The 54,657-nt window shown below is 72.5% G+C and carries 47 protein-coding genes; 15 read left to right on the top strand and 32 right to left on the bottom strand.

Annotated elements, in window-relative coordinates:
* The 3 genes from IE172_RS13210 to IE172_RS13200 all read right to left on the bottom strand — a co-directional run.
* Window positions 1–1,459 (bottom strand): ATP-dependent DNA helicase (locus IE172_RS13210; RefSeq protein ID WP_229886001.1); only part of this gene is annotated, 1,459 nt, incomplete at its 3' end.
* A gap of 122 nt (window positions 1,460–1,581) precedes the next feature.
* Window positions 1,582–2,253 carry a GNAT family N-acetyltransferase gene (locus IE172_RS13205; RefSeq protein WP_190097611.1) on the bottom strand — a complete coding sequence of 224 codons (672 nt, stop codon included), beginning with the start codon at window positions 2,251–2,253 and terminating at the stop codon, window positions 1,582–1,584.
* A complete protein-coding gene (locus IE172_RS13200) occupies window positions 2,148–3,995 on the bottom strand; it encodes an IucA/IucC family protein (RefSeq protein WP_190097389.1) in 1,848 nt (615 codons plus the stop codon). Before IE172_RS13200 ends, IE172_RS13205 begins: the two co-directional genes overlap by 106 nt.
* Window positions 3,996–4,505: 510 nt before the next feature.
* Between IE172_RS13200 and IE172_RS13195 the strand changes: the two genes are divergently transcribed.
* Entirely contained in the window at window positions 4,506–5,723 is a 1,218-nt protein-coding gene (locus tag IE172_RS13195; protein WP_190097388.1) for a trypsin-like serine peptidase, read from the top strand.
* Window positions 5,724–5,909: 186 nt separating this feature from the next.
* Here the strand turns inward: IE172_RS13195 and hflX are convergent, their stop codons facing one another.
* The 6 genes from hflX to miaA all read right to left on the bottom strand — a co-directional run bounded on the left by hflX (window position 5,910) and on the right by miaA (window position 14,146).
* Window positions 5,910–7,403 (bottom strand): GTPase HflX, encoded by a 1,494-nt coding sequence (hflX, locus tag IE172_RS13190; RefSeq protein ID WP_190097387.1) that lies wholly within the window; start codon window positions 7,401–7,403, stop codon window positions 5,910–5,912.
* Window positions 7,404–7,559: 156 nt separating this feature from the next.
* Window positions 7,560–9,095, bottom strand: a complete 1,536-nt coding sequence (locus IE172_RS13185; protein WP_190097386.1) for a M1 family metallopeptidase — start codon at window positions 9,093–9,095, stop codon at window positions 7,560–7,562.
* Between the two features lie 98 nt (window positions 9,096–9,193).
* Window positions 9,194–11,359 (bottom strand): RelA/SpoT family protein, encoded by a 2,166-nt coding sequence (locus IE172_RS13180; protein ID WP_190097385.1) that lies wholly within the window; start codon window positions 11,357–11,359, stop codon window positions 9,194–9,196.
* Between the two features lie 300 nt (window positions 11,360–11,659).
* Window positions 11,660–12,529: a diaminopimelate epimerase gene (gene dapF, locus IE172_RS13175; protein WP_190097384.1), complete on the bottom strand. Its 870-nt coding sequence runs from the start codon at window positions 12,527–12,529 to the stop codon at window positions 11,660–11,662.
* A 66-nt stretch (window positions 12,530–12,595) separates the two neighbouring features.
* On the bottom strand, window positions 12,596–13,099 hold the full coding sequence (locus IE172_RS13170) for a hypothetical protein (protein WP_190097610.1): 504 nt from the start codon (window positions 13,097–13,099) through the stop codon (window positions 12,596–12,598).
* Window positions 13,100–13,207: 108 nt separating this feature from the next.
* Window positions 13,208–14,146: a tRNA (adenosine(37)-N6)-dimethylallyltransferase MiaA gene (gene miaA / locus IE172_RS13165; RefSeq protein WP_190097383.1), complete on the bottom strand. Its 939-nt coding sequence runs from the start codon at window positions 14,144–14,146 to the stop codon at window positions 13,208–13,210.
* A gap of 182 nt (window positions 14,147–14,328) precedes the next feature.
* Between miaA and IE172_RS13160 the strand changes: the two genes are divergently transcribed.
* Both IE172_RS13160 and IE172_RS13155 read left to right on the top strand, forming a co-directional pair.
* Window positions 14,329–14,595, top strand: coding sequence for a hypothetical protein (locus tag IE172_RS13160; RefSeq protein ID WP_190097382.1), 267 nt, complete (start codon window positions 14,329–14,331; stop codon window positions 14,593–14,595).
* 22 nt (window positions 14,596–14,617) lie between these two features.
* Entirely contained in the window at window positions 14,618–14,887 is a 270-nt protein-coding gene (locus IE172_RS13155) for an antitoxin (protein ID WP_190097381.1), read from the top strand.
* Window positions 14,888–15,011: 124 nt separating this feature from the next.
* Here IE172_RS13155 and IE172_RS13150 read toward each other — a convergent pair whose 3' ends face one another.
* From IE172_RS13150 to IE172_RS13135, 4 genes are all read right to left on the bottom strand, one after another.
* Window positions 15,012–15,731, bottom strand: a complete 720-nt coding sequence (locus IE172_RS13150) for a class III extradiol dioxygenase subunit B-like domain-containing protein (RefSeq protein WP_190097380.1) — start codon at window positions 15,729–15,731, stop codon at window positions 15,012–15,014.
* A 57-nt stretch (window positions 15,732–15,788) separates the two neighbouring features.
* The gene (gene miaB / locus IE172_RS13145; RefSeq protein WP_190097379.1) at window positions 15,789–17,306 is read right to left on the bottom strand and encodes a tRNA (N6-isopentenyl adenosine(37)-C2)-methylthiotransferase MiaB; all 1,518 of its coding nucleotides are present in this window, start codon (window positions 17,304–17,306) and stop codon (window positions 15,789–15,791) included.
* A gap of 50 nt (window positions 17,307–17,356) precedes the next feature.
* Window positions 17,357–17,941 (bottom strand): DUF7010 family protein, encoded by a 585-nt coding sequence (locus tag IE172_RS13140; RefSeq protein WP_190097378.1) that lies wholly within the window; start codon window positions 17,939–17,941, stop codon window positions 17,357–17,359.
* Between the two features lie 124 nt (window positions 17,942–18,065).
* Entirely contained in the window at window positions 18,066–18,473 is a 408-nt protein-coding gene (locus IE172_RS13135) for a pyrophosphohydrolase domain-containing protein (protein ID WP_190097377.1), read from the bottom strand.
* Between the two features lie 84 nt (window positions 18,474–18,557).
* Between IE172_RS13135 and IE172_RS13130 the strand changes: the two genes are divergently transcribed.
* Window positions 18,558–19,553: a TAXI family TRAP transporter solute-binding subunit gene (locus tag IE172_RS13130; RefSeq protein WP_190097376.1), complete on the top strand. Its 996-nt coding sequence runs from the start codon at window positions 18,558–18,560 to the stop codon at window positions 19,551–19,553.
* On the opposite strand, the gene IE172_RS13125 is transcribed toward IE172_RS13130, so the two are convergent.
* Together IE172_RS13125 and IE172_RS13120 are read right to left on the bottom strand one after the other, a co-directional pair.
* Complete coding sequence (locus IE172_RS13125) at window positions 19,532–20,965, bottom strand: HAMP domain-containing sensor histidine kinase (protein WP_190097375.1); 1,434 nt, start codon at window positions 20,963–20,965, stop codon at window positions 19,532–19,534. The genes IE172_RS13130 and IE172_RS13125 overlap by 22 nt on opposite strands.
* A 9-nt stretch (window positions 20,966–20,974) precedes the next feature.
* Window positions 20,975–21,661: a response regulator transcription factor gene (locus tag IE172_RS13120; protein WP_190097374.1), complete on the bottom strand. Its 687-nt coding sequence runs from the start codon at window positions 21,659–21,661 to the stop codon at window positions 20,975–20,977.
* A 285-nt stretch (window positions 21,662–21,946) separates the two neighbouring features.
* On the opposite strand from IE172_RS13120, the gene IE172_RS13115 reads away from it, so the two are divergent.
* From IE172_RS13115 to IE172_RS13085, 8 genes are all read left to right on the top strand, one after another.
* The gene (locus IE172_RS13115) at window positions 21,947–22,723 is read left to right on the top strand and encodes an amino acid ABC transporter ATP-binding protein (protein WP_190097373.1); all 777 of its coding nucleotides are present in this window, start codon (window positions 21,947–21,949) and stop codon (window positions 22,721–22,723) included.
* Between the two features lie 79 nt (window positions 22,724–22,802).
* Entirely contained in the window at window positions 22,803–23,648 is an 846-nt protein-coding gene (locus IE172_RS13110) for a glutamate ABC transporter substrate-binding protein (protein ID WP_190097372.1), read from the top strand.
* A 132-nt stretch (window positions 23,649–23,780) separates the two neighbouring features.
* Window positions 23,781–24,458, top strand: coding sequence for an amino acid ABC transporter permease (locus IE172_RS13105; protein WP_190097371.1), 678 nt, complete (start codon window positions 23,781–23,783; stop codon window positions 24,456–24,458).
* Window positions 24,455–25,363, top strand: a complete 909-nt coding sequence (locus IE172_RS13100; protein ID WP_190097370.1) for an amino acid ABC transporter permease — start codon at window positions 24,455–24,457, stop codon at window positions 25,361–25,363. The genes IE172_RS13105 and IE172_RS13100 overlap by 4 nt, the downstream gene beginning before the upstream one ends.
* A gap of 293 nt (window positions 25,364–25,656) precedes the next feature.
* A complete protein-coding gene (locus IE172_RS13095; RefSeq protein ID WP_190097369.1) occupies window positions 25,657–27,282 on the top strand; it encodes an FAD-dependent monooxygenase in 1,626 nt (541 codons plus the stop codon).
* A gap of 77 nt (window positions 27,283–27,359) precedes the next feature.
* The gene (locus IE172_RS35340) at window positions 27,360–27,446 is read left to right on the top strand and encodes a putative leader peptide (protein WP_351151402.1); all 87 of its coding nucleotides are present in this window, start codon (window positions 27,360–27,362) and stop codon (window positions 27,444–27,446) included.
* Between the two features lie 67 nt (window positions 27,447–27,513).
* Window positions 27,514–28,041 (top strand): cupin domain-containing protein, encoded by a 528-nt coding sequence (locus tag IE172_RS13090; RefSeq protein WP_190097368.1) that lies wholly within the window; start codon window positions 27,514–27,516, stop codon window positions 28,039–28,041.
* Window positions 28,038–28,460, top strand: coding sequence for a rhodanese-like domain-containing protein (locus IE172_RS13085; RefSeq protein ID WP_190097367.1), 423 nt, complete (start codon window positions 28,038–28,040; stop codon window positions 28,458–28,460). The genes IE172_RS13090 and IE172_RS13085 overlap by 4 nt, the downstream gene beginning before the upstream one ends.
* 165 nt (window positions 28,461–28,625) lie before the next feature.
* Here the strand turns inward: IE172_RS13085 and recX are convergent, their stop codons facing one another.
* The 4 genes from recX to IE172_RS13065 form a co-directional block, all read right to left on the bottom strand.
* Window positions 28,626–29,417, bottom strand: coding sequence for a recombination regulator RecX (gene recX / locus IE172_RS13080; protein ID WP_190097366.1), 792 nt, complete (start codon window positions 29,415–29,417; stop codon window positions 28,626–28,628).
* Window positions 29,418–29,420: 3 nt separating this feature from the next.
* Window positions 29,421–30,536: a recombinase RecA gene (recA, locus tag IE172_RS13075; protein ID WP_190097365.1), complete on the bottom strand. Its 1,116-nt coding sequence runs from the start codon at window positions 30,534–30,536 to the stop codon at window positions 29,421–29,423.
* Between the two features lie 227 nt (window positions 30,537–30,763).
* On the bottom strand, window positions 30,764–32,026 hold the full coding sequence (locus tag IE172_RS13070) for an AI-2E family transporter (RefSeq protein ID WP_190097364.1): 1,263 nt from the start codon (window positions 32,024–32,026) through the stop codon (window positions 30,764–30,766).
* A 59-nt stretch (window positions 32,027–32,085) separates the two neighbouring features.
* Window positions 32,086–32,280: a DUF3046 domain-containing protein gene (locus IE172_RS13065; RefSeq protein WP_190097363.1), complete on the bottom strand. Its 195-nt coding sequence runs from the start codon at window positions 32,278–32,280 to the stop codon at window positions 32,086–32,088.
* 79 nt (window positions 32,281–32,359) lie between these two features.
* Here IE172_RS13065 and IE172_RS13060 point away from each other — a divergent pair, with 79 nt between their 5' ends.
* On the top strand, window positions 32,360–33,304 hold the full coding sequence (locus IE172_RS13060) for a hypothetical protein (protein ID WP_190097362.1): 945 nt from the start codon (window positions 32,360–32,362) through the stop codon (window positions 33,302–33,304).
* A 36-nt stretch (window positions 33,305–33,340) separates the two neighbouring features.
* On the opposite strand, the gene IE172_RS13055 is transcribed toward IE172_RS13060, so the two are convergent.
* Genes IE172_RS13055 through IE172_RS13045 form a run of 3 tightly spaced genes read right to left on the bottom strand, consistent with a single transcriptional unit; the run spans window position 33,341 to window position 35,282 of the window.
* The gene (locus IE172_RS13055) at window positions 33,341–33,649 is read right to left on the bottom strand and encodes an AzlD domain-containing protein (protein ID WP_190097361.1); all 309 of its coding nucleotides are present in this window, start codon (window positions 33,647–33,649) and stop codon (window positions 33,341–33,343) included.
* The gene (locus IE172_RS13050; RefSeq protein WP_229886049.1) at window positions 33,646–34,299 is read right to left on the bottom strand and encodes an AzlC family ABC transporter permease; all 654 of its coding nucleotides are present in this window, start codon (window positions 34,297–34,299) and stop codon (window positions 33,646–33,648) included. Before IE172_RS13050 ends, IE172_RS13055 begins: the two co-directional genes overlap by 4 nt.
* Entirely contained in the window at window positions 34,263–35,282 is a 1,020-nt protein-coding gene (locus IE172_RS13045; protein WP_229885999.1) for an AraC family transcriptional regulator, read from the bottom strand. Before IE172_RS13045 ends, IE172_RS13050 begins: the two co-directional genes overlap by 37 nt.
* An 85-nt stretch (window positions 35,283–35,367) precedes the next feature.
* Here IE172_RS13045 and IE172_RS13040 point away from each other — a divergent pair, with 85 nt between their 5' ends.
* Window positions 35,368–40,209 carry an ATP-dependent helicase gene (locus tag IE172_RS13040; protein WP_190097359.1) on the top strand — a complete coding sequence of 1,614 codons (4,842 nt, stop codon included), beginning with the start codon at window positions 35,368–35,370 and terminating at the stop codon, window positions 40,207–40,209.
* Window positions 40,210–40,294: 85 nt separating this feature from the next.
* Window positions 40,295–41,116 carry an Fpg/Nei family DNA glycosylase gene (locus IE172_RS13035; protein ID WP_190097358.1) on the top strand — a complete coding sequence of 274 codons (822 nt, stop codon included), beginning with the start codon at window positions 40,295–40,297 and terminating at the stop codon, window positions 41,114–41,116.
* Between the two features lie 34 nt (window positions 41,117–41,150).
* Here IE172_RS13035 and IE172_RS13030 read toward each other — a convergent pair whose 3' ends face one another.
* From IE172_RS13030 to IE172_RS12985, 10 genes are all read right to left on the bottom strand, one after another.
* Entirely contained in the window at window positions 41,151–41,444 is a 294-nt protein-coding gene (locus IE172_RS13030; protein ID WP_229885998.1) for a hypothetical protein, read from the bottom strand.
* 7 nt (window positions 41,445–41,451) lie between these two features.
* Complete coding sequence (locus IE172_RS13025) at window positions 41,452–41,922, bottom strand: Dps family protein (RefSeq protein WP_190097357.1); 471 nt, start codon at window positions 41,920–41,922, stop codon at window positions 41,452–41,454.
* Window positions 41,923–42,115: 193 nt separating this feature from the next.
* Window positions 42,116–42,496: a helix-turn-helix domain-containing protein gene (locus IE172_RS13020; protein ID WP_003993396.1), complete on the bottom strand. Its 381-nt coding sequence runs from the start codon at window positions 42,494–42,496 to the stop codon at window positions 42,116–42,118.
* A 109-nt stretch (window positions 42,497–42,605) separates the two neighbouring features.
* Entirely contained in the window at window positions 42,606–43,151 is a 546-nt protein-coding gene (locus IE172_RS13015; protein ID WP_190097356.1) for a CinA family protein, read from the bottom strand.
* Window positions 43,148–44,026: a CDP-diacylglycerol--glycerol-3-phosphate 3-phosphatidyltransferase gene (pgsA, locus tag IE172_RS13010; RefSeq protein WP_190097355.1), complete on the bottom strand. Its 879-nt coding sequence runs from the start codon at window positions 44,024–44,026 to the stop codon at window positions 43,148–43,150. Before pgsA ends, IE172_RS13015 begins: the two co-directional genes overlap by 4 nt.
* Entirely contained in the window at window positions 44,023–45,498 is a 1,476-nt protein-coding gene (gene rimO / locus IE172_RS13005; protein WP_190097354.1) for a 30S ribosomal protein S12 methylthiotransferase RimO, read from the bottom strand. Before rimO ends, pgsA begins: the two co-directional genes overlap by 4 nt.
* A gap of 93 nt (window positions 45,499–45,591) precedes the next feature.
* Window positions 45,592–46,431 (bottom strand): helix-turn-helix domain-containing protein, encoded by an 840-nt coding sequence (locus IE172_RS13000; RefSeq protein WP_190097353.1) that lies wholly within the window; start codon window positions 46,429–46,431, stop codon window positions 45,592–45,594.
* Between the two features lie 252 nt (window positions 46,432–46,683).
* The gene (locus tag IE172_RS12995) at window positions 46,684–49,416 is read right to left on the bottom strand and encodes a DNA translocase FtsK (RefSeq protein WP_190097352.1); all 2,733 of its coding nucleotides are present in this window, start codon (window positions 49,414–49,416) and stop codon (window positions 46,684–46,686) included.
* Between the two features lie 174 nt (window positions 49,417–49,590).
* Window positions 49,591–50,268 carry a response regulator gene (locus IE172_RS12990; RefSeq protein WP_190097351.1) on the bottom strand — a complete coding sequence of 226 codons (678 nt, stop codon included), beginning with the start codon at window positions 50,266–50,268 and terminating at the stop codon, window positions 49,591–49,593.
* 302 nt (window positions 50,269–50,570) lie between these two features.
* Window positions 50,571–54,657 (bottom strand): HAMP domain-containing protein (locus IE172_RS12985; RefSeq protein WP_229885995.1); only part of this gene is annotated, 4,087 nt, incomplete at its 5' end.

Genomic DNA, 54,657 nt, shown 5'->3' with positions numbered 1-54,657 from the left:
AGGAGAACAGCCCCAGGGTGCGGCCGCCCGCCGCCCGGATCAGCTCCGTGAGCTCGTCCAGCATGTCCGCGCGGTCCCCGTCCCGGGCCGGGCGGGCCAGGTGCTTGGCGACGTACAGGATGCCCTGCCTGGGGTAGTCGAACGGCGAGCCGACGTCCACCCCCTTCCACTGCGGGAGGTCGTCGCCCTCGACCCCCTCGGCGCCGAGCCCCAGCGACGCCCCGACGCCGTTGAAGTCGCCGCCCAGCTTCAGCGTCGCGGAGGTCAGGACGACGGAGCGGTCGGTGAAGAGCTTCTCGCGCAGCAGGCCCGACACGGACATGGGGGCGACGCGCAGCGACGCCCCGAAGCGGTCGTGGCGCTCGTACCAGACGACGTCCCACTCCGAGCCGTTCGTGATCCGCTCGGCCACGTCGTGCACGCTCTCCACGGAGGCCAGCGCCTGCTTGCGGACCGCGTCCTCGTCCTGGACGGACCTGTCGCGGGTGCCGCCGATCGCCGAGATGACGGTCCGGCTCGCGTCGCGCAGCGCCATGAGCGCGTAGCCGAGGTCCTCCGGGATCTCCTCCAGGCGGCCCGGGAGGGCCAGCTCCATCAGCCGTTCGAACCCTTCGGCGGCGGTCTGGAGCTGGTCCGCGGCCTTCTCGTCGACGAGCTTCGCCGCGCGCCGCACCGCCCGGTTGACCTGTCCGGGAGTGAGCTCCCCGGTGGCGACACCGGTGACCCGGGAGACCAGCTCGTGGGCCTCGTCGACGATGAGCACCTCGTGCTGCGGGAGCACGGGGGCGCCCTCGATGGCGTCGATCGCGAGCAGGGCGTGGTTGGTGACGACCACCTCGGCGAGCTTGGCGCGCTCACGGGCGGACTCGGCGAAGCACTCGGCACCGTACGCGCACTTCGTGGCGCCGAGGCACTCCCGCGACGACACCGAGACCTGGGACCAGGCCCGGTCGGACACGCCCGGCGTGAGGTCGTCCCGGTCGCCGGTCTCCGTCTCGTCCGACCAGTCACGCAGGCGCAGCAGGTCCTGGCCCAGCTTGCTGGTGGGGGCCGCCGCCTCGAACTGGTCGAACAGCCCCTCCTCCTCGTCCTGCGGCACGCCCTCGTGCAGCCGGTGCAGGCACAGGTAGTTGGAGCGGCCCTTGAGCATCGCGAACTCCGGGCGCCGGCGCAGCAGCGGATGCAGGGACTCCACCGTGCGCGGCAGGTCCCGCTCGACGAGCTGGCGCTGCAGGGCCAGGGTGGCCGTCGCCACCACCACACGCTCCCCGTGCGCGAGCGCGGGCACCAGGTAGCCCAGGGACTTTCCGGTGCCGGTGCCGGCCTGGACCAGCAGATGGGCGCCGTCGTCGATCGCCTCGGCGACGGCTTCGGCCATGGTCACCTGGCCGGGACGCTCCGTGCCGCCGACGGCGGCCACGGCGGCGTGCAGGAGTTCGGGGAGTGAGGGCTTCGTCATAGCGCGACCACCCTACGACCCGGGACTGACATCCGTGCGCTCACGGCGAGGGAGGGGCATGCGATCAAGACGTCTCCTCGTTCGGGTCGGGAGGGGCGTGCGGGGGCACTGGGGGGCGAGCGCTACAGCACATGGCGCAGGGAGCGGTCCCTGACCATGAGGGCGGCCCGCTTGGCCGGCAGGTCCGCCTCGGCGAAGAAACGGAAGCCGGCCTTGAGGAACGCGGTGACGGAGGGGACGTTGCGCACGTCGGGTTCCGCGACGATCCGGGGTGAGCGGGGCCGGTGGTCGAGGGCGAGGTCGGCGACGGTCCTGAGCAGGATGCCACCGAGGCCCCGGCCCCGGTCACCGGCGGGCCCGATGAGGACGTGGAGTCCGGTGTCGTGCGGCCGGGCCGGGTAGTGGCGGGCCAGGGGATCGAGGTCGGCGCGGTAGATCTCCCAGTAGCTCATCGGCGTACCGTCCAGGAGGCCCAGGTAGGGGACGCTGTGGCCGTCGCCGGTGAGCTGGGCCCGGACGTGGTCGGCGGTCCGGGCGGGAGGTCCGGCCAGTTCCCAGAACGCGGCGACGGCCGGGTCGTTCATCCACCGGGTCAGCAGGGGGAGGTCCCGTTCGGCCCGGACGGGGACCAGCCGGAACGGGCCCGCGGGTGTCGGGGCCGGGCCCCAGCCGGCGGTGTCGCGGGCCGTCACGGGTGCAGCGGGTTGGCGATGGTGACGTAGACGGACTGGGTGTCGACCGGGCCGACGAGTTCGTCGAGGCCGTGCAGCCGCGTCAGCAGGTTGGCCTTGCAGCGCAGGACGGGTGAGTCCAGGAGGAGCGCGGGCAGCGTGCCGCGGGTGCGGGCCGGTCCGGCCGAGACCTCGGTGAGGAACCGGCGGAAGGCGGCGAGCAGCAGCCGTTCGCCGGCGAGGCGCTGGGAGCCGATGGCGCCGATCAGTCCGAGGACGTTGTTGATGCCCAGGTAGTAGGCGAAGCGTTCGTCGGTGACCGGGTCGGGGACGAAGGTGTCGCTGTGCTCGCCGATGCCGGGCAGCCGGGCGTCGAGTTCCGTGCGCCGCGACGCGCGGAAGTAGTAGCCCTGGTTGTCGCGGTAGCGTCCGCCCGCGGGCCAGCCGTCGGGGTCCAGCAGGACCAGCGTGTTCTGCTGGTGCGCCTCCAGGGCGATGCCGGCCGCCGCGTCCAGCCACAGCACGGGCCGCACCACGTGTTCGAGGTAGCGCAGGAACCACTCGGCGGCGACGGCCCCGGGCGGCCGTCCGGTGCGGGCGGCGAGGCGGAGGACGATCTCGGCGAGCCGGGATCTCATGGGTCCGCCGGGGCGGGGCCGCGGTGAGAGGAGTCCGGCGACGCAGGCGACGTCGTCGTGCGGCCCGAACGGGTTGTGGCGGATCACCAGGTCCAGTCCGGACACGGGGTCGCCGCCGGGCCGGCGCACGGCGAGCCAGGCCGGGTCGCGGACGATGTCGAAGCCGGGGTGCGCGGCCCGCCACTGCCGGGACAGTCCGGTGCGCAGCAGCCGGTGGACCTCGACGCCCCGGTGGAGTTCCTTGCGGAGGTTCTCCCGGCGGGAGTTGGTGATGCGCAGGGCCAGGGACAGCTTGAGCATGGCCGGGGCGCCGGTGCGGTGGACGGTCCGTACGGACGAGGTGGGGTGCCAGGGGTCGCCGTGGCTGCCGAGGTCGCGGAGCAGTCCGGCGTCCAGCAGTCCGGCGACGTCCGGGCGGTGGCGGACCTGCCCCAGTTGCCAGGGGTGGACGGGCAGGGCCGTGTATCCGTCGGGCAGGGGCAGGCCGGGGCCGGCGAGCCGTTCGGCCAGGCGGGGCGCGGCGACGGTGCGGCCGCGCTCGGTCCAGGCGGAGTCGGTGACGAGCAGCGAGGGGGCGACGGCGAGCCAGTGCAGCGGGAAGGAGCCGCGCAGCTCGGGCGAGTACCGCTCGGCCTCGGTGTCGGAGAGGTCCTCGCGGCTCTTCGGGGCCGGGTGCAGCGGATGCCCGAGGACGAGTGCCTGCTCGGCGGCGAGGAAGCGGTCGGGGTGGTCGTCCGGGCTCTCGCGCCGCGCGGTGACGAAGGCGGTGACCCGGCGGACGGAGTCGGCGACGCGTGCGGTGAGGTCGGTGCTGTCACCGGCCGCCGGGAGCGAGGGGTCCGCGCTGCCGGCGTTCTCCCGCGCCAGGAGCGCGGCCAGCGCGACGGCGTCCAGCGGCGGGGCGTGGTCCGGGGCGCCTGCCAGGCGGGGCGGCCCGAAGCGGTGCAGACCGGCCGGGGACCAGTACAGCACCGGGACGAGCAGGGCGGTACCGCTCGCGGGGAGGGGGATCCGCAGCTCGTCACCGGCCGGCGCCGGGAGGTCCGACTCCCGTACCCAGCAGCGCAGGAGGTTCTCGCAGGCCGCCGCCTGGGCCACCCGGCGCGGGTCGGACTGTTCCAGCGGGCAGGGGGCGCCGTCCCGGAGCCGGGCGGTGCCGGCCGGTCTCCTCTCCTGGTGCGGGACCAGTGGGCCGGTGCGGTCGGACGGCGCGGGGGGCGTGTGCAAGGCGGCTCCTCGTGCGGGGGTGAGGGTGCGAGGCGTCGACGGGTCCGTCAGGAGAAGGGGCCGTCAGGGTCGGACTCGGGGTGACGGCCGTCGCGCTGGGAGCACGCGATGCGCGGGGCCGTCGGCCCGACCGGGGGTCCGTCACCGTTCACCGTCCTCCCCGTGCTCGCGCCGAACTCTGGGCAGGGGGCTCCCCCGTGCGGACGGCGGGCCCCCACCGCTACCAACAGCGGGCCGCCCACCGGGTTACGGGTGGCACCGGCTTCCGCGGCCGTGCCGCCCGCGCGCCCGGTGGCCCCGGGGCGCCGGACCGGTGGAGTGCCGGACGACCGGCCAGGTCAGGTGGCTTGTGGCCGAACCGTTGCCGTTCCGTCGGATGTCCCCCACAGCGAGCGCATAGTGTGTGGTGCCGTTCCCGACGGCCGTGGGAGCGCCTGTGAACTCCGCGCGGTTCGAGGGTGTGAGGACGGCCGCAGCACCATGTTCGTTCATTTCAGGGGGAGTCAGATCATGCGATCCATACGGCCGTCGTCCACCGTTCGCCGAGAGGGGCGGGCCCGGCGCAGAACCTCCCCCGTGCTGGCCTCCGTCGCCCTCGTCTCGGCACTCGCCCTCACCGTCACCGCCTGCGGCTCGGGCGACACCGACGTGAGCGCCGACGCCTCCGCGACCGCCGCCGACGACGGCAAGCTGAAGATCCCGTCCGACATCAGGGACCGGCTCAAGGAGCACGGGATCGACATCGACAAGTGGCGGGACGGCGCCTGGAAGAACTGGGACAAGGACGACTGGCTGCGCGAGGCGCAGGACTACGTCAACCCCATCATCGAGGACCTGTGGGACCCGGACCGCATGCGGGACGCCGAGGAGCCGGAGCAGGAGGTCGACGAGAGCGACATCTCCGGCGACCAGGGCGTGACCGATCCCACGCCGGAGCCGGTGCGGGCGGCGGCCGTTCCGGCGTCGTACCGGGCCAACGCGCCCGAGGCCGGGAAGGTGTTCTTCGACTCCCCCGAGGGCACGATGGTCTGCTCGGCGACGGTGGTGCAGGACCCGGCCAATCCGGGCAAGTCCAACATGGTGTGGACGGCGGGCCACTGCGTGCACGCCGGCAAGAAGGGCGGCTGGTACCGCAACATCGCCTTCGTGCCGTCGTACAACGACTCGGGCAGGTCGGCGCAGGAGCTGGAGGGCGCGTCCAAGGAGGAGGTCGCTCCGTACGGCCTCTGGTGGGGCGACTGGGTGCAGACCTCGGACCAGTGGATCGAGCAGGGCGGCGCCACCGGCGGTGACGGCGCCTCGTACGACTTCGCGGTCATGCATGTCACGCCGGAGAAGGGCGGGAACGGCAAGTCGCTGGAGGAGACGGTCGGTTCGGCGCTGCCGGTGGACTTCGCGGCTCCCGCGGTGCCCGACATGGAGGAGATGACGGCGACCGGCTACCCGGCCGCTCCGCCGTACGACGGCCAGACGCTGTACCGCTGCGCGGACAAGCCCGGCCGGCTGTCGCTGGCCGCAAACGACCCGACGATGTACCGCATCGGGTGCAGCATGACGGCGGGTTCGTCCGGTGGCGGCTGGGTCACGACCGGCTCGGACGGCAAGCCGGCACTGGTGTCCAACACCTCCATCGGCCCGGTGACGTCGGGCTGGCTGGCGGGTCCGCGCCTCGGTGACGAGGCCAAGGGCGTGTACGAGGCGGTCAGCGAGAAGTTCGCCGGCCGGTGACCGGCGGCCCGGTCCGGGTGCCGCCGCGCTCCCGGACCGGACCGGCACACGGGCGCGCGGCACACTGTTCGCGCGTACCGACGGGGGGTCGTCGCGGCATGGGTTGCGGACGTACGCCCGCTCCGCGCGCACGGAGGCCCTCCCCCGCGCTGTGCGGGGGAGGGCCTTCGGTCCGTTCCGGGCGGGTCAGCCGGCCGGCGTGGGAACGAACGGCGTGAGTTCCGCCGCCAGCTCCTCGTGCACCCGGACCTTGAGCAGGGTGCCCTCCGCGGTGTGCTCCTCGGAGATCACCTCGCCCTCGTCGTGGGCGCGGGCGACCAGCTTGCCGTGCGTGTACGGCACGAGCGCCTCGATCTCCACCGAGGGACGGGGCAGCTCGTTGTCGATGAGCGCGAGCAGCTCCTCGATGCCCCGGCCGGTGCGGGCCGAGACGGCGATGGAGCGCTTCTCCACCCGCAGCAGCCGCTGAAGGGTCAGCGGGTCGGCCGCGTCGGCCTTGTTGATCACGACGATCTCGGGCACGCCGGTGGCGCCGACGTCCCTGATCACCTCGCGCACCGCGGCGAGCTGCTCCTCGGGGACCGGGTGCGAACCGTCCACCACGTGCAGGATCAGGTCGGCGTCGCCGACCTCCTCCATGGTGGAGCGGAACGCCTCGACCAGGTGGTGCGGCAGGTGCCGGACGAAGCCGACGGTGTCGGCCAGCGTGTACAGCCGGCCGCTCGGTGTCTCGGCCCGCCGCACGGTCGGGTCGAGGGTGGCGAACAGGGCGTTCTCGACCAGGACGCCCGCGCCCGTGAGGCGGTTGAGCAGCGAGGACTTGCCGGCGTTGGTGTAGCCCGCGATGGCCACGGACGGCACCTTGTTGCGCCGGCGCTCCTGGCGCTTGATCTCACGGCCGGTCTTCATCTCCGCGATCTCACGGCGCATCTTCGCCATCTTCTCGCGGATCCGCCGCCGGTCCGTCTCGATCTTGGTCTCACCGGGGCCGCGGGTGGCGAGGCCGCCGCCCTTGCCGCCGCCCATCTGCCGGGACAGCGACTGGCCCCAGCCGCGCAGCCGGGGCAGCATGTACTGCATCTGCGCGAGCGCGACCTGCGCCTTGCCCTCTCGGGACTTGGCGTGCTGGGCGAAGATGTCGAGGATCAGGGCCGTACGGTCGATGACCTTGACCTTGACGACGTCCTCGAGGTGGATCAGCTGGCCGGGGCTGAGCTCACCGTCGCAGATGACGGTGTCCGCGCCCGTGTCGAGCACGATGTCGCGCAGCTGCTCGGCCTTTCCGGAGCCGATGTAGGTGGCGGCGTCGGGCTTGTCGCGGCGCTGGATCACACCGTCGAGGACGAGGGCGCCGGCCGTTTCCGCGAGGGCGGCGAGCTCCGCCAGGGAGTTCTCCGCGTCCCCCACGGTCCCCGAGGTCCACACCCCGACGAGTACGACGCGCTCCAGGCGGAGCTGCCGGTACTCGACCTCGGTGACGTCCTCGAGCTCGGTGGAGAGGCCGGCGACACGGCGCAGAGCCGCCCGCTCGGAGCGGTCGAGCTGGTCGCCGTCCCGGTCCGAGTCGATCTCGAGGCTCCAGGCGACGTCCTCTTCCATCAGGGCATCGGCCCGAAGACCTTCGGGATGGCTGTGCGCGCGGCGCTTGGTGTCCTGGGAAGGGGAAGAAGAGGAGGTCATTGGGTCCTTACGTCGTCGGTGAACCGTCTGCGACGGAGCCGGCCCGGTGGGACCGTCCGTCACTGTGCACAACGTGCGGGCGGCCCGGGAGATTCCCGCGCCCGCGCTGTGCGGACCTGACGATGGTCGCACGGTACGGCCCGTCTCGTCATCGTGTTATTCCCGGCCCGGGCCCGGTCGATGCGCGGGCGGTACCGGCCGCCTCGCGGGGACGGCGTCCCGGGCCGAGGTCCGCCATCGCGGGTGGCCGGGCATCGGCGGAGTCGTGGCGCCGTGGAGCCAGGGGTGCAGGAAGCCGGTCAGGTCGCGTCCGGCGGTCTCGGAGGCCAGCCGGACGAAGTCGGCCGTCCCGGCGTTGCCGTCGCGGTGGCGGGTGACCCAGGCCCGTTCCAGGCGCTCGAAGGCGGCGCGGCCGATCTCCTGGCGCAGGGCGTAGAGCACGAGCGCGCCGCCCTCGTAGACGCCCGGCCGGAAGATGCCGATCTTGCGGCCGGGTTCCGGGGGCAGGGGTGCGGCGGGCGGTCCCCCTGACGCGCGCCGGGCGTCGGACGCCTGGTAGGCCGCCTTCATCCGGGCTTCCAGGGACCTGCCGCCCCGCTCCTGGGCGTACAGCGTCTCGTACCAGGTGGCGTGCCCCTCATTGAGCCACAGGTCGGACCAGAGGCGGGGGCTGACGCTGTTGCCGAACCACTGGTGGGCCAGCTCGTGCACCATGATCGACTCGACGTACCAGGCGGGGAGGGCGGGGTCGGTGAACATGTCCCGCTCGAAGAGGGAGAGGGTCTGGGTCTCCAGCGCGAAGCCGATGGACGCGTCGGCCAGGAGCAGGCCGTAGGTCGCGAACGGGTAGGGACCGGTCCTGTCCTCCATCCAGGAGATCTGGCCGGGGGTCTTCGCCAGCCACGGTTCGGCCGCCGCGCGGAGTCCGGTGGGCACGACGTCCCGCAGGGGCAGGCCGTGTGGGCCGGTGCGGTGCACGACCGTCGACCGGCCGATGGACACCTGGGCGAGTTCGGTGGCCATGGGGTGCCGGGTCCGGTACGTCCAGGTGGTGGTTCCGCGTGTGCGGCCCGCGGGACGGCCGGCGTCGGCGGGCAGGCCGCTCGCGACGGCCGTGTGGCCGTCCGGGGCCGTGATCCGGAAGGTGAACAGCGCCTTGTCGGACGGGTGGTCGTTGCACGGGAAGACCAGGTGGGCGGCGTCGGCCTGGTTCGCCAGGGCGAGGCCGTCCGCGGTGCGCACCCAGCCGCCCTCGCGGTCGGCGGCCCTCGGGTCGCTGGTGTGCCGGACGGTGACGCGTGCCGGTTTCCCCTTCTCGAGGCCGTTCACGGGGGTGATCACCAGGTCTTCGCCGGCGCCGGTGAAGGCGGCGGGGCGGCCGTCGACCTCGACCGAGCGGACCGTGCCGTGGGCGAAGTCGAGGTTGAGCCGGCCGAGGTCGGCGGTGACGCGGGCGTCGATCGTGGTGACGGCTTCGAGCGGCCGGTCGTTGCGGCCGGGGTAGGCCAGCGCGATGTCGTACGCGAGCACGTCGTAGCCGGGGTTGCCCAGGTGGGGGAAGAGGCGGTCGCCGACGCCGAGCGGGACGGCGGGGTCGCTCGCCGCGAGCAGGCAGACGCAGACGGCGGGGGCGAGCACCGCCGTGGCCGCCCTCCGGCGGCGAGGGGCGGGGGCGTGAGGGGTGAGCGGCATGCCCCACGGCTATCAGCGCGCCGGTGAACGCCGGTGACGGCGCGCGTCCGACCCACCCGATCGGACAGTCATACCGCTCGGACGCTCCGGTGCGTCCGTCAGGCGCCCGAGGTCTGCGGCTGGGCCCTGCTCACGTCGAACACGCCGGCCACGTCGCGCATGGCGCGCATCAGCGCCGGAAGGCGGGCGGCGTCCGGCAACTGCACGGTGTAGGTGTGGCGCACCTGCTGCCGGTCCGGCGGTTCGACGGTCGCGGAGACGATCTCGGCGCCTTCGAGGGCCATGGCCTCGGTGAGGTCCGCGAGCAGATGCGGTCGGACGAACGATTCCGCGACCAGGGTGACCCGGCACTCGGCGCCCTCCCCCCAGCGGACACCGACCTCGGCCCGCCCCACGCCCTTCATGCGCGCCACCGCGGAGCACTGCGCGCGGTGCACGGTCACCGCTCCCCCGCGCACCGCGAAGCCGGTCACCTCGTCGGGCGGTACGGGCGTGCAGCAGCCGGCCAGCCGGACGGGCGCGCCGGCCCGGTCGGTCAGGACCTGGGCGGCGGCGGGACGGCCGGACGCCGCCCCCGCCGGGATGCCCGACTGGGGCGGGGCGAGGTCGTCGGAGCGGGGCCGGGACGACGCGTCCGCGTGCGCCGCAGCCGCGTCGCCCTGTGCGGGGTGTGCGGTCAGCCACCGCTGGATGGCGATCCGCGCCGCCGGGGTGTGCGCGTGCTCCAGCCACTCCCTGGAGGGCTCGGAGGCCGCGTCCTGACCCATGAGCAGCTGGACGGTGTCACCGTCCTTCAGCACGGTGCTCAGCGTCGCCAGCCGGCCGTTCACCCGGGCTCCGATGCACGCGTGGGCGTCCTCGCCGTACTGCGCGTAGGCGGCGTCCACGCAGGTCGCCCCCTCGGGCAGGCCCAGCGTGCCCCCGTCGGGGCGGAAGACGGTGATCTCGCGGTCCTGGGCGAGGTCCTCGCGCAGGGTGGACCAGAAGGTGTCGGGGTCGGGCGCGGCCCGCTGCCAGTCGAGCAGCCGGGAGAGCCAGCCGGGCCGGGTGGGGTCGACGCGCTCGCCGTCGCTCGCGGACTGCTCCTCCGGGGCGGCGTAGGGGTTGCCGAGGGCGACGACCCCGGCCTCGGCGACCTTGTGCATCTGGTGGGTGCGGATCAGCACCTCGACCATCTGGCCGTCCGCTCCGGTCACGGCGGTGTGCAGCGACTGGTACAGGTTGAACTTCGGTACCGCGATGAAGTCCTTGAACTCCGACACGACGGGCGTCAGGCAGGTGTGCAGCTCCCCGAGGACGCCGTAGCAGTCGGCGTCCTCGTTCACCAGCACCAGCAGGCGGCCGAAGTCGGCGCCGCGCAGCTGCCCGCGTTTTCGCGACACCCGGTGCACGGAGACGAAGTGCCGTGGGCGGATGAGGACTTCGGCGGTGATGTCCGCCTCGCGGAGCACCTTGCGCACGTCGTCGGCGACATCGGCGAGCGGATCGTCCGCGCGGGCCGCGTTGCGGACGATCAGCTCGCGTGTGTGCGCGTACTCCTCGGGGTGCAGGATCGCGAAGACCAGGTCTTCCAGTTCCGTTTTGAGCGCCTGCACACCGAGGCGTTCGGCGAGCGGGATCAGCACGTCCCGGGTCACCCTGGCGATGCGCTCCTGCTTCTCGGGGCGCATCACGCCGAGGGTGCGCATGTTGTGCAGCCGGTCGGCGAGTTTGATCGACATCACGCGGACGTCGTTGCCGGTGGCGACGAGCATCTTGCGGAAGGTCTCGGGTTCGGCGGCGGCGCCGTAGTCGACCTTCTCCAGTTTGGTGACGCCGTCGACGAGGTAGCGCACCTCCTCGCCGAACTCCTCGCGGACCTGATCCAGCGTCACGTCCGTGTCCTCGACGGTGTCGTGCAGCAGGGAGGCGGTCAAGGTCGTGGTCTCGGCCCCCAGTTCGGCGAGGATGAGGGTCACGGCGAGCGGGTGGGTGATGTACGGCTCGCCGCTCTTGCGCATCTGTCCGCGGTGCGAGGACTCGGCCAACACATAGGCACGGCGCAGGGGTTCGAGGTCGGCGTCGGGGTGATGGGCGCGGTGGGCGTCGACGACGTGCCCGATGGCGTCGGGGAGCCGGTCGCGCGCGGTGCCGCCGAGCAGTGCGGCACGGCCGAGACGGCGCAGGTCGAGCCGGGGGCGTGCCTTCCTGCGTGTTCCCGTGGGTGCGACGTGACCAGATGTCGCAGGGCCTGGGGTCGCGGGATTCACGGCCTCCGCGTTCATGGGCACCTCCGGCTGCGTGGACCGGCGGACGGTGTGCCCCAGGGCGGACTCGGGCTCAGGAGACGGCGTTCGTCCCCCGTCCGGGCCGGTGCTTGATGCTACCGAGCCGAACCCCGCCAGGCTGACCGCCTCCGGCCGAGCGTGAAACGGATCACTCCATCGAGCGAAGGTCGGCCGGAGGTCGCTTTCACGCCATCGCGTCGGCGGTCTGCCGTGATCTCGCAGCCGGTCCGCCCGCCTGCCCTGCGGATCCGCACGCCGTGCGGGCCGGGGGCTGGGATACCACGCCCACGCCCCGGTTCAGCCGAGGGCGTCCTCCAGCCAGTCCGTCTCGATCACGCCCTCGGCGACGATCACCGCCGGTCCGGTCATCTCGATCTCGCCGTCGGGCCGTTCGGTGATCACGAGGGTGCCGCCGGGCACGTCCACCGTGTACGTCACGGGGGTGCCGGTGCGGGCCGGGTCGGCGCCGTCCCTGCGGGCGGCGGCCACGGCGACCGCGCACGCGCCCGTGCCGCAGGACCGGGTCTCGCCCGCTCCGCGTTCGTGCACCCGCAGCGCCACGTGCCGCGGCCCGCGGTCGACGACGAACTCCACGTTCACCCCGTCCGGGTAGGCGGCGGCCGGGCTGCAGGGGGGCGGGGCGGACAGATCGCCCGCGTGGGCGAGGTCCTCCACGAAGGCGACGGCGTGCGGGTTGCCCATGTTGACGTTCCGTGCGGGCCAGGTGCGCCCGCCGACGCTCACCGTGACGTCACCGGCCGGGAACAGCGCCCGGCCCATGCCGACGGTGATGTCACCGTCCTTGTCGATGTGCACGCTCTTCACACCGCCGCGCGTGGCCACCGCGATGTCTCCCGCGGACACGTGTCCGGCGCGCTGGAGGTAGCGCGCGAACACGCGCACTCCGTTGCCGCACATCTCCGCGACCGAGCCGTCCCCGTTGCGGTAGTCCATGAACCACTCGGCCTCGGCCGCCATGGCCTTCGCCTCGGGGTGGGCCGCGGACCGCACCACGTGCAGCAGGCCGTCACCGCCGATTCCGGCGCGACGGTCGCACAGGGCGGCGACGGCGGCCGGGGACAGGTCGACGGCGTTCTCGGGGTCCGGGACGATCACGAAGTCGTTCTCGGTGCCGTGCCCCTTGAGGAAGGCGATCCGCGTGCTCATTCCTCGATCGTACGGGGTGCGGGTGACAGCGCGTCGCCGCCCGCGGACCCGCGGGCCGGCGCGGGGTCACCGGAGCCGGGCGACCCGCCAGACCGCCAGGGCCACCACGGCGGCAACCATCACGGAGTACGCGGCCACGACCCGCCAGTCCGACGTGCGTCCGGAGCCCCGGGCCGACAGGCCCGGCCAGGTGTAGCCCACCTTGCGGGCGGCCATCATCCCCCAGCCGGCGGCGCAGGAGCAGATCAGCAGCCCCAGCATGGCGATCACGGCACCGCTGTCGCCGAAGTCGAAGGCGAGCGGGAAGGCGAACATCAGGGAGCCGAGCGCCGCGAGCCCGACGATGGGCGCCAGCTGCCACAGGCGCAGCCTGCGCTGCGGGCGCAGCTCCACCTCGACCTCTTCACCGGCGGTGAACATCTCGTCCGGGCCGGGGCCGTCGTCGGTCACCCCGCCCTGCGTCTCCTCCGGACCGTCGGGGCTGAGACGGTCGGCTTCCTGCTCCGGCACACCCCGCTCGGTGGTGAGGTGCTCGGTGCCGTGTGCGGTGTCGCGAGGGCCGGCCTCCATCGCCACGCGCCCTCCCAACTAGGACTCCACTTGGTCGATCGAAGCTCGATGATGGCACGGCGTCACAGGCCCGGATGACGGCCTGGGCGTCCCGATGCCATGACGTGATCAGGCTGTAACCGGTCGTTCGACCAACGACAACGCGAGCTGGGGAAGTTCCGCGAGGTCCGCCGCGGCCCCACTCAACCAGTGCACCCGGGGATCGCGCCTGAACCACGAATCCTGACGGCGCGCGAAGCGCTTGGTGGCACGTACGGTCTCGGACCGCGCCTCGTCGAGGGTGCACTCCCCGGCGAGTGCCGCGAGCACCTGCTGGTAGCCGAGCGCCCGCGACGCCGTACGCCCCTCGCGCAACCCGTGCGCCTGGAGTGCGCGCACTTCTTCCACGAGGCCCGCCTCCCACATCCGGTCGACCCTGCGGGCGATGCGCTCGTCGAGTTCGGGGCGGGCCACGTCGACGCCGATCTGGAGCGTGTCGTAGACCGAGTCGTGGCCCGGGAGGTTGGCGGTGAAGGGCCGTCCGGTGATCTCGATGACCTCGAGGGCGCGGACGATGCGGCGGCCGTTGCTCGGCAGGATCACCCGCGCGGCGTCCGGGTCCGCGACGGCGAGGCGCGCGTGCAGCGCTCCCGGGCCGCGCAGCGTGAGCTCCTCCTCCAGGCGGGCCCTGACCTCGGGGTCGGTGCCCGGGAACCGGAGGTCGTCGACGGCTCCGCGGACGTAGAGGCCGGAGCCGCCCACCAGGACGGGCCAGCGTCCGCCGGCGAGCAGCGCGTCGATCCGCTCCCGGGCCAGTCGCTGGTACTCGGCGACGGAGGCGGTGACGGTGACGTCCCAGATGTCGAGCAGGTGGTGGGGGACCCCGCCGCGCTCCTCGGGCGTCAGTTTGGCGGTGCCGATGTCCATCCCCCGGTAGAGCTGCATCGAGTCGGCGTTGACGACCTCACCGCCGAGCCGCCGGGCCAGGAAAACGCCCAGATCGGACTTTCCGGCCGCGGTGGGACCGACGACGGCGATGACGCGGGGGGCGAGGGGTGCGCTGCTCACTGATCCAGTCTCCCAAACCTCGCACCCCGCTCTCGAACGGGTTACGTGACGCGGCGCCGACCGGGTCGTTGCCCGTTGCGAGGTCTCTGCCGCCGGATCGCGGCGGCGGTGCCCCGGGTCACACGAACGGACACGCCGGGCAACGCGGGATGTCGCCCGCACGAGTAACGTATGGAGTGGATATGGGCGTTTTTGCACGGCTTTTTCGGAGGTCGCGGGCCACGGAGGAGACACGGACCGCCGAGTCCCGGGCCGACGGGCCGGCGTCCGGGCCCGGATCGGAGGAGACGGCCGGGACCGCGGAACCGAAGGGATCCGCCGGGGCGCCGGAGACCGCCGAGCCGCCGGCGGCCGAGGGTGGCCAGGCCACCGCCGCCGACACCGTCGACATCCCGAAGCAGCAGTCCGCCGAGAGCGGCAGCGAAGCCGGTGAGGGCGCCCGCACGTAGATTGCCGCGAGGAAGGTGCATCATGGGTCTGCTGGACAATCTGAAGGCCAAACTCGGCCCGGCCAAGGACAAGGTCTCCGGGCTCGCGCAGCAGCACGAGGACAAGATCCAGCACGGTCTGGACAGGGCCGCGCAGACCGTCGACAAGCGGACCAAGGGCAAGTACAGCGACCGGATCGAGTCGAGTACGGGCAAGGCCAAGGGCGCCGTGGACCGCTTCACGCACAAGAACGACCCCGGTCCCGGCGGGGAGGGCACCACACCGCCGGCCGGGCCGCCGCCCACTTCCTGAGCCGAGCGGCACACCGACGGACGGCCGAGGCGCGCACCGCGTGCTCCCGGCCGTCCGCCGCCGTCCCGGCAGGACCGTCGCGGACGCCGCCCGGCCCTCGCCGCCGGACGGCCGCCGTCCGGCCCTAGGACCAGGTGGCCACGAGGTATCCCACCCCGTACGGGGCGTCCTCGTAGAGCAGTGAGCCCCGAAGTCCCCCGTTCCCGGACGCCGCGCCGGCGAGCACCTGCCAGGGGGCCCGTCCGGACACCTTCAGCTCGCGGGCCAGCCCGGTGTCCAGGGCGCGCAGGGCCGCCGTGTCGGCGGCGCCCAGGACGCGGGCGAGTTCCGCGTCGAAGGGGGCCGCGCGCTCGTCGAGGTAGCCGGGCGCCTTGAGCGTGCGGCAGGCACTGGCGTCACCCATCACCAGCATCGCCACCCGCTCCGCCCGGCCGGCGATGTCCTCCCCCTCCTCGATACACCGCTCGGCCATGAGGGAATCCCCCACGCCCCGTCCCTCGACGGGAGCGTCCGCCCATCCGGTCCGCTGCAGCAGCCACGCGCCGACGGCGAGCCCGTACGGCAGCTGCCGTCCGGCCGCGTCCTCGCCGTCGCCCCGTCCCAGCCGCACGTCCATGCCGACGCCGAAGCCGCGGAAGGATCCGGGGGTGCCCGGCGGGTAGCTCTCGGGTCCGGTGCCGTCCGACGGGCCCACCACCACCAGCAGGTCGGGCCGGGCCGCCGCGAGCACCCCCAGCGCGTCCGTGCACACGGCTCGCGCGGCGTCCAGCTCGGGGGCGGCGCCCGCGGCGACCTCGGGCACGAGCAGCGGCGGGCAGGGGCAGACTGCGGCGGCGACAAGCATGATCAGCAGCCTACTCACCATCCCCGCGCCGGGCGTGCCGGTACCGCGGGCGGCGGCTCAGTCGACGGCGCAGCCCCCGGTGACCGCCGGCAGCGGCTCGGGCACGCCGACCTTGGGCAGGCCGAGCAGCACACCCGTGGACGGTGCCGCCTTCTCGGCGCTCCGCTTCTCCCAGGCGTCACCCGCGCGGGTGCGGCGCACGTCCAGCACGGCACCTTCGGCGAGGAGGTGGTGCGGGGCGGCGTAGGTGATCTCCACGGTGACCACGTCGCCGGGGCGCACCTCCTGCTCCGGCTTGGTGAAGTGGACCAGGCGGCTGTCGGGGGCGCGGCCCGAGAGCCGGTGGGTGGCGTCGTCCTTGCGGCCCTCGCCCTCGGCGACCATGAGCTCCACCGTGCGGCCGACCTGCTTCTTGTTCTCCTCCCAAGAGATCTCCTCCTGGAGTGCGACCAGCCGCTCGTAGCGCTCCTGGACGACCTTCTTGGGGATCTGCCCATCCATCTCGGCGGCCGGAGTGCCCGGACGCTTGGAGTACTGGAAGGTGAACGCCTGCGCGAAGCGGGCCTCGCGGACCACGTGCAGGGTCTGCTGGAAGTCCTCCTCGGTCTCGCCGGGGAAGCCCACGATGATGTCGGTGCTGATCGCCGCGTGCGGGATCGCGGCCCGGACCTTCTCGATGATCCTGAGGAAGCGCTCCTGCCGGTAGGAGCGGCGCATCGCCTTCAGGACCGGGTCGGAGCCGGACTGCAGGGGCATGTGGAGCTGCGGCATCACGTTGGGCGTCTCGGCCATGGCGGCGATGACGTCGTCGGTGAAGTCGCGCGGGTGCGGGGAGGTGAAGCGGACGCGCTCCAGGCCGTCGATCGTCCCGCAGGCCCGCAGCAGCTTGCTGAACGCCTCGCGGTCACCGATGTCGGAGCCGTAGGCGTTGACGTTCTGGCCGAGCAGGGTGATCTCCGAGACGCCCTCGGCGACCAGCGCCTCGATCTCGGCGAGGATGTCGCCGGGCCGGCGGTCCTTCTCCTTGCCGCGCAGCGCCGGGACGATGCAGAAGGTGCAGGTGTTGTTGCAGCCGACGGAGATGGACACCCAGGCCGCGTAGGCGCTCTCGCGCCGGGTGGGCAGCGTGGACGGGAACGCCTCGAGCGACTCGGCGATCTCGACCTGGGCCTCCTCCTGGACGCGGGCGCGCTCCAGCAGGACGGGCAGCTTGCCGATGTTGTGCGTGCCGAAGACGACGTCCACCCACGGGGCCCGCTTGACGATGGTGTCGCGGTCCTTCTGCGCCAGGCAGCCGCCGACCGCGATCTGCATCCCGGGGCGGCTCGCCTTCTTCGGGGCGAGGTGGCCGAGGTTGCCGTACAGCTTGTTGTCGGCGTTCTCGCGCACGGCGCAGGTGTTGAACACGACGACGTCGGCGTCGCCGTCGGAACCCTCGGGGGCGCGGACGTATCCCGCGTCCTCCAGCAGCCCGGACAACCGTTCCGAGTCGTGGACGTTCATCTGGCACCCGTAGGTGCGTACTTCATAGGTGCGCGTGCCGCCCACTGACTGGCTCCGGTCGATGCTGCTCATGCGGACAAGGGTAGGCGGTGCCGGGGCCGGCCTTCCGTCCCGGCGGCCGGTCAGCCCCGCAGGGCCAGGTGGTACGCGGTGGCCCAGAGCACCAGCGCGCAGCCCAGGCCCACCACGACGCGCAGGCCCTCGTCCGGCAGGCCGGTCGCGGTCAGCGCGAGACCCACGGCCGCCACGGCCGCCAGCAGCGCGCCCGTCCACCGGTACTGCCGCTGGTCGTAGAGGCGGGCGAGCGGGAAGAAGTGCAGCCCCACGACGAGGGCGACGGCGGCGGGTATCACCCGGGGGTGGCCGGAACCGGCGGCCGCGGCGATCACGGCGGCGATGGCCGCCACCTCGGCCGCGTTGACGATGCCCACGCCCCGCGCCCAGTTCGCAGGCAGGTTCACGGTCCGGGGCGAGGGCGCGGCGTCCCCGCGGTGCCCGAATCGGATCGCCGCCGCGGTGACGAGTACGGCCGCCACCTCCACCGTCAGCGGTACGGCGTCCGTCGCCGAGCCAGTTCCCGAGGCGGCGGCGAAGGCCCAGAGCAGGGCGAACACGGAGAGCACCACGGTTCCCCTGCGCCGGAGCCGCCGGGTGAGCTCGACGCACTCGGCGTCCGCGGCGGAGGGGACCGGCTGTGTCGGTGTCATGGGCGGAGAGTACTGCGGCCGTTCCGCCACCAGGACGGATTTTCGACGGACGCCGCACCCTCCGCCGGGCGGCTCTCCTCAGGCCTCCCGGCCCGGCACCCTCAGGCCTCCTGGCCCGGCACCCTCAGGCCTCCCGGCCCGGCATCCAGCCCTGCCCGCGCAGCACCCGCGCGACGTCCGGCGCCTCGTAGTGCTCACCCTTGAGGACCTTGCCGTCGGCCCGCCGGCTGACCCGTCCGCCGGGACCCAGCTTGGTCATGTTGGAGCGGTGGATCTCGGCGATCACCGCGTCGAGGTCGATCCCGTGCACCAGCGCCGTCCCGTAGGCGACGTAGACCACGTCGGCCAGCTCGTGCGCCAGCCGGTCGAGCGGCCCGGTCACCGACACCTCGGCCACCTCCCTCGCCTCCTCCGCGAGCAGTTCCCCGCGGTGGGCGGCCAGTTCCGGGGTGACCTCGGCCGGTGTGTCACGGGCGTCCAGGCCGAAGGCGCGGTGGAACTCACGGACCAGGTCGGCGGGCGAAGCAGTCATGCGGCGACTGTAGCGGCCGCCGCCGGCGTCGTCCTGTGAGCTCCGCCCTGGTCAGCAAAGACCCGGGCTGGCAGGATCACGCGCATGTCCCACGCGCTGTCCCGGATCGGCAGGCGGCGGGCCCTGCGGGGCGCGGCCGCCGCCTTCGTGGCGTTCGGACTGCTGCTGTGGTGGCTGGCGCCCTGGAGCGAGGAGCCGCCCGGGGGGACGGTCACGCTGAGCACCGGCACCCGCTCGGGGGTCTACCAGAAGTACGGCGAGCTGCTGCGCTCGTCGCTCGGCAAGCACATGCCCGACCTCGAGGTCCGGCTGCGGACGAGCGACGGCTCGCAGGAGAACGTGCGCCGCGTGGCGACCGGACAGGCCGACTTCGCGATCGCCGCGGCCGACGCGGTGGAGACGTACCGGCTGGAACACCGGCCGGGGGCGGACGGGCTGCGGGGGGTGGCGCGCCTGTACGACGACTACGTACAGCTGGCCGTCCCGGCCGGCTCGGACATCCGCGGCGTGGAGGACCTGCGGGGCAAGCGGGTCGGCATAGGGCCGCCCAAGTCGGGGGTGCGGCTCATAGCGAACCGGGTGCTCCAGGCGGCCGGCATCGATCCGGAGACGGACATCGAGCCGTCCTCGGACGGCATCGACAGCGGACCGGGACGGCTGGGCCACGGTCTGGACGCGTTCTTCTGGTCGGGCGGGCTGCCCACGGACGGCCTGAAGACGTTCGCCGAGCAGGCCGCGCTCAGGTTCGTGCCGATCGACGCCGACCTGGTGGCGGAGCTGCACGAGCAGGGCGGCGCCACGCGCTACTACCGCGCCACCAACATGCCGGAGTCCGCCTACCCGGGCAGTCAGCTCGGTTCCGCCGTCCCGACGATGGCGGTGTCCAACCTGCTGATCACGCGCACGGACGTGGATCCCCGGCTCACCGAGTGGCTGACCCGCATCGTCCTCAAGAGCCGCGACGGCATCGGCGCGCACGTCCACTCCGCCCAGCTGGTCGACGTGCGCACCGCGATCTACACCGATCCGCTGCGGCTGCACGACGGCGCCCGCCGGTACTACCGGTCCGTCAAGCCCTGAGCCGCCGGATCCCCCGCGGGAGCGTTCCTGGGCACCGTCACGGTCACCCGCAGTCCGTGCGGCTCGTGGCACTCGTACGCGATCGAGCCGCCGCCCGCCGCGAGCAGGGCCCGGGAGATGGACAGGCCGAGTCCCGAGCCCTTGATGTTCTGGTGGCGGCCGCTGCGCCAGAAGCGGTCGCCGACGCGGGTCAGCTCCTCGGCGGTCAGTCCCGGCCCGTTGTCGGTGACGACCACGGTGACGGTGTCGCCGCGGGGGGCCACGGCCACCTCGACGGTCTCTCCCCCGGGCGTGAACTTCACCGCGTTGTCGATGACCGCGTCCAGCGCGCTGGACAGCGCGACCGGGTCGGCCCAGGCGGTGGTGGGCGGGCAGGTGCCGGTCAGCCGGACGTCCTTGGCGCCGGCGGTGGGTGACCAGGCCGCGACCCGCTCGGCGGTGAGGGCACCGATGTCGGTGATCTGGAGGTCCGCCTCGCTGTGCTCGGCGAGCGCCAGACCCAGCAGGTCGTCCAGGACCTGCGCCAGACGCTTGCCCTCGGCCTGCACGGAGGCGATCTCCTCGTTGCCCTCGGGCAGCTCCAGGGCGAGCAGCTCGATGCGCAGCAGCAGCGCGGCCAGGGGGTTGCGCAGTTGGTGGGAGGCGTCCGCGACGAAGGCGCGCTGCTGCTCCAGGACGCTCTCGACGTTGTCCGCCATCTCGTTGAACGACCGGGCGAGCCGTCTGAGCTCCGGTGGTCCGCCGGCTGCCGCGACCCGGGACTTCAGCCGCCCGGTGGCGATGTCATGGGTGGTGGCGTCCAGGACGCGTACGGGTTTGAGCACCCAGCCGGCCAGCCGCAGCGCCGCGCCGACGGCGAGCAGCATCGCGGCGGCCTCCCCTGCGGCGATGACCAGCCAGCCCTGCAGGATGCGCGAGCGCATCTGCCCGGTGGGCGAGTCGGTGACCACGACCGCGACGACGTCGCCGTCCCGGATGACCGGGGAGGCCACGACGAGGCTGCGCCGCTGCCAGGGCCACACCTGCTCGGGGTCGTGGCTGCGGCGGCTGAGCAGCGCCTCCTCGAAGGCGTCGCGGACCTCGCCCGTGGCGGGCAGGAACCAGTCGGCCGGCGCCTGCGCCATCGGCGAGTCGTTGCGGTAGAAGACGCCCGCGCGGATGCCGTAGACCCGGTGGTAGCTGCGGAGCTCGCTGCCGAGGGTCTCCCTGCGCTCGTCGACGTCCCCGCCCGCCGGGTCGGCGGGTTCGGTGACGAACTGGGCGAGGGCCGCGAACCGTGCCGTGTCGTCGATCCGGTCGACCACGACCTTCTGCTGCTGCGCGCCGGCCAGACTGACGGCGAGCGGAATACCGAGGGCGAGCAGCACGGCCGCCATCAGGACGATGAGCAGCGGAAGCAGACGCGTGTGCACCCGGCCCCGCTACGCCACGGGCGCGACGAGCCGGTAGCCGACGCCGCGTACGGTCTCGATGAGGGCGGGCATGCGCAGCTTGGACCGCAGGGACGCGACGTGCACCTCCAGGGTGCGCCCGGTCCCCTCCCAGCTGGTGCGCCACACCTCGCTGATGATCTGTTCCCGGCGGAAGACCACACCCGGCCGCTGGGCGAGCAGGGCGAGCAGGTCGAACTCCTTGCGGGTGAGCTGGACGACCGAGCCGTTCACGCTGACCTGGCGGGTCGGCAGCTCGATGCGGACGGGGCCGAGGCGCAGCTCGGTCTCCGTGCTGCCGGTGGCCTCCTCGGGGGCGCTGCGCCGGCTGACGGCGTGGATCCGCGCGAGCAGCTCCCCGGTGTCGTACGGCTTGACCACGTAGTCGTCGGCGCCGAGGTTGAGGCCGTGGATGCGGGAGCGGACGTCGGAGCGCGCGGTGACCATGATCACCGGTGTGCCGGTGCGCTTGCGGATCTTGCCGCACACCTCGTAGCCGTCCTGGTCGGGCAGACCCAGGTCGAGCAGGACCACCCCGAAGCCGTTGCCCTCGGGGACGAGCGCCTGGAGGGCCTCCTCGCCGCTGCGCGCGTGGGTGACGTCGAACCCGTGTCGCGCGAGGACCGCAGACAGGGCGGCGGCGACGTGGTTGTCGTCCTCGACAAGAAGCAGTCTCACCAGGGCCCCCTTCGGTTCATCGGCTGTACGTTCTCTCCGTGTGGACTGCGCGTGCGGACGCGTGTCGCACCTTGCAGTCACGCCGATGGAGCGGGACGGCGTCAAGAGGGTTCCGGTTGCGCTTTCGTACCGTTACCCCGCCGAAATCACCCCTGCTCACAAGTGCTACGACAGGTGTCCGATTGCTATCGGATCGTGATGCTCAGATTCCCCTCAGATGTAATGACGGACGTCTGACGGGTTACTACTGTCCTCCGAAACCGAGGAGGACGGAGCCCGAGAGCGATGACCGAAGTATCGGTGGCCAAGGAAGATGTGGCCGCGACCGGCGATCTGGTCGTCCTGAAGAGCGTCAACAAGCACTTCGGCGCGTTGCACGTACTCCAGGACATCGACCTGACGATCGCCCGTGGCGAAGTCGTCGTGGTCATCGGACCCTCCGGGTCCGGCAAGTCCACCCTGTGCCGCACCATCAACCGACTGGAGACGATCGACTCCGGCTCGATCACCATCGACGGCAAGCCCCTGCCCCACGAGGGCAAGGAGCTCGCCCGGCTGCGGGCTGACGTGGGCATGGTCTTCCAGAGTTTCAACCTCTTCGCGCACAAGACCGTGCTCGAGAACGTGACGCTGGGCCAGGTCAAGGTCCGCAAGAAGGACAAGAAGGCGGCCGACGAGCGGGCCCGTGCCCTGCTCGACCGGGTCGGTGTGGGCGCGCAGGCCGAGAAGTACCCCGCGCAGCTCTCCGGCGGCCAGCAGCAGCGTGTCGCCATCGCGCGTGCCCTGGCGATGGAGCCCAAGGTCATGCTCTTCGACGAGCCGACGTCGGCCCTCGACCCGGAGATGATCAACGAGGTGCTGGAGGTCATGCAGCAGCTCGCCCGGGACGGGATGACGATGATCGTCGTCACCCACGAGATGGGTTTCGCCCGCTCGGCGGCGAACCGCGTGGTGTTCATGGCCGACGGTCGCATCGTCGAACAGGCTTCGCCGGATCAGTTCTTCAGCAATCCGCGCAGCGACCGTGCCAAGGACTTCCTGTCGAAGATCCTTCACCACTGACGGCGCCCCCGCGCCCCGAGGACTCGCGTCACCGGACATGCCCGGCCGCGTCATTTCACCAGTCAAAGGATGTGCACCAATGAAGCTCCGCAAGGTCACCGCCGCCTCGGCCGCCGTGTTCGCCCTTGCCCTGACCGCCACCGCCTGTGGCGGCGACGACAGCGGTGACGGCGGTTCGTCCTCCTCGGGCGGCGGCGAGAAGATCAAGATCGGCATCAAGTACGACCAGCCCGGTCTCGGCCTGAAGACGCCGGACGGCTCCTTCTCCGGCTTCGACGTGGACGTGGCGACCTACGTCGCCAAGGAGCTCGGCTACGAGCCGAACCAGATCGAGTGGGTCGAGACCAAGAGCGCCGACCGCGAGAACGCCCTCTCGCGCGGGGACGTGAAGCTGATCGCGGCGACGTACTCGATCACCGACGAGCGCAAGCAGAAGGTCGACTTCGCCGGCCCGTACCTGCTGGCCCACCAGGACCTGCTGGTCAAGGCCGACTCGGACATCACCGAGGCCACGGACCTGAACGACAAGAAGCTCTGCTCGGTGACCGGCTCCACCTCCGCGCAGAACGTCAAGAACGACTTCGCGCCGAAGGCCCAGCTGAGCAACCGCGGCGGCTACTCGGAGTGCCTGTCCGCCCTGCAGAGCGGCCAGGTGGACGCGCTGACCACCGACGACTCGATCCTCGCCGGTTACGCCGCGCAGGACCAGTACAAGGGCAAGTTCAAGCTGGCCGGCCTGAAGCTGAGCAACGAGAACTACGGCATCGGCGTCAAGAAGGGCGACACGGAGACCGTGAACAAGGTCAACGCCGCGCTCGAGAAGATGGTCAGCGACGGTTCGTGGGAGAAGGCCGTCGAGGACAACTTCGGCCCGGCGAACTACAAGAACGAGCCCGCGCCGAAGATCGGCCAGCTCGTCAAGTAACGCGGGACTCCGCCGACGCAGGAGCCCCGCGGCCCACGCGGGGCTCCGCCGATGTGCCGCCGCCTCCGGCCTGTCCGGCGGCGGCGCGTCACGTCCGCCCCTCACGTCACACACCCGGAAGCGCGGGAGATCGTGTTCGACTTTCTTTCAAAATATGACGACCCGTCCCTGCTGGGTGCTTTCTGGGTCACGGTGCAGCTCACCGTCTTCTCGGCCGTCGGCTCCCTGATCTGGGGCACCCTGCTGGCGGCCATGCGGGTCAGCCCCGTACCGCTGATGCGCGGCTTCGGCACCGCCTACGTGAACCTCGTCCGGAACATCCCCCTGACCGTCATCATCGTCTTCACGTCGCTCGGCCTCGCCGACATCTTCGGCGTGACGATGGGCGCGCGGGACAACTTCGACCTGATGTACTTCCGGCTGGCCGTGCTGGGCCTCGTCGCCTACACCGCCGCCTTCGTGTGCGAGGCGATCCGCTCCGGCATCAACACGGTGCCCGTCGGACAGGCCGAGGCGGCGCGTGCCCTCGGACTGAGCTTCAGCCAGGTACTCAGGCTCGTCGTGCTGCCGCAGGCGTTCCGCTCGGTGATCGGCCCGCTGGCCAACGTGCTGATCGCGCTGACCAAGAACACGACCGTCGCGGCCACCATCGGTGTGGCGGAGGCCGCGTTCCTGATGAAGGGAATGATCGAGAACGAGGCACAGACGCTGCTCATCGGCGCGGTCTTCGCCTTCGGGTTCGTGGTACTGACCCTGCCCACCGGCCTGATCCTCAACTGGCTGAGCAAGCGCCTGGCGGTGAAGCGATGACTTCTGTTCTCTACGACGCCCCCGGCCCCAAGGCCAAGCGGCGCAACCTGCTCCTCTCGGTCCTCTTCTTCGCCCTGCTCGCCCTGGCGCTGTGGTGGGTGTGGTCGGTGATGGACGACAAGGGCCAGCTGGAGTGGTCCCTGTGGAAGCCCTTCACCACGTCCGAGGCCTGGACGACGTATCTGCTGCCGGGCCTGGCCGACACGCTGAAGGCGGCGAGCCTCGCCATGGTCATCGCCCTCCCGCTGGGCGCCGTCCTCGGCATCGCGCGCATGTCGGACCACCGCTGGGTGCGTGTCCCGGCCGGCGCGGTGGTCGAGTTCTTCCGGGCCATCCCGGTGCTGCTGCTGATGCTGTTCGCCAACGAGTTCTTCGCCCGGTCCACGGACGTCACCAGTGAGGACCGGCCCCTGTACGCGGTCGTCACCGGTCTGGTGCTCTACAACGCCTCGGTGCTCGCCGAGGTGGTCCGGGCCGGCATCCTCTCCCTTCCCAAGGGGCAGTCCGAGGCCGCCCAGGCGATCGGCCTGCGCAAGAGCCAGACGATGGGCAGCATCCTGCTGCCGCAGGCGGTCACGGTGATGCTCCCGGCGATCGTCAGCCAGCTGGTCGTCATCGTGAAGGACACCGCGCTGGGCGGCGTGATGCTCGGCTTCACCGAGCTGCTGAACTCGCGCGCCACGCTGGCGGCCAACTACGCCAACGTCATCCCCAGCTTCATCGTGGTGGCGATCGTCTTCATCGTCCTCAACTTCCTCCTCACCTCGTTCGCCTCCTGGCTCGAGGGCCGGCTGCGCCGCAGCAAGCGCAGCACGGGTGCGGTGCTCGGCGCGGACGACATCGACGACCTCAACGCGGCCAAGGCGGGCGGTCCCCACGGGACCGGTGCGGGCGGCACCGTCTGAGGCACCGCTGCCGTACGGCATGGATGTGGCCCGCCGGGATCCGGCGGGCCACACTCGTGTCGAGTGGCCGGCGGATCCGGCCGGTGCCAGGGAGCGGTACGCCCCGGACTCGTGTGATGAGCGGACGACCGGTGTGACGGGCATCCGTCCTCTTCATGATCGCCACCGGCCTTCGGTCACTTGACGCAAGCACCGGCAATGGGTTGCATACGTTCTGTGATCGCGCACCCTGCTCCATTCTTCTGTTCCACCACGTCCCTTCGGACGTCACTCCGGGCAGGGGGCGCCGCGCCGTGGACCCGGTGATCGTCGTCGGAGCGGGGCCCGTCGGGCTCACGCTCGCACTGGCGCTGGCACGTCAGGACGTACCGTGCGTGGTCCTCGACGAGGGACCGGGCAAGGACGAACCCCGTCCGGCACGGACCGTCGTGCTGCGGGAGGACACCGCCGCGCTCGTGGAGCGGCTGACCGGCGTACCGCTCGCGCACGCCGGTGCCCGTTGGGCCGGATGGCGGTCGGTGCGGCGCAAGCAGGTGATGTACGAGGTCGCCTTCGCCGACACCGATCCCGCCCCGCTGCACATCGCCCAGCACGTCCTGACGGACGCCCTGCGCACGGCACTCGCGGGCGAGCGGCTCGCCGAGATCGCCGTGGAGAGCCGGCTGGACACCATAGAGCAGGAGCCCTCCGGCGTCACCGCCCGCACGCGCGGCGCCGCGGGCACCTGGTGGCGCGGCAGTTACCTGGTCGGCTGCGACGGGCCGCGCTCGACGGTGCGCAAGCTCCAGGACATCCGCTTCCCCGGCCGCACCGCGGTGGAACGGCACGCCGTGGCCGCCCTGCGCACCGAGCTCCCCTGGTACGACGAGGCGCTGCTGCACCGGATGCCGCCGTGGCGCACGTCCGGCCCCTCCGCCGGGGAGATCACCGCGCGGCCGCTGCCGGACGACGTGTGGCGGCTGGACTGGCTGCTGCCGCCGGGCAAGGACCTGGTCACGCCGGAACTGCTGCTGGCCCGGGTCAGGGAGACCCTGACCGGCTGGGGCGGCGGCCCCACCCCGTCGTACGAACTGCTGGACACCGGTGTCCACACCGTGCACCACCGGCTGGCCCGGCGCTGGCGGGCCGACCGGGTGTTCCTCGCCGGGGACGCGGCCCATCTGCTCGGCGCGCTGGGCACCCACGGGCTGGACGAGGGGCTCCGCGACGCGGACAACCTCGCCTGGAAGCTGGCGCTGGCCTGGCACCACGGTCCTCACGAGGCACTGCTCGACAGCTACCAGACCGAGCGCCGCGCGATCGTCTCCGCCCGGCTGCGCGCCGCCGACCAGGCACTACCCCTGCTGCGGGGCGGCGGAGGGCTGCGTGCCTACGTTCCGGGCTCCGCGCGGGGGCACGACACGCTGCTGACGGACGGTCACCTGGGGCGCGGTGCCCTGGGCGCGCCGGGGACGTACGCGCGGTCCCCGCTCGCGCCCGGACCGCTGGAGGGCGAGGCCCCGGTCGGGACGGCGCCCGGGGCGGCGGTGACGGACGTGCGGGTCACGGCCGAGGACGGCACGTTCGTCCGGCTGCGGGACCGGCTCGGCCGGGGTGCGCTGCTCGTGGTGCTGATCGCACCCGGAACGGGTGTGTGGGAGCGCAGGCACTGGGTGTCCGCGGGGATCATGCCCCGGCTGGCGGCGGCGGTCTCGGCGCTGCCGCACCGGGCGGAACTGCTGGTCGCCGAGAGCTACCCGGGCGCGGCGGCCCACACCGTGCTGCTGGTACGCCCCGACGGTCACCTGGTGACCGCGCTGAGCGGGGTCCGCCCGGCGGACCTGTACACGGCCGCGGAGGCGGTGCTCGGCGGTCCGGCCGCGGAGGAGGGCGGGGAGGGCGCCGGGGCGAGGGCCGACGCGGGGGCGGGGTCGCGCTGAGGCGGGCCGCCGCTCCCGGCGTCCGGATGGTGACGTCGAGTTGAACCGGTGATCGGCCTCGTGGTGTACTCCGCCTCGTGACCGACACCTGCGTGCACCTGTGGCGGAGGGTCCACATGGACCTCGTCCGCTACGCGGGCTGCGTGTGTCGCCCGTCCTGTTGATTCGCCTCTCTCCTTCTCGCGCGCCGTTGCCGCGCGCCTTCGCGAACTCTTCTCCAGGACGGTGCACATGTCTGTCTCCTCCCCTGCCCCGGCTCCCTCCGCCGCCCCCACCCAGGCGGACCTCCTCGACTTCGTGCGGCGGATCGCCGCCGACGCCGAACTCATCGCCTCCCTCCCGCTCGACCCCGAGGGGCGCACCTGGGTGCGGCTCGACGGGCCGGGCGGCAGCGAGGCATGGCTGATCGGCTGGCCGCCGGGGACCGGTACCGGCTGGCACGACCACGCCGACTCCGTGGGCGCCTTCATGACCGCCGCGGGCGAGCTGAAGGAGCACTCGCTGGCCGCCCGGCTGCCCACCGACGGCTGGCGGACGCTGGAGCTCACCGACGGCGTGGACCGGGAGCGCCGGCTGACCGCCGGGCAGGGCCGCGCCTTCGGGCGGCACCATGTGCACGAGGTGCTCAACGAGTCCGCGGACCGGCACGCGGTCTCGGTGCACGCCTACTTCCCGCCGTTGCCGCGGATCCGCCGTTACAGTCGCAGCGGCCCTGTGCTGCGCCTGGAGCAGGTCGAACGTCCGGAGGACTGGCAGTGAGCGGGACGAACGAGACGAGCGGACAGAGCGCCGGGATCGACGAACTGCTGGAGCGGGTGCGAGCCGGCTACGAACGCGTCGAGGCCCCGGCGGCCTACGAGGCGGCCCGGACCGGTGAGGCGCTGCTGGTGGACATCCGGTACGCCGCGCTGCGGGACCGCGACGGGCTCGTCCCGGGCGCTCTGGTCGTCGAGCGCAACGAGCTGGAGTGGCGTCTGGACCCCCGGGGCAGCCACCGTCTTCCCGAGGCGACCGGCCATGACCTGCGCGTGGTCGTGATCTGCAACGAGGGCTACGCCTCCAGCCTGGCGGCGGAGTCCCTCCACCGGCTGGGGCTGCGTCGCGCCACCGACCTGGTGGGCGGCTTCCAGGCGTGGCGGGCCGCGGGTCTCCCGGTGACGCGGACGCCCGCCGCGTAGACGCCGGTGCGGGCGGGGTCGCCGGCCTGGGCGGCGGGGACCTCCCCGCACGCTCACCAGCGCGGATCCGCCCGGTCACCCGGGGATCGTCTCGGGGCACGGGCGGGGTCACCGGTCCGGTCGATCCCCCGGCTGCCCCGGCACGAGTCCGCGCTCGCCGTCGGCTCAGTCCCCCGTGTCCCCGAGGAAGTCCGTGTCCTCGCCCTCCTCTTCCAGGGCCTGCCGGACCACGCGCAGGGCGAGGCCCTCGGGGTAGCCCTTGCGGGCGAGCATGCCCGCGAGGCGGCGGACGCGCTTGTCGCGGTCGAGTCCGCGGGTGGCGCGCAGTTTGCGGGCCACCAGTTCGCGCGCGGTCTCCTCCTCCTGCTCGGAGTCGAGCCGGGAGACGGCCTCGTCGATCAGCGTGGGGTCGACGCCCTTGGTGCGCAGTTCGCGGGCGAGCGCGCGCCGGGCCAGTCCCCGGCCGTGGTGGCGGGACTCCACCCAGGCGTCCGCGAAGGCGCTGTCGTTGATCAGTCCGACCTCTTCGAACCGGGACAGCACCTCCTCGGCGGCCGCGTCCGGGATCTCGCGCTTGCGCAGCGCGTCGGCGAGCTGCTTGCGGGTGCGCGGGGTCCCGGTGAGCAGGCGCAGGCAGATCGCCCGCGCTCGCTCGACCGGGTCCCCCGGAGGTTCCTCCCGCTCCGCCCTCTCCGAGGAAGAGGCGCCTCCTTCCGCCGCGGCCGCGTCGCCGAAGGTCCGGCGACCGCGTCCGCGTCCACCGCGCGGCCCGCCGTCACGCGAGCCGCCCGCCCGTGCGCCTCCGCCGCGCCGCCTGCCGCCGCGGTCCGCGCCCGTGCCGTCGTCGTACGCCGTGTCACCGCCGACGGCTGAGCCGTCGCCGCCGTCGGTGTCCCTCCCCCGTGGGACACCGGTGGCGTCGAACGCGTCCTCGGCCCAGTCGGTTCGTCGGGTCACCGGTCAGCTCTTGGCCGCCGCGGCCTTGGACTTGGTGGCCTTGGCCGCCGGAGCCGGTACCGCGGCCGGCTCGGCCGCAGCGGTGCCCGTGGCGTCCGCCGGCTCGGCGGCGGGCTCCTCGGGCCGTACGCCGACGCCCAGCTTCTCCTTGATCTTCCTCTCGATCTCGTTGGCGAGGTCGGGATTGTCCTTCAGGAAGTTGCGGGCGTTCTCCTTGCCCTGGCCGAGCTGGTCGCCCTCGTACGTGTACCAGGCGCCGGCCTTGCGGACGAAGCCGTGCTCCACGCCCATGTCGATCAGGCCGCCCTCGCGGCTGATGCCCTGGCCGTAGAGGATGTCGAACTCGGCCTGCTTGAAGGGCGGCGCCACCTTGTTCTTGACGACCTTGCAGCGGGTGCGGTTGCCGACCGCCTCGGTGCCGTCCTTGAGGGTCTCGATGCGGCGGATGTCGATGCGCACCGAGGCGTAGAACTTCAGCGCCCGGCCACCGGTCGTGGTCTCCGGCGAGCCGAACATCACGCCGATCTTCTCGCGGAGCTGGTTGATGAAGATCGCGGTGGTCTTGGACTGGTTGAGCGCGCTGGTGATCTTCCGCAGGGCCTGGCTCATCAGACGGGCCTGCAGACCCACGTGGCTGTCGCCCATCTCGCCCTCGATCTCCGCGCGCGGGACGAGGGCCGCGACGGAGTCGATGACGATGAGGTCGAGGGCGCCGGAGCGGACCAGCATGTCCACGATCTCCAGGGCCTGCTCGCCGTTGTCCGGCTGGGACAGGATCAGGTTGTCGATGTCGACGCCGAGCTTCTTCGCGTACTCGGGGTCGAGGGCGTGCTCCGCGTCCACGAAGGCGACCTGGCCGCCGGCCTTCTGGGCGTTCGCCACCGCGTGCAGGGTCAGGGTCGTCTTGCCGGAGGACTCCGGTCCGTAGATCTCCACCACGCGGCCGCGCGGCAGACCGCCGACGCCGAGGGCCACGTCGAGCGCGGTCGACCCGGTCGGGATGACCTCGATGGGCTCGTTCGTCCGGTCACCCATGCGCATGACCGCGCCCTTGCCGAATTGCCGTTCAATCTGTGCGAGCGCGGCGTCGAGCGCCTTCTCGCGGTCGGTTCCTGCCATGGGTTCCACCCGATTTGCTTGAGTCGATCGCTTCACGTCAAAGACGCTAACGCCTGCCACTGACAACGCGCTCCGACGCACGTCCGGCCTGTGGATAACGCGGATGCATTTCGGTGTGAACCAGGACAGAACACCCGCCGTCGAGCCATACCGGCCCTCCCATAAGAATGGATGTTCGATTTTTGTGTCAAGCCGCGCCACGCGGTGCCCGCGGGCGCCGGCTGCCCTCAGGAGGCCCCGGTCTCCCCGTCCCGGGGACGGGGCACACCGGTCCGCCGGGCCCACAGGCGGCGGGCGCGCGTGAACGCTCCCTGCGCTCCGCCGGAGCCGCGGTGGCCGTGCACACGGGGGTCGTCCGTGACGTCGTACCGCCTGACGTAGGCGCCGAGGAACGCCTGGAGCGTGGCGACGGCGGGGATGGCGATCAGCGCGCCGACGGCGCCCAGCAGGGCGGTGCCCGCGACGACCGAACCGAAGGCGACCGCCGGGTGGATGTCGACGGTCCTGGAGGTCAGCTTGGGCTGGAGCACGTAGTTCTCGAACTGCTGGTAGATCACCACGAAGACCAGCACCCACAGGGCGTACCAGGGGTCGACCGTGAAGGCGATCAGCATGGGCAGGGCGCCCGCGAGATACGTGCCGATGGTGGGGATGAACTGCGACACCAGGCCCACCCACACGGCCAGCACGGGCGCGTAGGGGACCTCGAGGAACTCCAGCAGGACGTAGTGCGCGAAGCCGGAGACGAGGGCCATCAGTCCGCGCGAGTACAGGTAGCCGCCGGTCTTGTTCACGGCGATCTCCCACGCGCGCAGCACCTCGGCCTGCCGCGCGGGCGGCAGCAGGGAGCAGACGGTGCGGCGCAGCCGGGGGCCGTCGGCGGCGAAGTAGAACGAGAACAGGCCGACGGTCAGCAGCTGGAAGAGACCGCCGAGTACCTGGGCGGAGACGTCGAGCACACCGGTGGCGCTGTTCTGCACGTAGGTGCGCAGCCAGTCGGAGCGCAGCAGGCCCTCCTGGATGTCCACCCGCCGCAGCTCGGTGCGGAAGTGCGCGTTGATCCAGTTGATCACCGAGTCGAGGTACTCCGGGAAGTCCTCGACGATCTTGACGATCTGTCCCGCCAGCATCGACCCGAGCAGCGTGACGAAGCCCGCCGACGCGACCAGGATGCCCAGGAAGACCAGGAACGTGCCCAGGCCCCGGCGCACCCCGCGCGTCGCCATCCAGCTCACCGCGGGCTCGACGGCGAGCGCCAGGAAGAACGCTATGAGCACGTTGAGCAGCAGGCCGGTGAGCTGGTGGAAGGCCCAGCTTCCCAGCTGGAACACGGCGATCAGCGCGAGCGCGAGCACCATGGCCCGCGGCAGCCAGCGCGGCATGCGGGCGCCCGGCCGGGCCGTGGGGTCCACCGGAGGCCCGGCGGGCGGTGGCGCGCCGGGCATGGTGGGTTGCTGGGCCGCCGGCCCGGTCTCGTCAGTGGATGCCACGGCTCAAGTCTCACCTACGCCGGCACCGGCCGTCCGCCCCCGCGCGGTCACTGTGACGATCAGCGCTTTTCCCGGGGCACGTCCATCACCGTGCAGACCACCTGCCAGACCTCCTTGGCGTCCCAGCCGTCCGACAGCGCCTCGTCCACGGTGCGCCCGCCGAGCGCGGACATGACGTGGTCGCGCGCGAAGGTCTCGGCGTAGCCCGCCCCGAAGTGCTCCGCCATCCGCTCCCGGAAAACCGTCAACCGCATGCCCCCAGTATCCCGCCTCGGGGGGTGGCCCACGGCCGGTGGGCCCGCCGGCCGCCGCTTTCCCCCTACGGTCGGTGCCATGGCCGACACCCGAGCCGATCCGCCGTCCCCGACGTCCCCGCCGCACGGCGCGCTCGCGCGGGCGGAGCGGTTCGTCCGGCTCACCGCGCGGGTGCTCGAACAGCACCTCTTCGCCCACCACTTCCGCGGCGGCGGCACGGCTCCGGTGGAAACGGCGCTGGACGCCTACCGCGCCGGGGGCGGCGGGTACGGTCACGGGCTCGACCCCGGTCTGCGCGGTCCGGCGGGCCGGCCGCCGCACGCCGCGTACGCGCTGCGGGTGCTCGACGCCGTGGGCCGCTGCGACAGCCGGCGCGCGGAGGACGTGTGCCGGCATCTGACGTCCGTCTCCACGGCGGACGGCGCGCTGCCGGCGCTCCGTCCCGTCCGGCGCGGCCACCCGGACGCGTCCTTCGTGCCGGCCGGGGACGATCCGCCGGGAGATCTGCTGGTCACCGGGCCGGTGGTGGGTCTGCTGCACCGCAACGAGGTGTGGCACGCCTGGCTGTTCCGTGCCACGGACTTCTGCTGGCGGGCCGTGGAGTCGCTGGAGGAGCCCCATCCCTGCGAGGTCGAGGCCGCCGTGGCCTTCCTGGACCACGCGCCGGACCGCGCCCGCGCGCGGGCCGCCGCCGACCGGCTGGGCGCCCTGGTGCGCGAGCGGCGGATCGCGGCGGCCGGCCCGGGCGGCCCGCACCCGTACCCGGTCGCCCCGGGTCACGCCCCGGACGCGGACCACTTCCCGCACGACTACGCGCCGACGCCCCACTCCCTCGCCCGCGCGTGGTTCACGGACGAGGAGATGGCCCGCTCCCTGGACTTCCTCGCGGCCGGGCAGCGGGAGGACGGCGGCTGGCCGGTCCGCGGGCGCCGGTGGGCCCCGGGCCCCTCGCGGGAGGCCCGCCCGGTGGTGACCATCGAGGCCCTGCGCACCCTGGTGGCGTACGGCCGCCCCGTCGACTGAGCGGCTTCCGCTCCGCCGCCGGCCGAGCGGCCCCGCTCACCCGCCCAGCGCGCGCACCCCCGCCGTCACCACGACGGCCGCCCCGATGACGAGGAGGAACGGCGCGCGCAGCATCAGTGCCACGGCCGCCGCCGCCAGGCCGGCCGCGCGGGCGTCCAGGACCAGGCTCTGGCCGTCGGAGAAGGCCTGCTGGGCCGTCAGCGCGGCGAGCAGGGCGACCGGCAGCAGCGCGGCGAGCCGCCTGACGAGGGGACGCTCCAGGACCCCGGCGGGCACCAGCAGCCCCGCGAGTTTCACCGCGTAGCAGCCGATGACGGTCACGCCGATCGCGATCCAGATGCTCAACGGTCCTCCTCCGTCACGTCACCGCGTGCTCCGCCGCGGCGGCCCCGCGCCCACAGCACGGCCGGTGCCGCGAGCGCGGCCACCAGCACCGGCACACCGGCCGGCAGAACGGGCAGCAGACCGAGTCCCAGCAGGACCGCGAGCCCGGCGACGGTCCGCTCGGTGCCGGTCCGCAGCATCGGGGCGAGCAGCGCCAGGAAGACCGCGGGACCGGCCGCGTCGAGCCCCCACGCGTCGGTGTCCCCGATCGCCTCCGCGCCCAGCGCGCCGAGCAGCGTGGTGAGGTTCCACAGGACGTACAGGCTGAGCCCGGTCACCACGAATCCGAGCCGGGCGGCGCGCCGGGTGGGCTGGGCGAGGGACACGGCGGCCGTCTCGTCGATGACCCACTGCGCGGCGAACGGCCGCACCGCGCGGGGCAGCGCCAGGAGCTGCGACAGGCGCAGCCCGTAGAACGCGTTGCGCACCCCCAGGAAGAACGCGCCCGCGGCGGCGGTGAACGGGCCGCCTCCGGCGGCGAGCGCACCCACCAGGGCGAACTGGGAGGCCCCGGTGAACACCAGCAGGCTCAGCGCGCAGGTCTGGAGCAGGGTGAGCCCACTGCCCGCCGAGGTCACGCCGAAGGCGAACCCGGAGAGTCCGACGGCGATCCCGACCCCGAGGGCGTCGCGTACGACGGCGCCGTCCGGCTTTCCGTCCGCGCCGTCCGGCTTCCCTCCCGCGCCGTCCCGTGGGTCCGCGAGTGCTGCTGTCCGTTCCGTTGCCACGCTCCGGACGGTACGAGGAGGCCACCGCGCGCGTCTTGTACGTTCTTGCGCTCGCGCTGGTAGGCGCCCGGGGGCACGCCGACGATCCGGCTGAAGTGCCGGTTCAGGTGCGGCTGGTCGGTGAACCCCACCGCGTGGGCCGCCTCCGACGGCACCGTCCCCGCGTCCAGCAGCCGGCGGGCGCGCCGCACCCGCGCGTCGGTGAGCCAGGTGTGGGGCGGCATCCCGTAGGTGTCACGGAACGCCCGCAGCAGGGCGAACGGGCTGGTACCGAGCTCCGCCGCCAGCCGCTCCAGCGTCGGCGGCCCGGACATCCGCTCCTCCAGCACGGCACGCGCGCGTGCCGCGAGCCGGGCGCCCGCGGTGCGCACCTCGCGGCGCGGCAGCGCGCCCCCGTTCAGCCGGAGCAGCCGCGTCACCGCGACGCGCAGCAGCGTGTCGGCGGCGAGCGCGTTGCCCTCGTCGGTGGCCCGCAGCACCTGGTGCACCAGGTGGACGGTGTACGGGTCGTCGAGGACGGGTGTGACGAACCCGGGTGTGCCGCGCAGCGTGGTGGTCTCGGCGGCGATCGCGGCCACCACCTCAGGCGAGGGGTACACCGCCCCGTACCGCCACCCCTCGGGGACGCCGGCCCGGCCGGTGTGCGGGGTGTCGGGGTTCACCAGCGCGAGGGAGCCGGCACCCGCGTACTGGTCCCCGCCGCCGTGGTGGAAGACCTCCACCCCGTCGGCGATGGCGGCGATCACGAAGTGCTCGTGCGTGTGCCGGACGAACGTCTTGTGGATGTAGCGGGCACGCAGCAGGTCGACACCGGGCAGTTCGTCGTACTTCCAGTGCCGCGCTCGTTCCTTGCGCGATTCCGCCATACGGCCATTGTCACGCGGTCCCGGCACACCACCGCCCGTGGCCCGGCTCGGCCCGGTTGTCAGTGGCCGGGTGCACGATGGACGCATGGTCAGCGATCCGCACCGGGCCCTGGACGGCTTCTCCCCCGCCACCCGCGGCTGGTTCACGGGGGCCTTCTCCGCGCCCACGGCCGCGCAGGCCGGTGCCTGGCGGGCCATCGGGGAGGGCTCGGACGTGCTGGTGGTCGCGCCCACCGGCTCGGGGAAGACCCTGGCGGCGTTCCTCGCCGCCCTGGACCAGCTGGCGTCCACGCCGCCGCCCGCCGAGCCCAGGAAGCGCTGCCGTGTGCTGTACGTCTCGCCGCTGAAGGCGCTCGCCGTCGACGTGGAGCGCAACCTCCGCAGCCCGCTGACCGGCATCCGCCAGGAGTCCGTGCGCCTGGGGCTGCCCGAGCCCGAGGTGAAGGTCGGCATCCGCTCCGGCGACACCCCTCCGGCGGAGCGGCGCGCCCTGGCGACGCGGCCGCCGGACATCCTGATCACCACCCCGGAGTCGCTGTTCCTGATGCTGACGTCCGCCACGCGCGACGCGCTGACGGGCGTGGAGACGGTGATCCTGGACGAGGTGCACGCGGTCGCGGGCACCAAGCGCGGCGCGCACCTCGCCCTCTCCCTGGAGCGGCTGGACGAGCTGCTGCCCCGCCCGGCCCGTCGCATCGGCCTCTCGGCGACCGTGCGCCCGGTGGACGAGGTGGCCCGCTTCCTCGCCCCCCGCGGGAAGGTGGAGATCGTCCAGCCGGTGTCGGGCAAGGAGTTCGACCTGTCCGTGGTCCTGCCGGTCGAGGACCTGGGCGAGCTGGGCGGTTCCCCGGTCGCCGACGGTTCGGAGGGCGCCGAGCGCCCGTCGATCTGGCCGCACGTCGAGGAGCGGATCACCGATCTGGTGCAGTCGCACCGCTCGACCATCGTCTTCGCCAATTCGCGCCGTCTCGCCGAGCGCCTGTGCAACCGGCTCAACGAGATCGCCTACGAGCGGGCCACCGGGGAACCGCTCGACGAGCACCACTCGCCCGCCGAGCTGATGGGCGGCTCCGGGGCCGCCCAGGGCGCGCCCCAGGTGATCGCGCGGGCCCACCACGGTTCGGTGTCCAAGGAGCAGCGCGCCCTGGTCGAGGAGGACCTGAAGGCGGGCCGGCTGCCCGCGGTCGTCGCCACCTCCAGTCTGGAGCTGGGCATCGACATGGGCGCCGTCGACCTGGTGATCCAGGTCGAGTCGCCGCCGTCGGTCGCCTCGGGGCTCCAGCGCGTCGGCCGCGCCGGGCACCAGGTGGGCGCGGTCTCCACGGGCGTGGTGTTCCCGAAGTACCGGGGTGACCTGGTGCAGTCGGCCGTGGTCACCGAGCGGATGCGCACCGGGGCCATCGAGGCGCTCCGGGTCCCCGCCAACCCGCTCGACGTCCTGGCCCAGCAGCTCGTCGCGATGACGGCCATGGACACCTGGCAGGTCGACGACCTGCTCGCCCTGGTCCGCCGCGCGGCCCCCTTCGCGTCCCTGCCCGAGTCGGCCTTCACGGGCGTCCTGGACATGCTCGCCGGCCGCTACCCGTCCGACGCCTTCGCGGAGCTGCGCCCGCGCGTGGTGTGGGACCGGGTCACGGGCGAGATCACCGGCCGCCCCGGCGCCCAGCGCCTCGCCGTCACCTCGGGGGGCACGATCCCCGACCGGGGCCTGTTCGGGGTGTTCCTGGCGGGTGCCGACCCCAAGAAGGGCGGCGGCCGGGTCGGCGAGCTCGACGAGGAGATGGTCTACGAGTCGCGGGTGGGCGACGTCTTCACCCTCGGCACCAGTTCCTGGCGCATCGAGGACATCACCCGCGACCGGGTCCTGGTCTCCCCCGCGCCGGGCGTGCCGGGCCGGCTGCCGTTCTGGAAGGGCGACCAGCTGGGCCGTCCGCTGGAGCTGGGCCGCGCTGTGGGCGCCTTCCTGCGCGAAGTGGGCTCGCAGTCCGAGGAGGACGCCAGGCTGCGGCTCCTCACGGCGGGCCTCGACGCCTGGGCCGCGGACAACGTGCTGTCGTACCTCGACGAACAGCGTGAGGCCTGCGGCCACGTCCCCGACGACCGCACCATCGTCGTCGAGCGCTTCCGTGACGAGCTCGGTGACTGGCGGGTCGTCGTGCACTCCCCGTTCGGCGCCCAGGTGCACGCCCCCTGGGCGCTCGCGCTCGGCGCCCGCCTGTCCGAGCGGTACGGCATGGACGCCCAGGTGATGCACGCCGACGACGGCATCGTGCTGCGCCTGCCGGACGCCGACCTGATGAGTCTCGACCTGCTCGACCAGGACCCGGTGAAGGCGGGCAGCGAGTACGACAGCGACCAGGCCCCCGTGGGCGCCGCCGACGTCGTCTTCGACAAGGGCGAGGTCGACCAGGTCGTCACCGACCAGGTGGGCGGCTCGGCGCTGTTCGCGTCCCGGTTCCGCGAGTGCGCCGCCCGCGCGCTGCTGCTGCCGCGCCGCAGCCCCGGCCGGCGCACACCGCTGTGGCAGCAGCGCCAGCGCGCCTCGCAGCTGCTCCAGGTGGCCGGGGAGTTCGGCTCGTTCCCGATCGTCCTGGAAGCGGTGCGCGAATGCCTCCAGGACGTCTTCGACGTCCCCGGGCTGGTCGAGCTGATGGGCGACCTGGAGTCCCGCAAGGTGCGCCTGGTGGAGGTCACCACCCCGGAACCGTCGCCTTTCGCCCGCTCCCTCCTCTTCGGGTACGTCGCCCAGTTCCTGTACGAGGGCGACTCCCCGCTCGCCGAGCGCCGTGCCGCCGCGCTGTCGCTGGACTCACGGCTGCTGGCCGAGCTGCTCGGCCAGGCCGAGCTGCGCGAACTGCTCGACGCCGAGGTGCTGACCGAGCTGGAGCGTGAGCTGCAGTGGCTCACCGAGGACCGGCGCGTCAAGGACGCGGAGGGCGTTGCCGACCTGCTGCGGATGCTGGGCCCGCTCACCGACGGCGATCTCGCCGAGCGCGGCGCCGAACCGCAGTGGGTGCGGGAGCTCGCCTCCGCGCGGCGCGCCATCCGGGTGCGGGTGGCCGGCGCCGACCACTGGGCGGCCGTCGAGGACGCCGGCCGGCTGCGGGACGCGCTGGGCACGGCGCTGCCGGTGGGTGTGCCGGAGGCGTTCACCGAACCCGTGAAGGACCCCCTGGGCGACCTCCTCGCCCGGTACGCGCGCACGCACGGCCCGTTCACGTCGGCCACGGCGGCGGGCCGCTTCGGGCTCGGTGTGGCGGTCACCGAGGGAGCCCTGCAGCGGCTCGCCGCGGCCGGCCGGGTCGTCCAGGGCGAGTTCCACCCCGCCGGGATCGGACAGGAGTGGTGCGACGCGGCCGTGCTGCGCAGGCTGCGCCGCCGTTCCCTGGCGGCGCTGCGGCACGAGCTGGAGCCGGTCCCTCCGGCCTCGCTCGCCCAGTTCCTCCCCCAGTGGCAGCACATCGGCAAGGGGCACTCCCTGCGCGGCGTCGACGGCCTGGCGCGGGCCGTCGAGCAGTTGCAGGGTGCCTCCGTGCCCGCGTCCGCGCTGGAGAAGCTGGTCCTGTCGGCACGGGTGGCGAACTACACGCCGGCGATGCTGGACGAGCTCACGGCCGCCGGGGAAGTGGTCTGGGCGGGGGCCGGTTCGCTGCCGGGAAAGGACGGCTGGGTCTCCCTGTACCTCGCGGACACGGCGCCGCTGCTCCTGCCGCCGCCGCTCCCGCTCGAGCTCACCGCGCTCCACCAGTCGGTCCTGGACGTCCTGACCGGCGGGTACGGCCTGTTCTTCCGCCAGATCGCCGACCAGGTCCGGGCCACCACGCACCCGGAGGCCACCGATCCCCAGCTGGCCGACGCCCTGTGGGACCTCGTCTGGTCCGGGCGGCTGACCAACGACACGCTCGCCCCCATGCGCTCCCTGCTGGGCTCCGGCCGGACGGCGGGGTCCACCGCGCACCGGGCCAGGCGCTCGGTCCCGCGCGGACGCTACGGCTCGCTCACGGCGGCCGCCCGCACCGCCTCGCGCACCGGCCCGCCGACCGTCGCCGGGCGCTGGTCCCTGGTCCCGGACCGGGAGGCCGACCGCACGGTCCGGGCGCACGCGCTGGCCCACACCCTGCTGGACCGGCACGGTGTGGTGACCCGGGGAGCGGTCTCCGCGGAGGGCGTCGAGGGCGGCTTCTCGGCGACGTACCGCATCCTGTCGGCGTTCGAGGAGACCGGCCAGGCCCGCCGCGGCTATGTGGTGGAGGGCCTGGGCGCCGCCCAGTTCGCGATGGACGGCGCCGTGGACCGGCTCCGCGCTGCGGCCAACGCCCGCGAGCGGGGCGGCGGCACGGCGGCCCCGGACGCGCCCGTCCCGTTCGGCGGCGCCCCGGGGCACACCGGCCCCGAGGACTCCCGTGACCCGCGTCAGTCGCCCGGTGACCACGCCTCTCCCCGCGACCTGGCCACCCAGGTCCCACCGCCCTGGAAGAACGGCGGCGGTCCGTCGTACGACCCCTTCGCCGGCCGCCCCACCGGGCCGGACCGCACGGGGCGCGCCGTCGTCCTGGCCGCCGCCGACCCGGCGAACGCGTACGGTGCCGCGCTGGGCTGGCCGGAACCGCCGACCGGCGCCGGTCACAAGCCGGGCCGCAAGGCGGGCTCCCTGGTGGTGCTGGTGGACGGCGAGCTGACGCTCTACATGGAGCGCGGAGGCAAGACGCTGCTGGCCTGGCCCGCCGGGGACGGCGGCGGACCCGCCGACGACCCGCGGCTGCCGGCCGCCGCCGAAGCCCTCGCCGGCGCCGCCCGCGCGGGCTCCCTCGGCACGGTCACGGTGGAGCGGATCAACGGCACCCCGGCCCTCACCTCCCCTCTGGGCACCCTCCTGGAGAACGCCGGCTTCGTGGCCACCCCGCGGGGCCTCCGCCTGCGCGCCTGACGCCGCTGACCCCGGATGTGGCCACGCCGCAGTCCGTCGCCACGCCACCTCGGCCCCGCCCCGCGTGGCGTGCCACTCTTGACGCATGCCTGAAGGAGACACGGTGTGGCAGGCCGCGCGACGGCTGCACGACGCCCTCGCGGGCCGGGTGCTGACCCGCAGCGACCTCCGGGTGCCCCGGTTCGCCACGGCCGACCTCACCGGCCGCACCGTCCTGGACGTCACCCCGCGCGGCAAGCACCTGCTGACCCGTGTCGAGGGCGGCCTGACCGTGCACTCGCACCTGCGGATGGACGGCTCCTGGAGGGTGTACGCCGACGGACAGCGATGGAACGGCGGCCCCGCCCATCAGATCCGCGCGATCCTCGGCAACACCGTCCGCACGGCCGTCGGCTACCGGCTGCCCGTCCTGGAACTGCTGCGCACCGCCGACGAGGACCGCGCGGTCGGCCACCTGGGCCCCGACCTCCTGGGTCCGGACTGGGACCCCGGCCTCGCCCTGGCCAACCTGGTGAAGGACCCGGCCCGCCCGCTCGGCGAGGCGCTCCTCGACCAGCGCAACCTCGCCGGTATCGGCAATGTCTTCAAGTGCGAGCTCTGCTTCCTGCTCGGCGTCACCCCCTGGCTCCCGGTGGGTGAACTCCCCGCCGACCGTGCCGCCCAACTCCCCGGGCTCGCCAGGAAGCTGCTGGAGTTCAACCGTGAACGGCCGATTCGCAGTTCGACGGGCCGCCGCGGCCAGGACCTCTTCGTGTACGGCCGCGCGCGCCGGCCCTGCCTGCGGTGCGGCACCCCGATCCGTCTCGCCGACCAGGGCGACGGCTCCCGTGAACGGCCCACCTACTGGTGCCCCACCTGCCAGCCGGGCCCGGCCCCGGCACGCCCGCGGGGCGGCCTCCCCCGCTGATCACACCCGGCCGCGCGTGGGAGCGGACGGACCGTCAACGCCCCTCCTGACGCCCTCCCGAGCGCCACGCGCGCCGCCAGCGCCCCGCCGCGAGTGCCCCCCGCGCCCGGGCCTTGGGCATGCAGTGCACCGGCAGCACGCTCAGGCCCCATCCGCCGGCCGCGACCGCCCCTTCCAGCACCCCGGCATCGGGCGCCAGCACCAGCCGCGCCACGGCCCACCACCACAGCACCCCGCCGAGCCCGAGCACGGCCCACCGGCACGCGCCCCGGCCCGACGTCACACCTGTCTCGTCCGCACCGCGGCCCTCGGGGTCCGCGGCTCCCACGTCCGGTTCATCCGTTCTCGGCCTGGAACATCCAGTGCTGCTTCTCCAGGTCCCCGGTGACCGCGATGAGGATGTCCTGGCTCACCGGGTCCGGCTGCTCGGTCGACGTCACCCGCTCACGCATCCGGGCGATGACCGCGCCCAGGGCGTCCACCATGGCGCTCACCGCGGCGGAGTCGTCGACCCAGCCCTCCGGTGTCACACCGATCCCGCTGCCGACGGCCACCGTCGCGGCACGCCCGTCCGGCGAGACGCCCAGGGCCGCGGCCCGCTCGGCGACGGTGTCGGAGTGCCCGCGCGCCAGCGTCACGACCTCGTCGAGCTGGAGGTGCACGGAGCGGAAGCGTGGCCCCACCACGTTCCAGTGGATCTGCTTCGCCACCAGGGCGAGGTCCACCAGGTCGACCAGGGCGCCCTGCAGCGCCTCGGACACGATCTTCAGGTTCTCGTCGGACAACGGGCTCTTCACGACGTACATCCGCACCTCCGTGGCTGACCCCCGCCTCGTCCTTCCACCATGACGGCCCCCCGCCCCACCGGCAAACGCACGCGGAGCCCCTGGAAACGGCCCGGAGACGCGAAAACCCCGGCGGCACCCCTCCGGATGGTCCGGACGGGCCCCTACCGGGGCATCCCACACCTTCACGCCACGCGGGCGCTGCACACCGCGATCACGCGGCGACGACGTCCACCGCCTCGGCGGGCGCCTTGATGGTCACCCGTTCCGGTGGCACTCCGGTCACCGAAACGGAACCCAGCATCGGACGAACCGGCGTGGGTACGGGCTCGCTGGGGGTCGCTGCCGCAGACTGGGCCAGCTCGGCGAGGGCGAGCTCGTCGCTCACTTCCCGCATGAGCTCGGACATCCGTACGTCCAACGCGTCGCAGATGGCGGAGAGCAGCTCGGAGGATGCCTCCTTCTGCCCCCGCTCCACCTCGGAGAGATAGCCGAGTGAGACTCGGGCGGACGAGGAGACTTCGCGCAGAGTACGGCCCTGGCGCTGGCGCTGCCGACGCAGCACGTCACCCAGCAGGCGACGGAGCAGAATCATCGGTGGCTCCCTCCTCGGACCGCGTAGCCGCATCCTTCACGCCCCACCGTACCGCCTTGCGCCGCGGCCGTGCGGGGAGCGATGTCGTGTTCACTCAGGGCTGCAAACATCAAAACCCCCCGTTCCGTTCCGTATCCTGTGCCCGCTCATTCCCGGTCTGTTCGCCCGCAAGCTCCGTCAAAAGCAGTGCGAGTACGCTCCGTACACTCTCCATACGAATTTCCGCGCGGTCGCCGTTCAACCGCAGACGCCGCACTTTTCCGCCGCCGGCGGAAGCGGAACCCGCCCCCGGAGGCCCGGCCACGGCCACGAACACCGTCCCGACGTCCTGGCCGTCCTGCCGGTCCGGACCGGCGACGCCGGTGGTGGCGATGCCCCAGTCGGCGCCCAGCGCCCGGCGGACACCCGCCGCCATCTGGGCCGCCACCTGCGGATCCACCGCGCCCCGCTCGGCCAGCAGAGTGGCGTCCACACCGAGCAGCCGGTGCTTCAGCTCGGTCGCGTAGGCCGTCACCGAGCCACGGAAGACCTTGGACGCCCCGGGCACGGCGGTGAGGTCCGCCGCCACCAGACCACCGGTCAGCGACTCGGCGACGGCGAGCGTCCCCCCGTTCACAGTGAGTAGTCGCACCACCTCGGTGGCCGTGGAACTCACGCTTCCTTCTCCTCCAACGCAGCCTTGCGCGCGGCGATTCCCTGCCTGCGGAGCACAATGGCCTGTTTCACGTAGTCGAGTCCGGTCGCCACGGTCAGCACGACCGCCGCGGCCATCACCCACCACCGCAGCGTCGCCAGCCACCCCGTCAGCGCCAGCACGTACATGCCGACGGCGATGCCCTGGGTGAGGGTCTTGAGCTTGCCCCCGCGGCTGGCCGGGATGACGCCGTAGCGGATGACCAGGAAACGCAGCAGGGTGACCCCGAGTTCCCGGCCGAGGATGACGCCGGTGACCCACCACGGGAGATCACCCAGCGAGGAGAGACAGATCAGCGCCGCTCCCATGATCGCCTTGTCGGCGATGGGGTCGGCGATCTTCCCGAAGTCGGTGACGAGGTTGTAGGTGCGCGCCAGGTGCCCGTCGAACAGGTCGGTGATCATGGCGACGGCGAAGGCCGCCCAGGCGAACGACCGCCACGCCGGGTCGTCACCGCCTTCGGCCAGCATCAGCATGACGAACGCCGGCACCAGGAGCAGCCGGAGCATGGTCAGCAGGTTGGCGATGTTCCAGACGCTCGCCTGGTTGACGGCCGCCGCCGCGATCTTCGCGCCGCGGGCCGGCCTGGTGCCGTCCCCGGCGTCGATGTCGTCGCCGGTCACGACGGCCGGGGCCGGTTCGTCGCCGCGCGGCCGGGCCCCGGCCCGACCGCGCCGTGCCGGACCGCCTCCGGACGACCCCGGAGCGGCGCCCCGTGACTCCCGCGCCGCGGCCGTGCGCCCGGGCAGCGCCCCCGGTACGCCCGCGGGTGCGGTGCCCGCCACCCTCCTCGCGCCGGGAGGGCCGCCTGCCGCCGATGCCGGAGCACCCGTCATCTGCCCGCCTCCTCACTCCGCGCGAGCGAACCCTGGAACAGCGGCTCGGCCACCAGGTCGACACCTTCGGTACCGACCACCTTCGCCTCGACCATACGGCCGACGCCCAGTCCCTCGCCGCTCGTGAGCAGCACCTGGCCGTCCGTCTCGGGAGCCTGGTGCGCCGCCCGCCCGTGGACACCCTCCTCCTCGTCCACGGACTCCACGAGCACCTGCACGGTCTCGCCGACCCGCTCCTCGGCGCGCTGCGAGACGAGTTCCTCGGCCATCCGGGACACGCGGGCCAGTCGCTCGGCGACGACCTCCTCGTCCAGCTTGCGGTCGTACGTCGCCGCCTCGGTGCCCTCCTCGTCGGAGTATCCGAAGACGCCGATGGCGTCCAGCCGCGCGTGGTTCAGGAACCGCTCGAGCTCCGCGAGGTCGGCCGCCGACTCACCGGGGAACCCGACGATGAAGTTGGAGCGCACGCCGGCCTGGGGCGCCTTGCCGCGGATGGTGTCGAGCAGTTCGAGGAACCGGTCGGTGTCGCCGAAGCGGCGCATCGCGCGCAGGACGTCGGGCGCGGAGTGCTGGAAGGACAGGTCGAAGTAGGGGACGACCTTCGGGGTGGAGGTCAGCACGTCGATCAGGCCGGGCCGCATCTCGGCCGGCTGGAGGTAGCTGACGCGCACCCGCTCGAGGCCGTCGACCTCGGCGAGCTCGGGCAGCAGGGACTCCAGCAGGCGGATGTCGCCCAGGTCCTTGCCGTAGGAGGTGTTGTTCTCGGAGACCAGCATGATCTCCTTCACGCCCTGTTCGGCCAGCCACCGCGTCTCGTTCAGCACGTCGCTGGGCCGGCGCGAGATGAAGGAGCCGCGGAAGGACGGGATGGCGCAGAAGGAGCAGCGCCGGTCGCACCCGGAGGCGAGCTTCACGGAGGCGACCGGGGCGCCGTCCAGCCGGCGGCGCAGCGGTGCCCGGGGTCCGGAGGCCGGGGCGAGGCCCTCGGGGAGGTCCACCGGGCCGTGGCCCGGGAGGGCGACGGAGGCGGCGGAGTCCTGCCGCTCGGCCGGGCTGATCGGCAGGAGCTTGCGCCGGTCGCGCGGGGTGTGGGAGGCGTGGATGCCGCCGTTGAGGATGGTCTGGAGGCGGTCGGAGATGTCGGTGTAGTCGTCGAAGCCGAGCACGCCGTCGGCTTCGGGCAGGGCCTCGGCGAGCTCCTTGCCGTACCGCTCGGCCATGCAGCCCACCGCCACGACGGCCTGCGTTCTCCCGTGTCCCTTGAGGTCGTTGGCCTCCAGGAGGGCGTCGACGGAGTCCTTCTTCGCGGCCTCGACGAAGCCACAGGTGTTGACGACGGCCACGTCGGCGTCCTCGGCGTCCTCCACGAGCTGCCAGCCGTCCGCCTCCAAACGGCCTGCGAGCTCCTCCGAGTCCACCTCGTTGCGGGCGCAGCCAAGAGTGACGAGTGCGACGGTACGGCGTTCAGGCATGGGCTCAAGACTACTTCGTCCCGCCGACACCCCACGTCGACGGGGTTGGCCGATCGCGGCCGACCCCGTCGCCGGTGTGCCCGGGGCGACCGGTCATCCGGCCTGCGGGTCGCCCTTGGTGTACGTCAGGCGCTCGACCGCGCCCGGCTGCCAGTCGTCCTCGATCTTCTTGCCGTTGACGAACAGGTCGATCGCGCCGGCGTCACCGAGCACCAGGTTGATCTTGGAGCTGTCCTGGAAGGTCTCGCTGTCGCCCTGCTTGAGCAGTCCGTCGAACAGCAGCCGGCCGTTGTGGTCCTTGGCGGAGATCCAGCTGCGGCCGTCGGCGGCGGTGACCTGGACGGTCACCTTGTCCTGCGGTGCGGCGGCGATGGCGCTGTCCGACGGCTCCGGTTCGGGGGCGAGGGGCTTCTCGGACTTGGGCGTGGGCGAGGCGGACTTGCTCGGGGTGGCTCCGTCGGCGACGTTCGCCTTGCCGCCCTCGTCCTCGCCCTTGACCATGGTGAAGCCGACGAAGCCGATCACGACGACGATCGCGGCGACCATGGCCGCGGTCCAGTTGGGTCCGCGCCGCTCCGGGCGGATGCGTTCCGCCTCGAAGAGGGGTGCGGCCGGGGTCGGGGCGGGGCGGCCGCCGCCGTGTTCCCGCTCGTACTGGGCGAGCAGCGGCGCCGGGTCGAGACGCACGGCCTTGGCCAGGGTGCGGATGTGCCCGCGCGCGTAGACGTCACCGCCGCAGGGCGCGAAGTCGTCCGCCTCGATGGCGTGCACGATGGCGATCCGGACGCGGGTGGCGGTACTGACGTCGTCGACGGTGAGCCCGGCGGCGATGCGCGCCTGCTGGAGCGCGCGGCCGACGGACACGGAAGGGCGGGCTTCCTCGGAAACGTCTTCGATCGGACGCTCGTCTTCAGGGGAGTTGCCGATGGACACGGGGGCGCCTTTCGAGCGTGTATCCGCCTGTGCTGGAGGTTCAGTCTAGGAGGGGTACGAGAGGGTGGGGCAACCGGGCGGCAGGACTTTGTACGCCATCGGAATGGCCCGACGATCCGATGGTGGTACTGCGGTGTGTGACTTCGCTCAACTTGACGTACACCGACGGGAAACAGTTGCTCGGTGCTCCCTAACGGGTGGGTCACGATCGGCCGCCGGGGTACCGCGGGGCGACGACCGTGTCCCCTCCGCCTACCCTTCAGACTCCCCCCGGATCAGCGCGAGCACGCCATCCAGCTCGTCAGCCTTCACAAGAACGTCACGCGCCTTCGATCCCTCGCTCGGACCGACGATGTTCCTCGACTCCATGAGGTCCATCAGCCGGCCGGCCTTGGCGAAGCCGACGCGCAGCTTGCGCTGGAGCATGGACGTCGACCCGAACTGGGTGGAGACGACCAGCTCCGCCGCCTGGCACAGCAGGTCGAGGTCGTCGCCGATGTCCTCGTCAATCTCCTTCTTCTGCTTGGACCCGACGGTGACGTCGTCCCGGAAGACGGGCGCCATCTGGTCCTTGCAGTGCTGGACGACGGCCGAGACCTCCTCCTCGGTCACGAACGCGCCCTGCATGCGCGTCGGTTTGTTCGCGCCCATCGGCAGGAACAGCCCGTCGCCCTTGCCGATCAGCTTCTCGGCGCCGGGCTGGTCGAGGATGACCCGCGAGTCCGCGAGCGAGGAGGTGGCGAACGCCAGCCGGGAGGGCACGTTCGCCTTGATCAGACCGGTGACGACGTCGACCGAGGGCCGCTGCGTGGCGAGCACCAGGTGGATGCCGGCCGCCCGCGCGAGCTGCGTGATCCGCACGATGGCGTCCTCGACGTCGCGCGGGGCGACCATCATCAGGTCGGCCAGCTCGTCGACGATCACCAGCAGGTAGGGGTACGGCTGGAGTTCCCGCTCGCTGCCCTCGGGCGGCTTCGCCCTGCCCTCCCGCACCGCGCGGTTGAAGTCGTCGATGTGCCGGTATCCGTAGGCGGCGAGGTCGTCGTAGCGCAGGTCCATCTCGCGGACGACCCACTGCAGCGCCTCCGCGGCCCGCTTGGGGTTGGTGATGATCGGTGTGATCAGGTGCGGGATGCCCTCGTAGGCGGTCAGCTCGACGCGCTTGGGGTCGACCAGGATCATCCGGACGTCCTCCGGGGTCGCCCGCATCATGACCGAGGTGATCAGGCAGTTGATGCAGGACGACTTTCCGGAGCCGGTGGCGCCGGCGACCAGCATGTGCGGCATCTTCGCCAGCGAGTCCATCACGTAGCCGCCCTCGACGTCCTTGCCGAAGGCGACCAGCATCGGGTCGTCGTCCTCGGCGGACTCGGCGAGGCGCAGTACGTCACCGAGGTTGACCATCTCCCGGTCGGTGTTGGGGATCTCGATGCCGACCGCGGACTTGCCGGGGATCGGGCTGATGATCCGCACGTCCGGGCTGGCCACGGCGTACGCGATGTTCTTGGTCAGCGCGGTCACCCGTTCGACCTTCACGGCCGGGCCGAGTTCCACGACGTAGCGGGTGACCGTCGGGCCGCGGGTGAAGCCGGTGACGGCGGCGTCCACCTTGAACTCGGTGAAGACCTTCCGCAGGGCGTCGACTATGGCGTCGTTGGCCGCGCTGCGGGACTTGCCCGGCCCGCCGCGGGTGAGCAGGTCGAGCGAGGGCAGGGAGTAGGTGATGTCACCGGCGAGCCGGAGCTGCTCCGCCCGGGGCGGCAGGTCGCGCGGTTCGCGCGGCGGCTCCTTGGTCATGTCCAGGACGCCGGCCGGCGGCTTCTCCCGCGTCGGCCCGTCCGCCTTCGGCGTCTTCGGCTGGGTGCGGGCCGCCGGAACCGGTGTCGGGGTGGTGGGCTCGCGGTCGCCGGTGTTCACGCCCTGGGTGAGGTCGGCGACGACGGGCGAGGGCGGCATGCCGTGCAGCACGGCGCCGTCGAGCGCGGCGGCCGCCGCCGCGGCCACGTCGACGGCGTCCATCGGCCGGTTCATGTCGGGCTGCGGCACCGCGGACCTGCGGGACCGGGAGCGGCGCCGGGCCGGCGCCTCGTGCTCCGCGCCGTCGGGGCCGTACTCCTCGGGGGCCGGCCGTCGTCCGCGGCGGCTCGCGGGGAGGGCCTCGCGCCACTGCTCCTCGTAGCGGGCGTCGTCCTCGCCGAACTCCTCCGGCTCGGGCTCGTGGACGAGTCCGAGCCGTACGCCGAGCAGGCGCAGCCGCTGCGGAATGGCGTTCACCGGGGTGGCCGTGACGACCAGCAGACCGAAGACCGTCAGCAGCACCAGCAGCGGCACGGCCAGGACGTCGGTCATGGTGGACGACAGGGGTGTGGCCGCCGCCCAGCCGATCAGGCCGCCCGCGTCCCTTATCGCGTGCATGCCCTCGCTGCGGGCGGGCGATCCGCACCCGATGTGGATCTGGCCGAGCACGCCGACGACGAGTGCGGACAGGCCGATGACGATCCGTCCGTTGGCCTCCGGCTTCTCCGGGTGCCGGATGAACCGCACGGCGACGACGGCGACCAGGATCGGCACGAGCAGGTCGAGCCGCCCGAAGGCTCCGGTGACCAGGATCTCGACGAGGTCCCCGACGGGGCCCTCCAGGTCCGCCCAGGTGCCGGCGGCGACGATCAGCGCGATGGCGAGCAGCAACAGCGCGAGGCCGTCCTTGCGGTGCGCCGGGTCGAGGTTCTTGGCGCCCTGCCCCAGACCGCGGAAGACCGCGCCGACGGCGTGCGCGAGGCCCAGCCAGAGGGCGCGCAGGAGCCGGAAGACGCCGCTCGTCGGACTGGGCGCGGGCGCCGGCGCCGGCCTTCTGGCCGCGGCCTTCCTGGCGGGGGCCTTCTTCGCCGGGGCCTTTTTGGCAGCGGCCTTCCTCGCCGGGGCCTTCGCGGAAGCGGCCGCCTTCTTCGCGGGCGGCTTCTTGGCTGCGGAGGGACGTGAGGCCATGGGTGTGAGGTTACCGGTGGAGACGGGCGGGGACACGCGTGGCGGATGCTTCACCCGTTCGTGTCGCCCTCGTCGAGGCGTGAAGCTGACGCAGCGGGACGCGGGCGCGGAGAGGTTGATGCCCCTTCAGGAGCGGCCGACCGCGGGAGCCGGCCAAGGCCGCTGCTGCGGCGCTCAGTTCGGCGAGGGCAGCGAGGACGCACCGCCGGTGCCCGGCTCCAGGGCGTCCAGCGCCCGCCGCAACCCCGTGAGCTTGCGCTCCAGATGGGCCGCCGTGGCCACCGCGGCCGCGTCGGTCGACTCGTCGTTGAGCTGCTTGGTCAGCGCCTCGGCCTGCTCCTCGACCGCCGCGAGCCGCGCCGAGAGTTCGGCGAGCAGCCCCGCCGGCTCACCGGCCTCGCCGGCGTCCTTCTCGCCGCCCTCCAACTGGAGCCGCAGCAGCGACGCCTGCTCCCTCAGCTGGCAGTTCTTCATGTACAGCTCGACGAAGACCGAGACCTTGGCACGCAGCACCCACGGGTCGAACGGCTTGGAGATGTAGTCGACCGCACCGGCCGCGTACCCCCGGAAGGTGTGGTGGGGGCCGTGGTTGATCGCGGTGAGGAAGATGATCGGGATGTCCCGGGTCCGCTCCCGCCGCTTGATGTGCGCCGCGGTCTCGAAACCGTCCATGCCCGGCATCTGGACGTCCAGCAGAATGACCGCGAAATCGTCCGTGAGCAGCGCCTTGAGCGCTTCCTCCCCGGACGATGCCCGCACCAGCGTCTGATCCAGCGCCGAGAGGATCGCCTCCAGCGCGAGCAGATTCTCCGGCCGGTCATCGACCAGGAGGATCTTGGCCTTCTGCACCATGGCCCGCCCTCCTCGCCCCGGCTTGGGGCCTCCCCTGTCCACAGGACCTGGGACCGTACCTTCCACCGCCCCAGGGGACGACTCCCTTGCGCCGCCCGTCCTTGTGCCGGTCATCGTAGCCGCACCCCGCCTGTCGCCACACCCTGTCACCGTGATGTCACTGTGTACGTAGCGGAAACGCGGCAGGAGACCAGAAGGTTCCCCGGATCCCGTACTTCTACACGACTTCGCGCATACCGCGTCAGCAACTTTGTGTGAACGCGGAAGCTTCCCGTCCCGCCGCACGCCCCGCGGACACCGCCTCACTCCCCCCTCATCCACTGCTCCATCACCGACAGCAGGTGGTCGGGGTCGACGGGCTTGGTCACGTAGTCGGAGGCACCCGACTCGATCGCCTTCTCCCGGTCGCCCTTCATCGCCTTCGCCGTGAGCGCGATGATCGGCAGCCCGGCGAACTGCGGCATCCGGCGGATCGCCGTGGTGGTGGCGTACCCGTCCATCTCCGGCATCATGATGTCCATCAGCACGACCGCCACGTCGTCGTGCTGCTCCAGCACCTCGATGCCCTCGCGGCCGTTCTCCGCGTACAGCACGGACAGACCGTGCTGCTCCAGGACGCTGGTCAGCGCGAAGACGTTGCGGATGTCGTCGTCGACGATCAGCACCTTCTGCCCGCCGAAGCGGATGCCCCGGCGCGACGACCGCGGCGCCGGCTGCTGCTCCGCACCCGGCCACTGCTCCGGCTCGGCGGCGGGCCGCCGCTCCAGCGTGATCCGGCGGCGACGCCGGAACAGCGCGGCCGGACCGTTCTGGGAGTCCCGGTACGACGTCACCTCCGCCGGCGTCTCGGTCCGCGGCGCGGCCGGCTCGGCCGACACGACCAGGTCCCCGGCCTCCAGCGCCGGCATCGGCTGCGCGTATCCGTGCGGCGGCAGCTCGCTCGGGTGCAGCGGCAGGTACAGCGTGAACGTGGAGCCCCGCCCCGGCTCGCTCTGCGCGTGGATCTCGCCGCCGAGCAGCTGGGCGATCTCCCGCGAGATGGACAGTCCCAGTCCCGTACCGCCGTACTTGCGGCTGGTGGTGCCGTCGGCCTGCTTGAACGCCTCGAAGATCACCCGCATCTTGCTGGCGGCGATGCCGATGCCCGTGTCGCTCACCGAGAACGCGATCAGGTCGGCGTCCGGGTCGGTCAGCGAACCCGCCTCCAGCAACTGCTCCCGGATGGCCTGCGGGACGTCGTCCCGGGCGGGCCGGATGACCAGCTCGACCGAACCGGAGTCGGTGAACTTCACCGCGTTGGACAGCAGGTTGCGCAGCACCTGCAGCAGCCGCTGCTCGTCGGTGTGCAGGGTGGCCGGCAGCTCCGGGGAGACCCGCACCGACAGGTCCAGGCCCTTCTCCGCGGTCAGCGGCCGGAAGGTGGCCTCCACGTAGTCCACGAGCTGCACGAGCGCGATACGCGTCGGCGAGACGTCCATCTTGCCCGCCTCGACCTTCGACAGGTCGAGGATGTCGTTGATGAGCTGGAGCAGGTCGGACCCGGCTCCGTGGATGGTCTCGGCGAACTCGACCTGCTTCGGGGAGAGGTTCGCGTCGGCGTTGTCGGCGAGCAACTTGGCCAGGATCAGCAGCGAGTTGAGCGGCGTACGCAGCTCGTGCGACATGTTCGCCAGGAACTCGCTCTTGTAGCGCATGGACACCGCGAGCTGTTCCGCGCGCTCCTCCAGGACCTGCCGCGCCTCCTCGATCTCGGTGTTCTTCACCTCGATGTCGCGGTTCTGCCGGGCCAGCAGCTCGGCCTTCTCCTCCAGCTCGGCGTTGGACGCCTGGAGCGCCTTCTGCCGCTGCTCCAACTCAGCCGACCGCTCCCGAAGTTGCTCGGTCAGCTCCTGGGACTGGGCCAGCAGCCGCTCGGTCTTGGTGTTGACCGAGATGGTGTTGACGCTCGTCGCGATCATCTCGGCGATCTGGTTGAGGAAGTCCTTCTGGATCGCCGTGAACGGCGTGAACGACGCCAGCTCGATGACGCCGAGCACCTTCCCCTCGAACAGCACGGGGAGCACGATCACCTGCGCCGGGGGCGCCTCCCCGAGCCCCGAGGAGATCTTCAGGTAGCCGCTGGGCGCGTTCTCCACCAGGATCGTGCGCTTCTCCATGGCGGCCGTGCCGATGAGCCCCTCACCGGGCTGGAACGACGTCGGCATGGACCCCATGGAGTACCCGTACGAGCCGAGCATGCGCAGCTCGAAGTGGTCGTCGTCGGCGGAGGTCAGATCCTCGCCGTCGACCAGCGGCATCGCGAGGAAGAACGCGCCGTGCTGCGCGGACACCACCGGTGTCAGCTCGCTCATGATCAGTGACGCCACGTCGTCCAGGTCGCGGCGGCCCTGCATCAGCGCGGAGATCCTCGCCAGATTGCCCTTGAGCCAGTCCTGCTCCTTGTTGGCGATCGTGGTGTCGCGCAGGTTGGCGATCATCTTGTTGATGTAGTCCTGCAGCTCCTGGATCTCCCCGGACGCGTCCACGTCGATCTTCAGGTTCAGGTCGCCACGGGTCACCGCGGTCGCCACCCGCGCGATGGCGCGCACCTGCCGGGTGAGATTGCCGGCCATCTCGTTCACGGACTCGGTCAGGTCCCGCCAGGTGCCGTCCACGTCACGCACCCGTGCCTGCCCGCCCAGCTGGCCCTCGGTGCCCACCTCGCGCGCCACCCGGGTGACCTCCTCGGCGAACGAGGACAGCTGGTCCACCATCGTGTTGATGGTCGTCTTCAATTCGAGGATCTCACCGCGCGCATCGATGTCGATCTTCTTCGTCAGGTCGCCCTTGGCGATGGCCGTCGTCACCATCGCGATGTTGCGTACCTGGCCGGTCAGGTTCGACGCCATCCCGTTCACCGACTCGGTGAGGTCCTTCCACGTGCCCGCCACACCCGGCACGTGCGCCTGACCGCCCAGGATGCCGTCCGTGCCCACCTCGCGGGCCACCTTGGTGACCTGCTCGGCGAACGCGCTCAGCGTCTTCACCATGGTGTTGATGGTGTCGGCGAGCTGCGCCACCTCTCCGCGCGCCTCGATGCTCACCTGCCGCGTCAGGTCACCGTTGGCGACGGCGGCGGAGACCTGGGAGATGTTCCGCACCTGCGTGGTCAGGTTCTTCGCCATCAGGTTGACGTTGTCGCTCAGGTCCTTCCAGATGCCGGTGACTCCCGGCACGTTCGCCTGACCGCCGAGGATGCCCTCCGTGCCCACCTCGCGGGCCACCCGGGTCACCTGCTCGGCGAACGACGACAGCTGGTCCACCATCGTGTTGACGGTGGTCACCAGCTCGAGGATCTCGCCCTTGGCGTCGACGGTGATCTTCTTCGACAGGTCGCCCTTGGCGACGGCCGTGGTGACCTCGGCGATGTTGCGCACCTGGAGGGTCAGGTTGTTCGCCATGCCGTTCACCGACTGGGTGAGGTCCTTCCAGGTGCCGGAGACGCCCTGCACCTCGGCCTGACCGCCGAGGATGCCCTCCGTACCCACCTCGCGCGCCACTCGCGTGACCTCTTCGGCGAACGACGACAGCTGGTCCACCATCGTGTTCAGCGTGTTCTTGAGCTCCAGGATCTCCCCGCGCGCGTCCACGGTGATCTTCTGCGACAGGTCACCGCGCGCCACCGCCGTCGCCACCTGGGCGATGTTGCGGACCTGCCCGGTCAGGTTCGACGCCATGCCGTTCACGGAGTCCGTGAGGTCGCGCCACACTCCGGCGACCCCGGGCACCTGCGCCTGACCGCCCAGCCTGCCCTCGGTACCCACCTCGCGCGCCACCCGCGTGACCTGGTCGGCGAAGGAGGACAGCTGGTCCACCATCGTGTTGATGGTGTTCTTCAGCTCCAGGATCTCCCCGCGCGCGTCCACGTCGATCTTCTGCGAGAGGTCACCGCGCGCGACGGCCGTCGTGACCTGGGCGATGTTGCGCACCTGGCCGGTCAGATTCGACGCCATCGAGTTGACGGAGTCGGTGAGCTCCTTCCAGGTGCCCGACACGCCGTCCACGCGCGCCTGACCGCCCAGCCGCCCCTCGGTGCCCACGTCCCGGGCCATCCTGGTGACCTGGTCGGCGAAGCTCGACAGCTGGTCCACCATCGTGTTCACGGTGTTCTTCAGCTGGAGCATCTCGCCGGAGACGTCCACGGTGACCTTCTGCGACAGGTCGCCGTTGGCGACCGCCGTCGTCACCTGGGCGATGTTCCTCACCTGCCCGGTGAGGTTGCGGAAGGCCGTGTTGACGGAGTCCGTCAGGTCCTTCCACGTGCCCGCGGCTCCCGGCACCTGCGCCTGACCGCCCAGCTCGCCCTCGACGCCGATCTCCCGCGCCACGCGCGTGACCTCCGCGCCGAAG

The organism is Streptomyces griseoflavus, from assembly GCF_014649995.1.
GTDB lineage: Bacteria > Actinomycetota > Actinomycetes > Streptomycetales > Streptomycetaceae > Streptomyces > Streptomyces griseoflavus.
The sequence above is the reverse complement of the archived record's forward strand: the minus strand, read 5'-3'. Positions and strand labels throughout refer to the sequence as shown.

Bases quoted from the DNA above. Each gene is read 5' to 3' on its own strand.
- IE172_RS13195 (WP_190097388.1), top strand. From the start codon at position 4,506: ATGCGATCCATACGGCCGTCGTCCACCGTTCGCCGAGAGGGGCGGGCC.
- hflX (WP_190097387.1), bottom strand. From the start codon at position 7,403: ATGACCTCCTCTTCTTCCCCTTCCCAGGACACCAAGCGCCGCGCGCAC.
- IE172_RS13185 (WP_190097386.1), bottom strand. From the start codon at position 9,095: ATGCCGCTCACCCCTCACGCCCCCGCCCCTCGCCGCCGGAGGGCGGCC.
- IE172_RS13180 (WP_190097385.1), bottom strand. From the start codon at position 11,359: ATGAACGCGGAGGCCGTGAATCCCGCGACCCCAGGCCCTGCGACATCT.
- dapF (WP_190097384.1), bottom strand. From the start codon at position 12,529: ATGAGCACGCGGATCGCCTTCCTCAAGGGGCACGGCACCGAGAACGAC.
- IE172_RS13170 (WP_190097610.1), bottom strand. From the start codon at position 13,099: ATGGAGGCCGGCCCTCGCGACACCGCACACGGCACCGAGCACCTCACC.
- IE172_RS13160 (WP_190097382.1), top strand. From the start codon at position 14,329: ATGGGCGTTTTTGCACGGCTTTTTCGGAGGTCGCGGGCCACGGAGGAG.
- IE172_RS13155 (WP_190097381.1), top strand. From the start codon at position 14,618: ATGGGTCTGCTGGACAATCTGAAGGCCAAACTCGGCCCGGCCAAGGAC.
- IE172_RS13150 (WP_190097380.1), bottom strand. From the start codon at position 15,731: ATGCTTGTCGCCGCCGCAGTCTGCCCCTGCCCGCCGCTGCTCGTGCCC.
- miaB (WP_190097379.1), bottom strand. From the start codon at position 17,306: ATGAGCAGCATCGACCGGAGCCAGTCAGTGGGCGGCACGCGCACCTAT.
- IE172_RS13140 (WP_190097378.1), bottom strand. From the start codon at position 17,941: ATGACACCGACACAGCCGGTCCCCTCCGCCGCGGACGCCGAGTGCGTC.
- IE172_RS13135 (WP_190097377.1), bottom strand. From the start codon at position 18,473: ATGACTGCTTCGCCCGCCGACCTGGTCCGTGAGTTCCACCGCGCCTTC.
- IE172_RS13130 (WP_190097376.1), top strand. From the start codon at position 18,558: ATGTCCCACGCGCTGTCCCGGATCGGCAGGCGGCGGGCCCTGCGGGGC.
- IE172_RS13115 (WP_190097373.1), top strand. From the start codon at position 21,947: ATGACCGAAGTATCGGTGGCCAAGGAAGATGTGGCCGCGACCGGCGAT.
- IE172_RS13110 (WP_190097372.1), top strand. From the start codon at position 22,803: ATGAAGCTCCGCAAGGTCACCGCCGCCTCGGCCGCCGTGTTCGCCCTT.
- IE172_RS13100 (WP_190097370.1), top strand. From the start codon at position 24,455: ATGACTTCTGTTCTCTACGACGCCCCCGGCCCCAAGGCCAAGCGGCGC.
- IE172_RS13090 (WP_190097368.1), top strand. From the start codon at position 27,514: ATGTCTGTCTCCTCCCCTGCCCCGGCTCCCTCCGCCGCCCCCACCCAG.
- recA (WP_190097365.1), bottom strand. From the start codon at position 30,536: ATGGCAGGAACCGACCGCGAGAAGGCGCTCGACGCCGCGCTCGCACAG.
- IE172_RS13065 (WP_190097363.1), bottom strand. From the start codon at position 32,280: ATGCGGTTGACGGTTTTCCGGGAGCGGATGGCGGAGCACTTCGGGGCG.
- IE172_RS13060 (WP_190097362.1), top strand. From the start codon at position 32,360: ATGGCCGACACCCGAGCCGATCCGCCGTCCCCGACGTCCCCGCCGCAC.
- IE172_RS13045 (WP_229885999.1), bottom strand. From the start codon at position 35,282: ATGGCGGAATCGCGCAAGGAACGAGCGCGGCACTGGAAGTACGACGAA.
- IE172_RS13040 (WP_190097359.1), top strand. From the start codon at position 35,368: ATGGTCAGCGATCCGCACCGGGCCCTGGACGGCTTCTCCCCCGCCACC.
- IE172_RS13035 (WP_190097358.1), top strand. From the start codon at position 40,295: ATGCCTGAAGGAGACACGGTGTGGCAGGCCGCGCGACGGCTGCACGAC.
- IE172_RS13025 (WP_190097357.1), bottom strand. From the start codon at position 41,922: ATGTACGTCGTGAAGAGCCCGTTGTCCGACGAGAACCTGAAGATCGTG.
- IE172_RS13020 (WP_003993396.1), bottom strand. From the start codon at position 42,496: ATGATTCTGCTCCGTCGCCTGCTGGGTGACGTGCTGCGTCGGCAGCGC.
- pgsA (WP_190097355.1), bottom strand. From the start codon at position 44,026: ATGACGGGTGCTCCGGCATCGGCGGCAGGCGGCCCTCCCGGCGCGAGG.
- rimO (WP_190097354.1), bottom strand. From the start codon at position 45,498: ATGCCTGAACGCCGTACCGTCGCACTCGTCACTCTTGGCTGCGCCCGC.
- IE172_RS12995 (WP_190097352.1), bottom strand. From the start codon at position 49,416: ATGGCCTCACGTCCCTCCGCAGCCAAGAAGCCGCCCGCGAAGAAGGCG.
- IE172_RS12990 (WP_190097351.1), bottom strand. From the start codon at position 50,268: ATGGTGCAGAAGGCCAAGATCCTCCTGGTCGATGACCGGCCGGAGAAT.